59 protein-coding genes (2 of these 59 cut by a window edge) are annotated in these 57671 nt (G+C 56.6%); 6 read left to right on the plus strand and 53 right to left on the minus strand.

Annotation, left to right across the window (positions count from 1 at the left end):
- From CQ007_RS04545 to CQ007_RS04790, 51 genes are all read right to left on the minus strand, one after another.
- Positions 1-97, minus strand: the beginning of a protein-coding gene (locus CQ007_RS04545) for a DMT family transporter (protein WP_105643730.1). It extends 794 nt beyond the left edge of the window; 97 of the gene's 891 nt are visible here — the first part of the coding sequence; it begins with the start codon at positions 95-97; the stop codon falls past the left edge of the window.
- Positions 98-104: 7 nt separating this feature from the next.
- Entirely contained in the window at positions 105-1073 is a 969-nt protein-coding gene (locus tag CQ007_RS04550) for a PDR/VanB family oxidoreductase (RefSeq protein ID WP_105643731.1), read from the minus strand.
- Positions 1074-1084: 11 nt separating this feature from the next.
- Positions 1085-2731, minus strand: a complete 1647-nt coding sequence (locus tag CQ007_RS04555; RefSeq protein ID WP_105643732.1) for an AMP-binding protein — start codon at positions 2729-2731, stop codon at positions 1085-1087.
- 23 nt (positions 2732-2754) lie between these two features.
- Positions 2755-3843 carry an acyl-CoA dehydrogenase family protein gene (locus CQ007_RS04560; RefSeq protein ID WP_105643733.1) on the minus strand — a complete coding sequence of 363 codons (1089 nt, stop codon included), beginning with the start codon at positions 3841-3843 and terminating at the stop codon, positions 2755-2757.
- Positions 3840-5036 carry an acyl-CoA dehydrogenase family protein gene (locus CQ007_RS04565; RefSeq protein ID WP_105643734.1) on the minus strand — a complete coding sequence of 399 codons (1197 nt, stop codon included), beginning with the start codon at positions 5034-5036 and terminating at the stop codon, positions 3840-3842. The genes CQ007_RS04560 and CQ007_RS04565 overlap by 4 nt, the downstream gene beginning before the upstream one ends.
- A 59-nt stretch (positions 5037-5095) precedes the next feature.
- Positions 5096-6490: a Rieske 2Fe-2S domain-containing protein gene (locus CQ007_RS04570; RefSeq protein ID WP_105643735.1), complete on the minus strand. Its 1395-nt coding sequence runs from the start codon at positions 6488-6490 to the stop codon at positions 5096-5098.
- Positions 6491-6528: 38 nt separating this feature from the next.
- Positions 6529-7680, minus strand: coding sequence for a thiolase family protein (locus CQ007_RS04575; protein WP_105643736.1), 1152 nt, complete (start codon positions 7678-7680; stop codon positions 6529-6531).
- The gene (locus CQ007_RS04580; protein WP_218278824.1) at positions 7677-8132 is read right to left on the minus strand and encodes a Zn-ribbon domain-containing OB-fold protein; all 456 of its coding nucleotides are present in this window, start codon (positions 8130-8132) and stop codon (positions 7677-7679) included. The genes CQ007_RS04575 and CQ007_RS04580 overlap by 4 nt, the downstream gene beginning before the upstream one ends.
- Positions 8133-8199: 67 nt before the next feature.
- On the minus strand, positions 8200-8820 hold the full coding sequence (locus CQ007_RS04585; RefSeq protein WP_218278825.1) for a TetR/AcrR family transcriptional regulator: 621 nt from the start codon (positions 8818-8820) through the stop codon (positions 8200-8202).
- 201 nt (positions 8821-9021) lie between these two features.
- Positions 9022-9798, minus strand: coding sequence for an SDR family NAD(P)-dependent oxidoreductase (locus tag CQ007_RS04590; protein ID WP_105643739.1), 777 nt, complete (start codon positions 9796-9798; stop codon positions 9022-9024).
- A 32-nt stretch (positions 9799-9830) separates the two neighbouring features.
- The gene (locus CQ007_RS04595) at positions 9831-10586 is read right to left on the minus strand and encodes a 2-oxo acid dehydrogenase subunit E2 (RefSeq protein ID WP_105643740.1); all 756 of its coding nucleotides are present in this window, start codon (positions 10584-10586) and stop codon (positions 9831-9833) included.
- On the minus strand, positions 10586-10816 hold the full coding sequence (locus tag CQ007_RS04600) for a biotin/lipoyl-containing protein (RefSeq protein ID WP_105643741.1): 231 nt from the start codon (positions 10814-10816) through the stop codon (positions 10586-10588). The genes CQ007_RS04595 and CQ007_RS04600 overlap by 1 nt, the downstream gene beginning before the upstream one ends.
- A 21-nt stretch (positions 10817-10837) precedes the next feature.
- The gene (locus CQ007_RS04605; protein ID WP_105643742.1) at positions 10838-11833 is read right to left on the minus strand and encodes an alpha-ketoacid dehydrogenase subunit beta; all 996 of its coding nucleotides are present in this window, start codon (positions 11831-11833) and stop codon (positions 10838-10840) included.
- On the minus strand, positions 11830-12816 hold the full coding sequence (locus tag CQ007_RS04610) for a thiamine pyrophosphate-dependent dehydrogenase E1 component subunit alpha (RefSeq protein ID WP_105643743.1): 987 nt from the start codon (positions 12814-12816) through the stop codon (positions 11830-11832). The genes CQ007_RS04605 and CQ007_RS04610 overlap by 4 nt, the downstream gene beginning before the upstream one ends.
- A 132-nt stretch (positions 12817-12948) precedes the next feature.
- A complete protein-coding gene (locus CQ007_RS04615) occupies positions 12949-13398 on the minus strand; it encodes a VOC family protein (protein WP_105643744.1) in 450 nt (149 codons plus the stop codon).
- A gap of 133 nt (positions 13399-13531) precedes the next feature.
- Positions 13532-14743, minus strand: coding sequence for an SRPBCC family protein (locus tag CQ007_RS04620; RefSeq protein WP_158256721.1), 1212 nt, complete (start codon positions 14741-14743; stop codon positions 13532-13534).
- Between the two features lie 164 nt (positions 14744-14907).
- A complete protein-coding gene (locus CQ007_RS04625) occupies positions 14908-15438 on the minus strand; it encodes a nuclear transport factor 2 family protein (RefSeq protein ID WP_105643746.1) in 531 nt (176 codons plus the stop codon).
- Between the two features lie 2 nt (positions 15439-15440).
- Complete coding sequence (locus tag CQ007_RS04630) at positions 15441-15968, minus strand: nuclear transport factor 2 family protein (protein ID WP_105643747.1); 528 nt, start codon at positions 15966-15968, stop codon at positions 15441-15443.
- 110 nt (positions 15969-16078) lie between these two features.
- Positions 16079-17521: an FAD-dependent oxidoreductase gene (locus CQ007_RS04635; protein WP_105643819.1), complete on the minus strand. Its 1443-nt coding sequence runs from the start codon at positions 17519-17521 to the stop codon at positions 16079-16081.
- 85 nt (positions 17522-17606) lie between these two features.
- Positions 17607-18788 (minus strand): aromatic ring-hydroxylating dioxygenase subunit alpha, encoded by a 1182-nt coding sequence (locus tag CQ007_RS04640; protein ID WP_218278826.1) that lies wholly within the window; start codon positions 18786-18788, stop codon positions 17607-17609.
- A gap of 54 nt (positions 18789-18842) precedes the next feature.
- Entirely contained in the window at positions 18843-19862 is a 1020-nt protein-coding gene (locus tag CQ007_RS04645) for an NADP-dependent oxidoreductase (protein WP_105643821.1), read from the minus strand.
- A gap of 43 nt (positions 19863-19905) precedes the next feature.
- Positions 19906-20520, minus strand: a complete 615-nt coding sequence (locus CQ007_RS04650; RefSeq protein WP_218278827.1) for a glutathione S-transferase family protein — start codon at positions 20518-20520, stop codon at positions 19906-19908.
- A 27-nt stretch (positions 20521-20547) separates the two neighbouring features.
- Positions 20548-21306: an SDR family NAD(P)-dependent oxidoreductase gene (locus tag CQ007_RS04655; RefSeq protein WP_105643748.1), complete on the minus strand. Its 759-nt coding sequence runs from the start codon at positions 21304-21306 to the stop codon at positions 20548-20550.
- A 35-nt stretch (positions 21307-21341) separates the two neighbouring features.
- Complete coding sequence (locus CQ007_RS04660; protein WP_105643749.1) at positions 21342-22115, minus strand: ThuA domain-containing protein; 774 nt, start codon at positions 22113-22115, stop codon at positions 21342-21344.
- A 74-nt stretch (positions 22116-22189) separates the two neighbouring features.
- Positions 22190-24625, minus strand: coding sequence for an RND family transporter (locus CQ007_RS04665; protein WP_105643750.1), 2436 nt, complete (start codon positions 24623-24625; stop codon positions 22190-22192).
- A complete protein-coding gene (locus tag CQ007_RS04670; RefSeq protein ID WP_158256722.1) occupies positions 24612-25718 on the minus strand; it encodes a YCF48-related protein in 1107 nt (368 codons plus the stop codon). The genes CQ007_RS04665 and CQ007_RS04670 overlap by 14 nt, the downstream gene beginning before the upstream one ends.
- Positions 25719-25993: 275 nt before the next feature.
- Complete coding sequence (locus tag CQ007_RS04675) at positions 25994-26464, minus strand: SRPBCC family protein (protein ID WP_105643752.1); 471 nt, start codon at positions 26462-26464, stop codon at positions 25994-25996.
- 55 nt (positions 26465-26519) lie between these two features.
- Positions 26520-27233: an SDR family oxidoreductase gene (locus CQ007_RS04680; RefSeq protein ID WP_256582196.1), complete on the minus strand. Its 714-nt coding sequence runs from the start codon at positions 27231-27233 to the stop codon at positions 26520-26522.
- Between the two features lie 68 nt (positions 27234-27301).
- The gene (locus CQ007_RS04685) at positions 27302-28675 is read right to left on the minus strand and encodes a DUF1329 domain-containing protein (RefSeq protein WP_105643754.1); all 1374 of its coding nucleotides are present in this window, start codon (positions 28673-28675) and stop codon (positions 27302-27304) included.
- A 65-nt stretch (positions 28676-28740) separates the two neighbouring features.
- Positions 28741-29760: an NADP-dependent oxidoreductase gene (locus CQ007_RS04690; RefSeq protein WP_105643755.1), complete on the minus strand. Its 1020-nt coding sequence runs from the start codon at positions 29758-29760 to the stop codon at positions 28741-28743.
- A 151-nt stretch (positions 29761-29911) separates the two neighbouring features.
- Complete coding sequence (locus tag CQ007_RS04695) at positions 29912-31576, minus strand: GMC family oxidoreductase (RefSeq protein WP_105643756.1); 1665 nt, start codon at positions 31574-31576, stop codon at positions 29912-29914.
- A gap of 10 nt (positions 31577-31586) precedes the next feature.
- On the minus strand, positions 31587-32348 hold the full coding sequence (locus CQ007_RS04700) for an SDR family NAD(P)-dependent oxidoreductase (protein WP_105643757.1): 762 nt from the start codon (positions 32346-32348) through the stop codon (positions 31587-31589).
- Positions 32341-33423, minus strand: a complete 1083-nt coding sequence (locus CQ007_RS04705; protein WP_105643758.1) for an NADP-dependent oxidoreductase — start codon at positions 33421-33423, stop codon at positions 32341-32343. The genes CQ007_RS04700 and CQ007_RS04705 overlap by 8 nt, the downstream gene beginning before the upstream one ends.
- A gap of 87 nt (positions 33424-33510) precedes the next feature.
- Positions 33511-34263, minus strand: a complete 753-nt coding sequence (locus tag CQ007_RS04710) for a glucose 1-dehydrogenase (protein WP_105643759.1) — start codon at positions 34261-34263, stop codon at positions 33511-33513.
- A 121-nt stretch (positions 34264-34384) separates the two neighbouring features.
- Complete coding sequence (locus CQ007_RS04715; RefSeq protein ID WP_105643760.1) at positions 34385-35185, minus strand: SDR family NAD(P)-dependent oxidoreductase; 801 nt, start codon at positions 35183-35185, stop codon at positions 34385-34387.
- A 232-nt stretch (positions 35186-35417) separates the two neighbouring features.
- Positions 35418-36782 carry a DUF1329 domain-containing protein gene (locus CQ007_RS04720; protein ID WP_105643761.1) on the minus strand — a complete coding sequence of 455 codons (1365 nt, stop codon included), beginning with the start codon at positions 36780-36782 and terminating at the stop codon, positions 35418-35420.
- Between the two features lie 216 nt (positions 36783-36998).
- Positions 36999-37661, minus strand: a complete 663-nt coding sequence (locus CQ007_RS04725) for an EthD domain-containing protein (protein ID WP_105643762.1) — start codon at positions 37659-37661, stop codon at positions 36999-37001.
- Positions 37662-37738: 77 nt separating this feature from the next.
- Positions 37739-38485 (minus strand): SDR family oxidoreductase, encoded by a 747-nt coding sequence (locus tag CQ007_RS04730; RefSeq protein WP_105643763.1) that lies wholly within the window; start codon positions 38483-38485, stop codon positions 37739-37741.
- 143 nt (positions 38486-38628) lie between these two features.
- Positions 38629-39969 carry an SRPBCC family protein gene (locus tag CQ007_RS04735; RefSeq protein WP_105643764.1) on the minus strand — a complete coding sequence of 447 codons (1341 nt, stop codon included), beginning with the start codon at positions 39967-39969 and terminating at the stop codon, positions 38629-38631.
- 106 nt (positions 39970-40075) lie between these two features.
- Complete coding sequence (locus tag CQ007_RS04740) at positions 40076-40411, minus strand: Rieske 2Fe-2S domain-containing protein (RefSeq protein ID WP_177424273.1); 336 nt, start codon at positions 40409-40411, stop codon at positions 40076-40078.
- Positions 40412-40424: 13 nt separating this feature from the next.
- Positions 40425-40958 (minus strand): nuclear transport factor 2 family protein, encoded by a 534-nt coding sequence (locus CQ007_RS04745; RefSeq protein WP_105643765.1) that lies wholly within the window; start codon positions 40956-40958, stop codon positions 40425-40427.
- Entirely contained in the window at positions 40958-41740 is a 783-nt protein-coding gene (locus CQ007_RS04750; RefSeq protein ID WP_105643766.1) for a glucose 1-dehydrogenase, read from the minus strand. The genes CQ007_RS04745 and CQ007_RS04750 overlap by 1 nt, the downstream gene beginning before the upstream one ends.
- A gap of 72 nt (positions 41741-41812) precedes the next feature.
- A complete protein-coding gene (locus CQ007_RS04755) occupies positions 41813-42304 on the minus strand; it encodes a nuclear transport factor 2 family protein (protein ID WP_105643767.1) in 492 nt (163 codons plus the stop codon).
- 46 nt (positions 42305-42350) lie between these two features.
- Positions 42351-43736, minus strand: a complete 1386-nt coding sequence (locus CQ007_RS04760; protein ID WP_105643768.1) for a DUF1329 domain-containing protein — start codon at positions 43734-43736, stop codon at positions 42351-42353.
- Positions 43737-43929: 193 nt separating this feature from the next.
- On the minus strand, positions 43930-44352 hold the full coding sequence (locus CQ007_RS04765; RefSeq protein ID WP_105643769.1) for a hypothetical protein: 423 nt from the start codon (positions 44350-44352) through the stop codon (positions 43930-43932).
- Complete coding sequence (locus tag CQ007_RS04770) at positions 44349-46118, minus strand: FAD-dependent oxidoreductase (RefSeq protein WP_105643770.1); 1770 nt, start codon at positions 46116-46118, stop codon at positions 44349-44351. Before CQ007_RS04770 ends, CQ007_RS04765 begins: the two co-directional genes overlap by 4 nt.
- A gap of 62 nt (positions 46119-46180) precedes the next feature.
- Complete coding sequence (locus tag CQ007_RS04775; RefSeq protein WP_105643771.1) at positions 46181-46633, minus strand: nuclear transport factor 2 family protein; 453 nt, start codon at positions 46631-46633, stop codon at positions 46181-46183.
- A gap of 74 nt (positions 46634-46707) precedes the next feature.
- Positions 46708-48384 carry a DUF1302 domain-containing protein gene (locus tag CQ007_RS04780; RefSeq protein ID WP_177424275.1) on the minus strand — a complete coding sequence of 559 codons (1677 nt, stop codon included), beginning with the start codon at positions 48382-48384 and terminating at the stop codon, positions 46708-46710.
- Positions 48385-48529: 145 nt separating this feature from the next.
- Complete coding sequence (locus tag CQ007_RS04785; RefSeq protein ID WP_105643772.1) at positions 48530-49327, minus strand: SDR family oxidoreductase; 798 nt, start codon at positions 49325-49327, stop codon at positions 48530-48532.
- On the minus strand, positions 49324-49659 hold the full coding sequence (locus tag CQ007_RS18770) for a hypothetical protein (protein ID WP_146114540.1): 336 nt from the start codon (positions 49657-49659) through the stop codon (positions 49324-49326). Before CQ007_RS18770 ends, CQ007_RS04785 begins: the two co-directional genes overlap by 4 nt.
- Positions 49660-49888: 229 nt before the next feature.
- Positions 49889-50782 carry a LysR family transcriptional regulator gene (locus tag CQ007_RS04790; RefSeq protein ID WP_105643773.1) on the minus strand — a complete coding sequence of 298 codons (894 nt, stop codon included), beginning with the start codon at positions 50780-50782 and terminating at the stop codon, positions 49889-49891.
- Between the two features lie 125 nt (positions 50783-50907).
- Between CQ007_RS04790 and CQ007_RS04795 the strand changes: the two genes are divergently transcribed.
- The 6 genes from CQ007_RS04795 (at position 50908) to CQ007_RS18895 (ending at position 56953) form a co-directional block, all read left to right on the plus strand.
- Complete coding sequence (locus tag CQ007_RS04795) at positions 50908-52416, plus strand: CoA-acylating methylmalonate-semialdehyde dehydrogenase (RefSeq protein WP_105643774.1); 1509 nt, start codon at positions 50908-50910, stop codon at positions 52414-52416.
- Positions 52417-52468: 52 nt separating this feature from the next.
- Positions 52469-53242 carry an enoyl-CoA hydratase gene (locus tag CQ007_RS04800; protein WP_105643775.1) on the plus strand — a complete coding sequence of 258 codons (774 nt, stop codon included), beginning with the start codon at positions 52469-52471 and terminating at the stop codon, positions 53240-53242.
- A gap of 151 nt (positions 53243-53393) precedes the next feature.
- Complete coding sequence (gene mmsB, locus CQ007_RS04805) at positions 53394-54287, plus strand: 3-hydroxyisobutyrate dehydrogenase (protein ID WP_105643776.1); 894 nt, start codon at positions 53394-53396, stop codon at positions 54285-54287.
- Positions 54284-55363: an enoyl-CoA hydratase/isomerase family protein gene (locus tag CQ007_RS04810; RefSeq protein ID WP_105643777.1), complete on the plus strand. Its 1080-nt coding sequence runs from the start codon at positions 54284-54286 to the stop codon at positions 55361-55363. The genes mmsB and CQ007_RS04810 overlap by 4 nt, the downstream gene beginning before the upstream one ends.
- A gap of 21 nt (positions 55364-55384) precedes the next feature.
- Positions 55385-56536: an acyl-CoA dehydrogenase family protein gene (locus tag CQ007_RS04815; RefSeq protein WP_105643778.1), complete on the plus strand. Its 1152-nt coding sequence runs from the start codon at positions 55385-55387 to the stop codon at positions 56534-56536.
- Between the two features lie 240 nt (positions 56537-56776).
- Positions 56777-56953, plus strand: coding sequence for a hypothetical protein (locus CQ007_RS18895; RefSeq protein WP_158256723.1), 177 nt, complete (start codon positions 56777-56779; stop codon positions 56951-56953).
- Positions 56954-56971: 18 nt separating this feature from the next.
- On the opposite strand, the gene CQ007_RS04820 is transcribed toward CQ007_RS18895, so the two are convergent.
- Positions 56972-57613: a response regulator transcription factor gene (locus CQ007_RS04820; RefSeq protein ID WP_105643825.1), complete on the minus strand. Its 642-nt coding sequence runs from the start codon at positions 57611-57613 to the stop codon at positions 56972-56974.
- Positions 57613-57671, minus strand: the final stretch of a protein-coding gene (locus CQ007_RS04825) for a sensor histidine kinase (protein ID WP_256582197.1). The gene runs 1417 nt beyond the window's last position; 59 of the gene's 1476 nt are visible here — the last part of the coding sequence; its start codon lies off the right edge, out of view — the gene reads right to left on this strand; it ends in the stop codon at positions 57613-57615. The genes CQ007_RS04820 and CQ007_RS04825 overlap by 1 nt, the downstream gene beginning before the upstream one ends.

Raw genomic sequence — 57671 nt, forward strand, 5'->3', positions numbered from 1 at the left:
CAAAGCTGAAGCTGCTATCCAGCGTCCCCCACTGAATCGCCAGCGGGGTGGTGGCCCAGATGGCGACTACCCCAAGATAGGCCAGTGACACCGGCATGGGCAGATCAGAGATCCAGAACCAGGCGTTTACCCGCTACGCCACGGGAACAGCACGGGGTAAACCAGCCTTCCTCGTTACGCTCCTCATCGCTCAATACCTGATCCCGGTGATGCACCTCACCTTCCAGTACCCGGGTAATGCAGGCACCGCAGATGCCCTGCTCGCAGGAGGTCATGATGCCCACACCCGCCTGGTCCAGCACTGAAACGATGGTGTCATCTTCACCAATAGTGAATACCTGCCCGGTGCTGGCTACCTGTACCTCGAAACTTTCATCTTCGCTGGTATCGATTTCCTTGGCGCTGAAGAACTCGTAGTGGATACGCTCATCATCCCAGCCGGCAGCTCTGGCGCTGGCCAGAACGAAGTCGATAAAACCACCCGGCCCGCAGACATACAGATGGGTATCATCCGACTGCTGTTGCAGCACCGCAGCCAGATCCAGCTTTTGCTCGTCAGCACCGTCATCAAAATGCAGCTGCACCCGGTCGGCATAGGCCGCGTTCTGGATCTGCTCACGGAACGCCATGCGCTCCGGGCTGCGGGCGCAATAGTGCATGCTGAACTCGGCATCAGTACGCGCCAGCCGCTCGGCCATGCACAGGATGGGGGTCACGCCAATACCACCAGCCAGCAGCAGCGAGCGCTTCGCGCTGGGCACCAGCGGAAACAGGTTACGAGGCTGACTGATACGGATTTCCTGACCTTCCTGCAGCTCATCATGCACGGCAATCGAGCCGCCCCGGGAAGCCGGGTCACGCAGCACGCCAATCACGTAACGGTGCTGTTCCGATGAGTCATTGCACAGTGAATACTGGCGCAACAGGCCGGGACGTACTTCCACATCGATATGCGAGCCGGCACTGAAGGGGGGCAGGCTGCTGCCATCCAGTGCGGCCAATTCCAGGGTGACAATGTCGCGAGCTGCCGAGGCCTTGCGTGCGATTCTTACTTTGAGTGTGGTGGTATCCATGATTTCATCCGTTATTGTGCGACGGCGGTCTGCTGTTCGAGGCGTGCGCGGATATCGGCTCGCAACTGATCCTTACGTACCTTGCCGGAGGCGGTACGCGGAAAGTCGTCCAGCACCACCAACTGCTCGGGGATCTTCTGCCGTGCCACGCCGCTGTCACTGACCATCTCGACCATCTGCACCAGCGACAGCTGCTGCCCGTCACGCAGTATCACGTAGGCACAGAGGGTTTCGCCCAGACGCATATGCGGCATGGATACTACCGCAGCCTCATGCACCTGGGGCAACTGGTGCAGGATATCCTCCACTTCCTTGGCGCTGATCTTCTCACCGCCACGGTTGATCAGATCCTTCTTGCGCCCGGTAATGACAATCGCATTGTCGCGAGTCAGGCGGCCCAGATCGCCAGTGGCAAAATAGCCCTCAGCATCGAAGCTGCCGGCATTCTGCTGCGCATCGGCATAACCGAGGAACATGGCGGCGCCCTTGATCATCAACTCTCCTTCCGCGCCGGCGGGGACTTCGTGGCCCGCGTCATCCACCACCTTGACCTGGTAACCATGCACCTCGCCATCCGTGGTCGCAGCCAGTTCCAGCTGCTCCTCACCGACAAAGCCCAGGGTCACCAGCGGCACCTCGCTGGAGCCGAATACGCGGAACGCACGGCAGCGCTCGAATACCTCAGCGGCACGGTAGATCAGTGCCGGCGGTACTTCGGCGCCACCACAGGCAAAGGCCTGCAAGGACGGCAGCCGACGCCCGTGCTGTTCAGCCTGGGTCAACAGTTCATGCAAAAACGGCGTAGCGCCGAGACTCACACTGACCTGTTCGCGATCAATGATTTCCAATGCTTCGCGGGCATCCCAGCGATCCATGAACACCGTGCGGCTGGGCAGGTAGAAGGGCAACTCCAGACCGCTGAGCCCGGTTACATGGGTCACCGGCGAGGCCATCAAAAGGGTACCGCCCTGCCCCCGGGTCCAGTGCTCGAAACCACGCTTGAGGCGCAACGGGCCGGTATTGTGTGAGTGCAGCACAGCCTTGGGCCGCCCCGTGGTGCCGGAGGTATAGAGCACCAGCTTGACTCCATTGGCATCCACCACCGGCAGGCTCACCGCCGGCTCGGCTTCAGCCACCAGCGCCGCATAATCCAGCGCCTGGCTCTGCTCACCCCGTACACAGCAGAGCAAGTGCAGCTGCGGCAGCTCGCCCTGCAGACGCTGCATCATCGCGGCAAAATCAAAACCACGGTACTGCTGCGGGAAGAAAGCCGCCTTGACCCTGGCGTCGGCCAGCATGAAGCTGACTTCGGCATCCCGGTAGATAGGCACAATGGGCACAATCACCAGGCCCAGCAGGCTGGCGGCCAGGTCGATGACAGCGGACTCACGCCAGTTGGGCAGTTGGAAACTGATGGCATCCCCGGCGGCCAACCCTCGACGTTGCAGGGCACCGGCCAGCAGTCTGGCTTCCTGCAACAGTTCACTGACGGTGCAGGATTGCCCCTCAAATACATGGGTAATGCGCTGCGGATCATGGGCAGCTATCTCCGCGGCCATTTCGGCAATGGTCCTGTTCAGCCACTCGCCGCTGGCCTGGCCCTGCTCCAGTCGCTGCTGGCTCAATTCAATGTTCCAGCCACTGATATCTCTATTCATTATTGTTACCCCACTGGACAATCTCAGGCTGCCGTCAGACTCTGTTCCACAAAACGCAGGAAGTGTTTATCACGACCACCCAACAGGCTGTTGAGCAGCATCACCCGGCGGAAGTAGTGGCTGACATCCAGCTCCTCGGTGATCCCCAGACCGCCGTGCAGCTGCACCGCCTCGTTGGCTACCTTGCGCGCCGCATCACTGATATAGCTGCGCGCTCCACTGACCAGTCGTGCACGCTCTGCTGCGGGCCCGGTCAATGCCTGTTGCGCAGCCTGGGTCAACGCGTGGGTTTCCTGCTGCAACAGGTACAGATCGGCCATGCGGTGCTGCAACGCCTGATTCACCGCCAGTGGCCTGCCGAACTGTTTACGCATCTTGAGGTACTCATTGGTGGTGTGCAGCAGAGCATCGATCATGCCGCAGGCTTCCGCGCACAGGGCAACGTTGGCCTCATCCAGCAACAGTTGCAGGTTGTCCGCTACGCTCAGGCCGTTATTCGGCGTCGCCAGCAGCTCGACCTGGGCATTATCAAAACTGATACTGGCAGCGCCACGACCATCCAGCAGGCGCGCAGCAGTGCGCTGTACCCGGGACTGGTCAGTATTGACCAGGCATAGATGCAGTTGGCCCTGGGCATCCTGCGCCGCCACCAGCAGACCATTCGCCGCATCGCCATGCATGACCAACGGAATGCGCCCGCTCAGACGGTTATCTTCCAGCTGGCATTGATGAGCATGCTCCACAGCACAGCTCAGCACCACTTCACCTGAGGCGAGCCCGGCCAGCAGCCGCTCACGTTGCTCACCATTGCCCAGCCGTGCCACCAGCCGGGTAGCCAGCACGGCACTCATCAGAAAGGGTTCCTGCAGCAGTGCCTTGCCGGCCACCTCCATCAACGCGCCAACTACCGCCGCATCGCCATCCAGACCGTCATTCTCGGTTGGCAGGCACAGGGAGAGAAAGCCGAATTCGGCCAGCTCCGCCCAGATCTGCTGACTGAAGCTGCCCGGCTCCCGCATACGCTCCAGCCGCTGCAGGAAGCTGTAGTTATCTTCCATATAGCGCTCCAGGCTGTTGCGGAGCATGCCAATGGTTTCAATATCGGTTGTCATAGTCCCAGTACCACCTTGGCCAGAATATTGCGCTGAACTTCCGAGGAACCACCAAAGATGGTGTTCGCCCGGTTATACAGATGCTCCTTGAGAATGCCGCCGACATCATCTGCGCCCAGCAGCGGCAGGCCTGGCGTGGCATGCAGGGCTTCGGTATCGAATACCATGCCCGCCTCGGCCAGCGCATCGACCAGGGTGTCACTGACCTGCTGATACAGCTCGGTGCCACGGATCTTGATCAGTGACGCCTCGCCCCCGTTATCGCGCTTCTCGTCCATTGCCAGCACACCAGCGTAAGACGCCTGCTCCAGCGCCAGGAAGCGCAGCTCGAACTCACCGATACGATTGCGCATCAGCGGCTGCTCCAGCAGCGGGCGACCGTCGACCAGGGTTTCGGCGGCGTGCTTTTTCAGTCGATCCAGCACATGCCAGGCCTGGCCGACTATGGCCCCGGCAGTGCGCTCGTTCTGCAACAGGAACTTGGCATAGGTCCAGCCGGCGCCCTCTTCACCAACCAGGTTCTCGGCGGGAACGATCACATCCTCCAGCCAGACCTCGTTGACATGGTGATAGCCGTCCATGGTGTGAATCGGCTTGACCGTCACCCCGGGGCTACGCATATCGATCAGCAGGAAGGAAATACCACTCTGCGGCTTGCCGTCGGTCCCGGTGCGCACCAGACAGAACAGCCAGTCCGCCCACTGAGCGTAGGTGGTCCAGACCTTCTGGCCGTTGACCACGTAATGGTCACCATTGCGTACTGCCCGGGTGCGCAGCCCGGCCAGATCCGAACCGGCACCGGGCTCTGAATAACCCTGGGCCCAGAACTCCTCGGTTTTGACGATACCCGGCAGGAAACGTTGTTTCTGCTGTTCGCTGCCGAAGCTATAGATGACCGGGCCAACGTACTTGACCCCAAAGGGGATGATCCAAGGACAGCCCAGCCGCGCCAGCTCATCCTCGAACACAAAGCGCTCCAGCGATGACCATTGCTGGCCGCCATATTGCTCAGGCCAATGCCCCACTGCCCAGCCCTTGCGCTCCAGCAGTTGCATCCATTGCAGATAGTCCTGGCGATCCAGAACCTGATGGCGATGGGATTTGGCCTTGAGTTCAGCCGTCATCTCATGTGCCACAAAGTGCCGAACAGCCTCGCGCAGCTGCTGCGCCTTTTCCAACAGTTGTGTACTCATATTCTTTTTCTCGGGCTGTCAAAACGGCCCCCGCCCACGCGCCGGGCGGGGGAGACGAACTACTTGTCGAGCCCCAGGTACTTGTCCAGCGTCAGGTGGTGATGACGAATACGGCTCTCCTGGTAGCTGGCCAGGCTGACGGTGCCCTTCTTCGAGGCCTTCAGACCCTTGGTCATGGCATCGAGGTTACTCATGTCCTGATCGAATACCGGGCCCAATGCACCCAGTTCGGGAGCCTTGGAGAAGTCCAGATCATCAGGCAGCTGATTCAGCTTGGCACCTGGCGGGCAGGCTTCACCCTCCTTGTAGCGCCCCAGCAGCCAGACATCGAACAGGCAACTCTCATGGTTGTCACCATCAGGAATGGCGCGATACACAATATTGCCGAAGTAACCCGCCCAGACCTGGGTGTTGGGGAAGATTGAATACAGAATGGCGTCCTGCAATTCGGCCAAGGTGGCTTGGGACAGGTCATCACCGGAAGCCTCGGAGAATATCTGGCGGTTCAGCTCACCGATATACTCCCGGGTGGTCATGCCCTCGGGCAGGACGTGCTTGCTGGCATCGGAATCGGCCATACGCCCGGACTCCTCCAGGATATCGTGCAGAATCAGCGCCTCGCTCACATCACTGAGGTTGGAGCTGGTCACCGCCATTGGTGTGACGCTGCGGCTGATATTGTCGCCATACATGTCGTACTGGCTGTCCACATCCCCGGTAAAGGTCATGATCTGCGGGTGGGTGGCGCGGGTATGCATGGACTCCATGAAGGCTTCCTGGGCTACCTTCCAGTTGCAGGCCATACGGCGCTGCACATGGGCAATGGATACCGAGCGATCCATGCTGTAGTCCTTGAAGTGCTCGGGCAGTACATCCAGGTGCTCGTTCAGCGGAGCGGCATCCAGATCCGGGTTGATGAATACGAAACCAGCCCAGGTATCCACCTTGACCTGCGGCAGTTTCAACTCGCAGGGGGACATATGCTTGAAGTCCCAGACGGTGGGCATGGACTTGAACTCACCCTGTAAGTCCCAGGTAAAGCCATGGTAGGGGCAGCGCAGCTGGTTGACCGCGCCACCACTCATGCGCAGCGCACGCCCCCGGTGCAGACAGGAGTTATGGAAGCCACGGATCACATTGTCCTGGCCACGCATGACGATGATCGACTGATTGACGATATCGTATACCACATGATCACCCGGCTTCTGGATATCCTCGACCCGGCACACCATCTGCCATGCTTTAGTCCACAGTTTCTCGGCTTCCAGCTCATGGAACCAGCGGGAGCTATAACGCTCTACCGACAGGTCTTCATCGGTAAAGCCCGGATGATTGGACTGCAGCCGATCAGGTACCGGCACCTTCTCCTGCTCGAGCAACTGCTGGAACAGATTCGGGTTACCGACATCCTCCGGCGGCAACACAGTGAACTTGGCTTGTTTGAGATTGGTCATGCTCTTGCCCTCTTTATTTTTATAGGTAAGGCCAGTAGTTATGGCGCTTCCAGAATGGTGACGGCACTGACACCAGGCGCACCGTATACATGGGTATAACCAAGGCGTGGGGCACCGGGAACCTGGCGCTGTCCAGCCTGTTGACGCAGCTGCTGGCAGACTTCCACTACCTGCCGCAGTCCGGAGGCGCCCACCGGCTCACCGTTGGCCAGACATCCGCCATCGGTGTTCACTGGCAAGCGCCCACCAATATCCGTAGCTCCCTCGCGCAGCAACCACTCCTGTTCGCCATGCTCACAGAAGCCGTTTTCCGCCAGGTGAATGATCTCCGAGCCGCTGTCGGTATCCTGCAACTGGATGACATCGATATCCTCCGGACCCACTCCCGCCTCCTCGTAAGCCGCACGGGATGCGGTTACTGTGGGGGCCGGAGCCATCTCGGCAGCCAATGCGGGACTGAATACCTCGAAGGAGCCGTGGTGACGGGTACGCATCACCGCAGCCCGTACCAGCACCGGTCGGTCGGTATAACGATGCGCCTCACTGGCACGGCACAGCACCAGGGCGGCACCGCCTTCAGCAGGATTACAGAACATGTACTTGCGCAGCGGCAGATTGACCGGCATCGACTGGGCAATTTCTTCGTAGCTCAGCTCCCGTTGCCGCCAGGCATGGGGAGTAATGGCGCCATTACGGAAGGCGCGTTGAGCGACCCGCACCAGCGTTTCCTCGGAAATGCCATGCTCATGCATATAACGCTGGGTCTTCAGGGCAAAGAACTGAGTGGTGAGCATCAGGCCGGATTCGCCGTACCAATCCTCCAGTCCCCAGTCCGCCGGCTTCGGATTGAAAGCACCCCGGGGATGCTTGTCAAAACCCACCGCGACACCAATATCCGCCGTCCCCGCGCGCAGGGCCGAGACTACGCTGGCCAACGCACTGCCGCCGGTGGCACAACCATTGGCCACATTGATAAAGGGCAGGCCGGTCAGGCCCAGATGGTTGGACAGAGCATCGGCATTACCTGCGTCCTGGCTGCCGCCGTAGGCTATCCCCACCTGATCCCAGCTGACATTGGCATCCTGCAGAGCCTGACGCACGGCATAGGCTCCCTGCGCCTGGCCGGACATACCGTCAGTCCGACCGAAGGGGTGCATACCGATACCGATGATTGCAATCTGTTCCATCATTGTTTCTCCTGGGCCGCAGGACCGGCGGCAGGTGCAAAGGCAAAGGTACGCAGCAAGTGGCCCTCTTTCTGGCCGTAATCGACCTCTACCAGTTGCATGGGCATGCCGATGTGCAGCTGTTGCGGATCAGCACAGGTCAGACGACTCTCCACCTTGAGGCCACAGGACAGCTGCACATAACCCACCCCATAGGGCTGGAAGTCCTCACTGGACTCGCCGCTGTTATAGGGCGACTTGGGAAGAAACCCCTGCACCGTCCATGACCACAGCTCACCCCGGTTGCCCAGCACACATTCGCCGAGTTCAGTTCCACAACAACGAGTGCAACTGCTGGTCGCCGGAAAATAATGCTCTCCGCAGGACTGGCAGCGGCTGCCAAGCAATACCGGCCCCGCCTCGCTCCGACTCAGCAGATGCCCGGTCACATGCTGCATAGATAGACTACCGCTCATATATCCAATCCTGTTTTCTTTAAACCAACCAGATTGTTTTTATAAATCCAAATAAGCCACCTTAATCTCAGGTGGCAACTACCTGCTGCTGCCGCGCCTGATAGACCCGCTCGAACTGCGCCATGGCGGTTTCCACCAGCAGACCATGCAAGCGCTCCAGACGGTCGCCCTGCAGATAGGGTGCCGGGTTCATCGCCACGCCCTGCAATGAATGCATGATCAGGTCACGCAGCGCCTCACCTACCTCCCGCAGATCTTCATCAGCCCAGATCGGGAAGCGGGTCACCATGCTCTGCGACATCCGCTCATCCAGCGAGTTTTCCAGCGGTCCCATGACCTCCTGCAACTGCTCATCGGTACGCGCGCCACGAACCAGTTCCTGGAAGGCCAGGAAAGACGGTTTCATGTAATAACTCTGCAGAGTAGTAATGGTGTCACGCATGTTCTCTGCAGTTGGGAAAGTACCCGATTTCTGCGTCACCCCACGAATCGCCTCGTCGTACTCCTTTACCCGGATATCCGTGATGTGCTCGGCAGCCGCATTGAACACCTCGGCGCGGGACTTGAAATGGTGGGTCATGGCACCCCGGGACACGCCTGCCTGCTTGGCGATCTTTTCCGTGGTGGTCTGGCTGTAACCAATATTGACCAAGCACTTCATGGTCGCATCCAGAATATGCATGCGCATCAAATGGCTTTTTTCCGCCTGCCAACTACCATGACCCGCCCGGGAGCGGCGCGCAGGACGAGCAGCAGGTTTGACGGTTGCATTCTGGCTTTCCATAGTTCTTCCTTTCACCTGGTCTTTGGCCATAACTGACACAATTCAACGGATTGGCTTGCAGTATAGACCAAAAAACAAACAAACAGTTCTTTTATTTCAAGAGGGTCACGTCAGTTTCACCGAATGCCCGGCATCAACGGTAATCACGCTGCCGCTCATGTAGGTAGAGGCCGAGCTGGCCAATAGCAGCAACGGACCGTTCAGCTCTTCATGTCGCCCCAGGCGCTGGATCGGCAACGCCGCAATCTCCCGCTTTCCAGCTTCCGATTCGTAGAACGGATTGGTCATTTCACTCGGGAAATAACCTGGAGCCAACGCATTGACACGAATACCGTAGGGCATCAGATCCAGCGCCATATACTGGGTCATATGGATCACTCCGGCCTTGGTGGTACCGTAGTTGATAAATTGCGGGCGGGCCAGGTGGCCGAGAATCGAGGCAATATTGATGATGCTGCCCGGCTTGCCTGCAGCAATCAGGCGCTTGGCCATTTCCTGGGCTACATAGAAAGGCCCGGACAGGTTGGCATCCACCAACGAAGTCCACTGTTCGCGGGTCATTTCCTCGAACGCAGTGGGGTTGGACAAACCCGCATTATTGATCAGCACATCCACCGGGCCACATTGCTGCTGGATGCAGGCAAAGCCGTCCTTGATACTATCCGGGTCGGTTACGTCCATGCTCAGAGCCAGCGCCTGCCCCCCCTGATCACGAATACCTCGCGCTACCGACTCAACCGGCTCCAGCCGGCGGCCAACGCACACCACGGTAGCGCCAGCGCGTGACAGCACCCCGGCAAAGTGCTTACCCAGACCACTGCCGGCACCGGTTACCAATGCTACTCGCCCCGCAAGAGAAAACTGTTCAACAATATCTTTCATTTATAATTACTCTCTTATTTTCTGCCCGGTCTTTAAATCAACTGTTCTGGATGTTCCAGCTGGCTGGCATAGAAGTGGCAGAAGCGTGCTGCATCAGCACCGTTGATCACCCGATGGTCATAGCTCAACGACAGGGGGATAAAGCGTCGGGTGGTTACCTCACCATCCACCATCACCACCCGTTCGAACTCACTGGTGATCCCCAGAATGGCTACTTCCGGCGCATTTATGATGGGCGTGAACGATGTACCCCCGATCGATCCGAGGGAGCTGATGGTCATGCAACCACCGGACATCTCACCGATCGGTAGCCCCTTGGTACGTGCCCGTGTTGCCTTGTCGACCAGCTCATCGGTCAATTCGCTGAGGGACTTCTTATCTGCATCCCTAATCACCGGCACCAGCAAGCCCCGGTCGGTTTCCACCGCAATGCCGATGTTGAAATACTGCTTCATCACCAGATGCTTGCCATCGGCGGACAGAGAAGAGTTGAATACCGGAAACGCCTTCAGGCTATTGACCAGCGCCTTGACCAGAAACGGCAGCGGTGTCAGCTTGCGGCCGATTTCACGACCATAATCCCGGCGGAATTGATTGAGCGCATCCACTGATGCCTCGTCGTTATGGGTCACATGGGGAATCTGCGCCCAGTTGCGCGCCAGAAAGGCCCCCGCATACTGCTGGTGGCGGGATACCTCAGCCAGTTCGAATTCACCGAACTGACTGAAGTCCACCTCCGGCATGGGCGGCAAGGTCGCCGGCCAGACCTTGGTGGGTACGCTGCTCATCAGACCAGCTCCCCGATCACGGTACCTACATCGTAGGTTTCGCCCGCTTCCTTCAGGATGCGCAGGGTACCGTCAGCCGGCGCTTCGATCTCCTGCACAGACTTCTCGCTTTCCAGTGCATACAGAATATCGCCCTTGCTCACTGTGGCCCCATCAGCCACCAACCATTCGGTCAGCAACGCCTCGTTTACAGAAAAGCCCAGCTTGGGAAGAAGAATTTCAGTAGCCATAAGATCATTCCATTCTGTTTTTTATTTAAGCACGTCAAGCACGGCATCGGTAATACGCCGCTTGGTCGGGATAAACTCGTCTTCCAGCGCCTTGGAGAAAGGTACCGGCGAGCGCGCCGCACCCACCCGGGCAACAGGTGCCTTGAGCTGACCAAACAGCTCCTTATGCACCCGGGTGGCGATTTCCGCGCCGACGCCGAAGTCCACCTGGGCCTCATGAGCGACTACCAAACGACCAGTCTTGGCCACCGAGTTCAATATGGTGTCCATATCCAGCGGCGAGATGGTGCGCAGATCGATCACTTCGACCGAGATATCCTGCTTCTCCAGCTCCTGAGCTACCTGATTCACTTCCACCATGGTGCGGCTGTAGCTGACGATGGTCACATGGCTGCCCTGGCGCACTACCTTGGCCTTGCCCAGCGGAATCCGTTCACCCTGCACCGGTGCATCGCCCATGGCGAAATACAGCGGCAGCCCCTCGATGAACAGACAGGGATCGTCGTCAAAGATGCAGGACAGCAACAGGCCGTAGGCATCCGCCGGGTTCGACGGTGCCACCACTTTCATACCGGCGGTATGGGCGAACCAGGCCTCCAGGTAATCCGCATGCTGCCCTCCGGTACCAAAGCCGGCACCAGTGGTGGTGCGGATGGTCAACGGCACGTTGGTCTGCCCACCGGTCATGAAACGCAGTTTGGCTGCATGGTTTACCACCTGATCCATCGCCACGGTGATGAAGTTCATCAGCATGATTTCCGCCACCGGACGCATGCCGGCCAGCGCTGCACCCACCGCCGCACCCATGATCGCCTGTTCAGCGATAGGGGTGGACTTGACCCGGTCAGTGCCAAAGGCCTCGGACAAGCCGGCGGTGCACTTGAACACCCCGCCCCCCTCCCGATCGGCAATATCCTCACCCAGGGTAACGACGGTCTCATCCAGCGCCATGGCGTCATGCATCGCCAGGTTGATGGCCTGGGACATATTCATGCGTTCTTTCTTCACTTCGCTCATACCCCGACCTCCTCGGCAAATACATCCCTGGCTAATTCCGATACATCGGGATAAGGACTGTTCAGACCGAACTGAACAGCTTCTTCAAACTGCTCACGATTTTCGTTTTCAATCGACTGCAGCTGTTCGTCCGAAGCATGACCTTCGGCAATCAACCACGCACGGTAGGCTGGCATGGGATCAGCCGCTACGGCTGCCTCCATGATTTCTTTGGAAATGTAGTGACCATCGTCACCCAGCAGGTGTCCACGGAAACGGAAGGTCTTGGCCTCCAGCAACGTTGGCCCCTGACCGTTGCGCGCCCGCTCGATGGCCTCACGGGCAGCGGAGTACATTTCCACCGCATCGTTACCATTGCACTGGATACCATGCATGCCATAACCGATGGCACGATCGACGATAGCCCGGGCACCAGTGCCATATTCATACTTGGTGTGCTCGGCGTAACCGTTGTTCTGGCATACGAACACCACTGGTAGGTTCCATACCGAGGCCAGGTTCAGCGCCTCATGGAAAGCCCCGATGTTGGAAGCACCATCACCGAAGTTGACCACGGTCACCTGGCCGGTCTTCTTCAACAACGAAGCCCAGGCCAGGCCATTGGCAATCGGCAGGCCGGAGCCCACTACCCCGGTAGTCACCGGCAGGCCAGACTCCAGGTGGGTAATGTGCATGGGGCCGCCCTTGCCTTTGCAGGTGCCGGTAGCCCGTCCCATGAACTCGGCAACGAAGGGTTTGAGTGGAATACCCTTGGCCAGTTGGTCGTGAATGCCACGATAGGTGGTAATGACATAGTCATCAGCACGCAGGTTAGCTGAAATCGCGGAGGGCACCAGCTCCTGGCCACGGGGAGAGTAATACGGCGAGGCAATCTGCCCGGCTTTGATAAGTTCAATAAAGCGGTCGTCGGCTGTCTTGATCAATGTCGCCTTGCGATAGATATCAAGCAATGTAGCCGTGTCGAGAGACCTGGTATCAGTCATGGTTACCTCGCATGGTGCACCTCTGATTATTGTTGACTCACCTTGCTCGATTAAAACCGACAAGGTTGTTTTTATTGATTCTAGCCAGACTGAATTCAAACAGCAAGCTGTTATTATTCATTCTACCCTCTCTTAAATGCCTGCCTTTCCATCAAGAAACTCAGTTAGTTCAAAGACGTTACCGTCAGGATCCCGTCCATAAGTGGTTTTTGAGATCCCAAAGTCTTGGGGAGTACAGTGAAATAAAGCACCAAGTATCTTGAGCCGTTCACATACGGCATCAATAGAGGTGACATCAAAGCAGAAGTGGGTAATGCCATGGTGGTGTACCGGTCGCACCGCCTCAATGGCCGGCGGCACCGGTTGTTCAAACTGGAAAAGCTCTAAACGCATGCTGCCCAGACGCAGCATCACTGTTCGCGCTGCGGACTCCGGCAACCCCATGATCCGGTTGATCTGCTCAATCCCTTCATCCCATTCAATCCGACTTTCCTCCACAAAGCCAAAGCCTTCACGATAAAAAGCAGCCAGTTTTTCCAGATCTGGCGTGGAAACAGCGACATGGTGCACGGCGTTAATCATCTATATCACCTCGGCGCGCATTTTCATGCACTCGATCGACAGCGCAAAGACATACGGAAGGAAATACGAATCTGAACCGCCAAGATAAGGTGGACGCACCCTGGTACGCCCACCCCGGCAGCTCAATTGAGGATCAGACTCGGCCAGCAATATAGTCGTTGATGACCTCATGGTAACGGCGCACACGGGACTCCTGGCCGGCCAGGTAGGAGTCCGTATAACCACGGGAGTGCAGGCCGCGCTGCTGAGCAATCGCGACGCTCAGATCCTGATCAGCAACAAAGCCGATGGACTTGTCACCATGCTTGAATACCTCATGTTTTGCAGGTTTGGCCGGAGCAATACCTACAGGAGTTTCCACTTCGACCTGCCCTTCTTCCGGACGCACGAAGAACCAATGATCAAACAGACACTTCTCCGGATCAGTCGGGTGCGGCTGCGGACGCAAAATCTGGTAGCTTTCCGCAGCCATGGTGAAGGACATGTTCGGGAACAGGGTATAATGGTAATAGTCGGTCAGTTGGTCATCAGCCAAGTTGGCATAGTGGCTATAACCGCGTTCAGCCCCCAGTGCTCGCTTCTGTTTTTGCAGGGCTAGCCGCACTTCATGGGTGCGCCCCTGGAACTCCTCGGCATCCAGCCCCCAGTGCCGCATGATACTGTCCAGCGGTGCCTGCACCTTCTTCGACTTGACTCCGGCGGCCGGCAAGGCTCCTTTCATCAGCATCCGGCTGTGCCCATTCTGGAACACCTCGAATTCGGTATTCTGGTAGTCATCATCTATGAAGGTAGCCAGCTCCTTGTGCAGCGCCTGCACATGATAGGCTTCATTGAAGTTATCCTGAATGACCTTCCAGTTGCAGTTCACCTCACAGGTCATATGCATGACACGGGTCATCTTGCCCATCTCGTAACAGTCCAACTGATCGGCGACCACGCCCAGCGCCTCGCGCAGCGGCTTGGCATTCTGGTCCATGTTGAACCAGACCAGGCCACCGAACATCTCGCAACGCAACTCCTTCAGTCCCAGTTTGCCTACCGGATTACCCTGTGGAAAATCTCCCGAATCTTTGGCAATCAGCAGAGCGCCATTCAGTCCATAGCACCAACTGTGGTAGTTGCAGACCAAGCGTTTCACCTTGGTTTCTTCGCACTCGATCATGCGGTTTCCGCGGTGCTGACAAACGTTATAGAAGGCTCGGATACGTCCTTCATCATCGCGCACCATCAGAATGGATTCGTTGCCGATCTCATGGGTAACAACACAGCCTGCCTCGGGGAACTGTGCCTCAACGGCACCTACCTGCCAGGTGCGGGTCCACATGTGGTCCCACTCTTGCTGCATGAACTCCCGACTATAATAGCGATCGCCGGTAATGGGATCGCCCCGTAGGAAATCCTCGCCCACCAGAGCTTGACGTGTACGTTCTGCCAATGACAAAGAAGCATTCATTTCTCTCTACTCCTGCCCGGTATCAGCCATACAGGCCGAAAAGGGATTATTGTTTTTCAAAGCGGTCGGATCAGCTTATGCTGGTAGACCACATCACTCTCATCACGCCGACCCCGTAACTGATACTGCTCAAACTCGCCATCCACCCGCTCACTGAGCGGCCATGAGGCATTCCAATCCAGCACCAGATCCCGGGAATAGATTCGCCAGATACCATCACGCTTTTCCCATATATCGAGATAGCGCATGTTATCCGGACAATTGACCAGACTGCCGTCGGGCAAACGTATGGCAGCATTACCAAGCATATAACTCTCCGCCCTGGCGCGAGCGCCATCCAACTGGAGATCGACATTGGTGAAGCGATGCCACCCCATCACCAGGTTCTCCTTGATGAAGGGAATATTTTGCTCGCAAAATGCCCAGGCATTGCCGGCAAACACCCCAAAGTCAACTACCCCATCGGCATGAAATACCGATTTGAGCAACTCCAGATCACAACGGTCCACCGCCTGTATGTAACGGGACATCTGATCGTAGATCGCCTGGCGATCGATGATGGCAAGCATTCTCTCGGCCAGTTCCATGATCACTCTCCAAGCAAAGCGTAAACGGGATCATTCTTGCTGCGCTCACCTCGCAAGCGGAACAGCGCAAACATACCCTCATCAAGTACCGCCGTGGTTGGGTGGTTCATATTCCAGTCATGAACAAAGGTGCGCTTGGCTATCTTCCACTCGCCCCGATCCTTGCGATAGTGATCCAAGAAGCGACCTCCAATCAGGCGATCTTCTTTTTCACCCTTGCTGACAATAGTACTGACATTGATGACATACACCTCGCCTCGGGCAGTATTGCCGTCAATTTCGAAATACTCGTTGGAGATGGATGAGAAAGTACGCTCAAGCGCCTCATCTGGAGAGGTCGCTGCTATCACGAACGGCTGCACATTCCCCTGGAAATGCCCCCAATCGATCTTGGCATCATCTGTCCAGAGGGAAATCATCAGACAGCGATCCATGCGATCATAAGCCCGGGCAAATGTTGCATTGAGGTGCTGCAGAGCCTGCTTGGCCTCGACCTCTTGAAGAATATCCAGATCGGATTCCCGATTCATGCTGCCTCCATACCCTGATTATTTGATTTATTCCGGTATTACGGATGACTTGTATTAACAGAGAGATGGCCTCACCATACTGCCGAAATACAAAACAAGTCAAACTGTTTTTATGCATGGCAAATCTTGTCGCTCATATGGGCATGAGCCGCCTCACGACCGGCTACCCGCCCAAAAAATGATCCTGGTCCCAGACTCATTCCACTGGCGTAGCTTTTGCCCGTCCGGGGAATATGCACGGCACAAGCCCCTGCAGAATAAAAGCCGGGAATTGGATAGCCCGCGTGGTCGAGCACCTGGGCTTTCGCATTCGTTTCCAACCCGCCTAACGTCATATAGAGGTAGATCGACTTGTTGAAGGAAATATCGAATGCTGCGTAAGGCCCCTGGTCCAGCGGCTTCAACCATTCCGCCGCCTTGAACAGGTAGGGGTCGGATCTGGTATTGGCATGCTCATTGTACAGGGCCAGCGTTTCCTGCAGGGATCCAGCAGGCAACCCCAGCCCGATCTCCATCGCTTCGATTGTCTCCCACCCATCCACCAGCGCATGCTGTGCTGAAGTGATTTCTGGATAAGCGAAAATCTCGGCATCGACGATCAAGTAAGCAGTCTGATCCGGCTGCTCCATGACCATGGAAGCAGTCCGACCATGATACGAATCTTCTGCTACGAAGCGCTTGCCCAACTTGTTAACCAGAATGCCCTTGATCAATTGTCCAGGTGGATAAATCGATGCCGTGGCGATCACGCCATCCATGGCTGCGGTAGCTGCGCCGATCTGCTGCCCCATAATGATGCCTGATCCATCGGATGAAGGAATTCCCAGAGGCATCGCCGTCTCACTCATCATCGGAATATGCTCAAGCACCATGTCACTGTTCATGGCAAAACCACCAGTGGCCATGATCACCCCGCGGCGTGCTCCCACTCGCAGGGTACGACCATCCTCGCGAGCTTGAACCCCGACCACCCGCCCCTGCTCGTTGCGAATGACCGACTGAACCTGACAATCGTATCGCGCTGCCACCCCCAGAGCGTCACTGCGGGCAAGTATCGCCTTCATGGCTACAGCGCCGGCGTTCTCACCCGTACCCGCCACCTTGTGTCCCCGGGGAGCTGGTCGTGCTATCAGTTTATACGGCCAGACCTTCTCATTCCCTGTACTGAAAAGGCATTCGCTGGTATTGAGAAATACCGCTTTACCTTTGTACTCACTCCGCTCAAAAGGTACGCCCAGGGCCTCAAGCCAATTGAAATGTTCCAGGCTGTTGTCACAAAACATCTTTATGGCTTCAGGGTCTTCCGCTTCCGTAGAGGCCATCAAGAATTTGTACATTTCCTCGGCTGTATCGTCATAGCCGAAAAGATTCTGGACCGGCGTACCACCACCTAGATAGAAGATACCAGATGACATTGCACTGGCACCACCACCCCCACTGGCACGCTCCAAGACCAGCACCTCAACGCCCGCCTCCGCAGCTTCGATGGCTGCACAGGCACCCGCAATACCGTAGCCAACCACAACCACATCCGTTTCAATATCCCAATGCATTTTGCTTCTCTTTATCAGGAGCTGATTCAGCAATATCTCTTCATGCGACTATCGAATAGCCTGCAAGATATCGGAAGAGTGCTTGTCAGAGTTCCGGCTGCGTACGCTCTGGATCATCGCTCAGGTAATACTCGAGCCAGCGGTGGAAATACTGGTTGCCCCGCTCATTCCTGCCAAAGGTCACATGACTGAATGCACCAGACGCCATCCCGTTCTGGACCTTGAGCCCCAAGTCGTAATCCTCGGTCTGCACCACATCACGCAACCAGTCCATCATCTCTTCCAACTTCTGAGTGTCTTCCGCTGTCTCCGGCTTACGATGATGAATGTAGTGAAGAATGGTGGTGTTCTCTCCTACCGTCGGTCCCGGAATCAATTGGGCAACCTGGGTAATCTCCGGAGCCACAAAAATGGAAGTATTGGGAAAGATGGTACGGACAAAGTCATAGCCATCGTTTTCGTGCTTGTATCTTTCATTTTTCGGAACGTCATTCAACTTGGCTATGCTGCGCTGCGGAAAAGCAATCAGCAGATGCGGCCCGTAGCCGCGAAACTCCATAATATTGGAGTAAGTACGCGCATTGATGGTTTTCGGGTGAGCTGCAGCGAAATGATAGCCTTCAAGGTAGCCATCATAGGCTACTTTCCAATTAGCACCTTGGATCACCCGCTGGCCGCAATAATGCCAGTCGGCAAAACCCAGACTTTCGATATCCTCGATCATCCCACCGAGGAACTCTTCGAAGTCCACCTCCACTCCAGGAGTAAGTACAGCGAAGATCAATCCGCCACGCTCATACACTGGCAACTGAGTCAGACTCATCGCGGCCTTGTCCACCGCTCCGTAGGTATCCTCGCCGTATACCCGCTGCAAGGAGCCATCATTCCCATAAAGCCAGGCATGGTAGGGGCAGGCGAACTTGTCACACTTCCCCTCACCTTCGGCCACTTGCATGCCCCGGTGGGCGCAGGCATTAAGCATGGCCCGCACACTGCCATCCTTGAGCCGTGTCAGCAGCAGCGGTACACCCAGCAGGTTTTTGGTCTTGTAGAAACCGGGCTCCGGCAGCTCTCCAGACAGACCTACCAACAGGGGCAGGCGCTTGAAAATCTGTTCCATCTCCCGCTCCCAGCGTTCCGGATCAGCATAGCTATCGCTGGCGATTCTCATCTGCTGATCAGCCATATCGGTGCTGCGCATTTCCACATGCTCCAGCAACCGGGACGCAATCAGATTATACTCTTGTTGTTTTTCCACACTCTTCACGGCCTCTATCCTCATGCATGCTTGTTATTTTCACGGGCCAGCATGTTGTTTTGCCTAACGGATCTTCACCAGCAATTTGCCCTTGTGCTGGCCACTGAAAAGACGGGAAAAAACTGATACCGTATTCTCCAGCCCTTCGACCACATCCTCATGAAATACCAGATCTCCAGCGGCTATCCATGCTTCGATTTTCTGAATCGCTTCCGGAAAACGGTCCCGATAATTCAGCGCTAGGAATCCCTGCACTGTCACGTTCCGTGCCAGTATCTGCCAATAGTTGTAGGGACCAGGCACCGGCGCTTCGGTGTTGTACTGAGCGATAGCACCGCAAAATACAACGCGGGCAAAATTGTTCAGGTTCATCAGCGCAGCATCCAGTATCGCCCCACCAACATTGTCGAAGAAGATATCCACACCATTCGGGCAGGCTGCCGCGATAGCTGCCGTTAGATCCAGGTTGCTGCGATAGTTGATGGCGCCATCAAACCCCAGCTCGTCCACTAGCCAACGGCACTTCTCATCAGAGCCAGCTATACCTACCACCTTGCAACCGGCAAGCCGGGCAATCTGCCCAGCAAGGGAACCCACGGTACCGGCTGCAGCGCTGATCAGTACGGTATCCCCAGGGCGGGGTCGCCCCACATCCAACATGCCGAAATAGGGCGTCAAGCCCACCGCGCTGTAGATACTCAGATAATGGCTTAGCGGAAAATCAATCTCGGCGTCCACCTTGTATATCTGTGTCGGATCAGCCAGGGTGTAGTCTTCCCAGCCATTGCAGGCAATGCCGACGGCGTAGTCCCCCACACAGAAGTCCGGATGCCCACTGTCAACAACCTTGCCGAGTGTCGACCCGCGGATCGTTTCTCCCAGGGCCAAGGGAGCCGTATAACTCACTTTCTCACTCATCCAGCCCCGGATCGCCGGATCCATGGATAGATAGATATTTTCAAGTAGAACCTCGCCGCTCTCCACCCGAGGCACAGGTACCTCCCGCAAGCGGATATGCTCCTGACCCGGCACACCAGACGGCCGTTGATGCAGGTACAGTTGACGATTGATAGCTGGTGACATGGTTTCCCCCATATTCTTGAATCTGCAGATTCTGACGTCTGGCCTATTCAAACGCCTTGCACCAATCTCGCATACGAAGTACCCATACATGGAGGCGCCGACAGTCCTGCGGTATGGGCTGCCCAACGAGATCGCCGAAATCAGCGAAGCACAGAAGCAGCAGATCCACTACAGTAGGCCGCTTCCCACAGATGAATACAGCCTCCCCAAGCTGCGCCTCCAACCAGCGCCATCCATGTGCAGCCTCCTGCTTGTAGCGCTCGGAGACCTCCGGATAGCAGGCGACCCGGTTCTTAAACATCTCTAGCCCCTCTGCCCCGCGAAAACCTGCGGTCATCGGGTGCACTATCATTTGATCCACCCGGCGCCACCACATGCGTGCCTGAGCACGCTCTCGCGCATCGCTACCAATCAACACAGGCTGGGGACAATGCTCTTCCAGGTATTCGCAGATAGCCATCGTCTCGGCTATACGTGTTCCATCCTCCAACTCCAACACGGGCGTGGTACCGGTGGGGTTGATTGCCAGATAGGCTGGCTGACGGTTTTCCCCCGCCATGATGTCAATCTCGACCAGAGGCAGGGATAAACCCTTCGCTGTCGCAAACAAACGAACCAGACGTGGGTTCGGTCCTATCGAGTGATACAGCTTCATCATTCTTCTCCCTGTCTCCAGTCTATGGCATCAGAACTGCACACGCTTGGTGTAGCCGCCATCGATCACCACGTTGGTGCCGGTGATGTAGGATGCTGCCGGGCTGGACAGAAAGACCACCGTGCGGGCTACATCATTGGGCTCACCGAAACGGCCCAGGGCCATCTGCGCCAGAGTCTGATCGTAGAACTCCGGCATCGCTTCCTTGATCGCAGACCAGTTACCGCCCGGATACTCGATCGGGCCGGGAGATACCATGTTCACACGGACTTTCTTCGCACCCCAGGCCTGGGACAGTTGCTTGCCGTAGGTGATCATCGCCGCCTTGATCGCATTGAACGCCTGGGGAATGATGAAGGTTTCGATTGCAGCGGTGCTGGACATCAGGATCACCGAGCCCTCACCACTGGCACTCAAATGCTCCTCCAGCATTTCACAACCAATGACCGCTCCCATCATGTCCAGGCGGAAGGTCATCTCCCAATCAGTGGTGCCTTGGGCGCCAGAGGAGCTGGCGTTATGAATGAAGATGTCACAACCGCCCAGCCGCTCCGCCGCCGAGACCAGCCATTTCCTATATGCCTCGGTGTCGTTCATATCGAACGCATCGCCGAATACCGTCACCCCGTGAGCTTCCAACACCTTGACGGTTTCCGCGACCCGCGCGGCATCACGAGAGAAGAATGCGATATCGCAACCTTCGGCAGCGTACAGTTCCAATGCCGCGCGCCCCAGACCACGGCTGCCGCCATTGATGATGACTTTCTTTCCACGCAGACCTAATTCCATGACACTCTCCTGAATGCATCTCGTTGTTGTAGAAATCAGTTATTACGCTCGCACGCCGGCTCGCTGGCCCAAGCCAGACCGCGACGCAGCAGTTCATAGAACACTGGCGACTCCCATGAACACCGGTCCACATCGGGCCAGTAGTCCATCAGTGGCCGGAGATCGTAGTGTCCCCGGCAATGCCCCAGCGTCAGGTACAGCACCCCTCCTTTGCCAAGCGCACGGCGATACAACACCGGATGCCTCTCGGGCAGCCATTGATCGCGTACAAAACCGGGAGTTTCACCTTCAAACTCGATATCCAGCAGAACATCGATATCAGCACACTGATCTACCAGGTACTGCTCATCGACCACTTCAAAGTCCTCTATACCTTGCACCAGAGGATCCTCCGGCTTTGCTACCCGTACCATGAAGGGGCCGATAGGAGGATGAGAGGCGAACTGGGTACCGAGCGTCTCCATGAAATGACTGGCCCAATCGGGTGTGTCCACCAGCCCGCTGTCCAGGAAGCGCAGAATGGAGTTAGTGCCATGCAGCGCATACCAACGCCCCCCCTGCTCCAACCAGGAGCGCAGCGCCTGTTGCTGGTCGAGACTCGGAATCACCTCACAGGTATAGGTCACCAGAAAATCAGCATTCTGGATCGCCTCCATATTCGAGTAGTCCTCGAAAACCCTCACCCTGAAACGCTCATTCTCAGCCAACAGTTTGAGCAGCTCGAGCCGGGCGAAATCGATATCGTGGTACTTGCCTGCAGCAATCAATACACAATCAATTCTGCCTGTTTGTTTTATATCCAAGGTCATAGATGACAATCCTATTATTTTGATCCCGACTCCTCCTTCATGGATCGGAGCCGAATTATTTCAATAGCAGGCCATCAAGCCGCACCGCCAGCCAAGGCAGCCGCTTTAGTCTCTTCAGCCGTCAAGGCTGGCTTGGCAGTATTGTTGCGAAGCAGGAAGTGCGACAGAGCCGGCACCAAGATCAATGCCCCGACCATGTTCAGCAGGAACATGAAGGTCAACAGGATCCCCATATCCGCCTGGAACTTGATCGGCGACCAAGCCCAAGTCACCACGCCTGCGGCCAGAGTCACCCCGACCAGCGCCACTACCTTGCCAGTGGTGGCCAGCGCTTTGCGGTAGGCATCAGCCACCGAGTAGCCCATACGCTGGAATGCCAGCTGGGTACTCAATAGGTAGATCGCATAATCCACCCCAATCCCAACCCCTAGCGCCACTACCGGCAGAGTCGCTACCTTGACTCCGATTCCGAGAAACACCATCAGCGCCTCGGCCAGCATCGAAGTCAGGATCAATGGCACCAAAGCGACAATCACCGCCCTCCAGCTTCTAAACGTGATCAGGCACAGCAGCGCCACCGCTGCATAGACGTATAACAGCATCTTGCGGTTCGCTTCCCGGACGACGATGTTCGTCGCCGCATCCACTCCGGCATTACCGGCTGCCAGCAGGAACTGGTAATCCTCGGTGCTGTTTTCCTCAGCAAACGCGCTGGCCGCTTCTACGACACGATCCAGCGTGTCGGCCTTGTGATCAGACAGGTAGGCCAGAACCGGCGTCATGCTGCAGCGGGTATTAAGGAACTCCGAGTTCCAGGACACAGCATTGCCAATCTGAGCATCAATCAATCCCTGATTGTCACTGACTGTGGCCCATTTCGGGTTACCTTCAAACATACCAGCAGTATAGTTGCGCACCGTGTCGGCCAGTGAGCCCGTTCGCTGCACCCCCGGCACCTGGGCCAGATGCCAGGAAAGGCGATCCACCTCGATCAAGGTTTCATAACGGCGGCAGCCGTCCTCGGGAGTTTTGACCATCACCGCAAATACATCGCTGGAAATGCCATAGTGTGAAGTGATGTAGGCATTATCCAGGTTGTAACGTGAGTCTGGACGCAGCTCAGGCGCGCCTGCATCCAAGTCGCCAATCTGCAGTTTGGTCGACATGTACACACCCCAGGAAAGCAGGATCGCAGCAGCGACAATAGATCCAATCGCCCAGCTTCGCTGAGTAAAAAGTGCCAGGAAACGCCATAGTACACTTGGTCTGCGCTGATCCACTTCCAGACTACGCTGGGCCGCCTTGGGACTGACACCGATGTAGGAGAGTAGTACCGGGATCAGGATCAGGTTGGTAAAGATCAGCACACCGACACCGATACTTGCGGTCAATGCCAAATCACGGATAACCGGAATATCAATGATCATCAGCACCGCGAAGCCGACCACGTCCGCCAGCAGGGCCGTCAGCCCAGGCAGGAACAATCGCCGGAAGGTGAAACGTGCCGCGACCTCCTTGTGCGTACCACGACCGATATCCTGCATGATGCCGTTCATCTTCTGAGCACCATGGCTGACACCGATGGCCACCACCAGGAACGGTACCAGCATGGAGAAAGGATCCAGATCATAGCCAAGCAACGTCACTGCGCCCAGTTGCCAGATGACCGCAACAATGGAGCATGACAGCACCAGCAGCGAACTCCGCATACAACGGGTATAACTGTAGATGATCACCACAGCAATGATGGCCGCCGCCAGAAAAAACAGCATGACCAGTTTCAGACCATCGATCAGATCACCAGTGAGCTTGGCAAAACCGATGATATAGATATTGACATCATGCTCGGCGCTGTTGATGTATTTCTGCCGAATATCCTCAATGGAATCAGCCAGCACCTTGTAATCGATAAGGTTTCCCTCGGAATCCTGACCCATCAGTGGAACAACAATCATGCTGGATCGATAGTCATTGGCAACCAGGCTGCCGACCACATCCGCGCGGCCGATATTGATCCGCAGGTTCCGAATACTACGCGGGCTGCCATCGTAATCGTTGGGCAGTACCGGGCCACCGGTAAACCCTTCCTCGGTAACCTCGGTCCAGCGTACTACGGGGGTAAAAATGGATTTCATCCATGGCCGATCCACTCCGGAAAGAATGAATATCTCATCGTTAATGTTTGCCAGCGTCTCCAAATAACTGGCGTTGAATATATTGCCCTCCCTGGCCTCCACCACGATACGCAGCGAGTCACCAAACCCCCGTAGTTCCTCACGATTTTCCAGGTAATTCTGAATGTATTCGTGACTTTGCGGTAATGTCTTCTCATAACTTGCACTGACCTTCAGGTCCTTCAAGTGGTAACCGAAGAACACAGTAAGAATCAGGCAGAACAACATCAGAGCCACGCGGTGGTTGAACACTAGCCGCTCGATCACACCACCGGAATTGTGATCAAAATCTTCCAGGCGAGTCCCGGACTGAGTATTGTTATTATTGGGTGACATGACGAAGCTCCAGACGATTCATGGCGACGTTGCCTGACTCAAACAGGGACACGCTCGACTCTCCGGCAGAACTGTCAGTAGCTACCACTGCAAGCTCCTGCACACCTTCAGCACCAACCAGTGCCAGGTGGCTACTTGATATCTGAGCCAGCCCATAAAAGGGCATGGGTTCGATGATGGCCTGGGCAGTAAAGCTGCTGCCACCATCGCTACTTATCAAGAGTTCTCCAGCCAGATTGACCAGCGCAATGGCACCATTATCAAAAATCATCCCATCGGTAATGCCAGCTACGGAATCCACTTCCAGTCGCGTCCAGTTCTGCCCTCGATCCATGCTCAGGAAAACACTCCCGCGCATACCAAAAACCACCAACTCATCAGAGCCAATAGCAGAGCCGAATAGAGTTCCATCGTAAGGTGTTGCGACGCTGACAAATTGCTGATTGTCTTCCTCCAGACGCCAGACCATCCCCTGCTCTCCAGTGATATAGAGACCATCTTTCCCAGCATTGATGGAATAGAAGTGCAGTTCGTATGGATTATCTATGCGATGAACCCAAGGCTCCCAGGTTTCGCCACCATTCACCGTCTTCAATAAGCGATTGAAGACACCCACAACGTAACCAACCTGCTCATTCTCAAAGTACACATCCATCAGAGCTTGCGTACCACCAAACCCCACCAGTACTTTCTCACGCTCTATAAGCAGGCTGGCGTCAGGATAGCGTTCATCACCAATCCGCTGCGCATAGTAATCGAGGATAAGCTCAGAACTCTGATTGCCATCGAGCTGCACAGCCCAGCTCAGACCACCATCTTCGGTTTTCAGCACCACACCGCCATGCCCTACCGCCCAGCCGTGGCTGGCAGAAGCAAATGACACGGCGACAAGATCGCTGCTGACCGGCACACTGGCCTGGCTCCAACTCTTACCAGCATCTTCAGACACCAGGATGTGTCCCCTCTGCCCTACTGCAACCAGTCGATCTCCCGCCCTGGTTATTGCTGTCAGGGGACTCTTGGCTGCTTTTATGCTCTGTACCGCCGGCATCGAGAGTGGGCTTTCGAAAGCAAAGCCGGTAAGACTCATCATGAACAGAACCAGCAGAACGAAAAGTCTGAACTCGATCCCGACGCTCACTCTTCCGAGAAAGCAAAGCAATCGTCTCGGAAGAGGGGCAGCCACAAAGGCTTGATCTCGAGGGCTCCGGAAAGGGGGGGATAGCAGCTCGCAGCTCATCATTGCGCATCCTATTTATTTTTGTTGTGACACCGGCTAAAAAACCGACATGAACGTTTTTTATTAAAGTACTAGCTCTTGCGAATAGGTGCAAGCCCTGATGAGCTAATCAGACCCGCTGAGGGTCATCACTCATTCCCCATCCCCCCTTCCCGCACCCGTTTACAAGCTTGATCAAGACCTTTGAACATCAGCCCATAGGCAGCCCGCAAGAAGATCTCAGCCTCTTGGGCCCGACCAGGCTGGGTAGTAAATTCACTACAGTAGTTTAAACAGCAACGATCACCAGGCAGCGAGCTTATCCAGCCGGTCGCCTGATAGGACAACAATCCCGCAGGGCGCTCCCCCACAATGGAAAGCTTGTAGCTAAGACTTTCTGAGTCCTGGAAATCCAGACGTTCGCTAACCGCACCAGGAAAGCCCCGGTTGTAAATGTGACGGATCTGGCCAATGCCTTCCCCTTCGAGTTCCACACGCTCGATCACCACTATCTCGTCATCGGTGGGCCACCAGCGTTGGATGTTAGCGAAGTCGGCCAGCAACGCCCAGACCGTAGCAGCCGACCCGTTTAGTTCCTGATGAGTTTCTATGCGCAGCATAGAGGAGTCCTCCAAAAGACAAAGGGTGGAAAATTAGGCGTCTAAAGCTGTCGACTCACGCCTCGCCTCCTACCATCGAGCCGGCGTTGTCGATGACGAACTGTGCCCCCGATACATGCTTGGATTCGTCAGAGGCGAGAAACAGAACCATCTGCGCAACATCCTCAGGCTGCCCCATGCCACTGGCGTCCTCGATCACCGTGAGCGCCAAAGGTGTGGCGATTGGCCCAGGCAACACAGCGTTGCAGCGGATCGGATAGCCTTTCTGCCGGCAATGCACGGCGACGGTGTGAGTCAGCGCCAGCACAGCCCCCTTCGCAGCAGCGTAGGAAGGTACCAACGGATAGCCACGAATCGCCGTCAATGAAGACATATTGATGATCGAACCTCCTCGTTCACGCATGGCCTCGATTGCATAGCGGCAGCCAAGAAAAGTACCATCGTTGTGCACCGCGTTCATTCGTTGATAGAGCTCTAGCGACGTCGACTCGATATCCGCTACCTGCACGATGCCAGCATTGTTCACCAGGATATCCAGTCCGCCGTAGTGCTCAGTGACAGCATTCATTACCCGCTGCCAATCGCTCTCGCTGGTCACATCATGGTGCAAAAACAGGCCATTCAATGTACTCGCCAATATCTGACCGGCCTTATCATCAATGTCGGTGATCACTACCCGGGCACCCTCAGCGGCGAGCAGCTCGGCGTCCATCTGACCCAACCCCGAGGCGCCGCCAGTGATCAGCGCAACCTTGTCTTTCAAACGCATGAGAACCTCACATTTCGTAGAAGTTTGCATAAAGGGATGAGGCGCCCGTGAGCGCCTCGGTCGGCTATTCAGCGAACTCCGCTACCCGCCATGGATTGCGGGTTAAAATGAGAATCCGGCCGACCATCAGTAATGACCCAGCCAGTTCCCATGGTAGGATTCTGTGAGCGGTAATAGGCGCCTGTAGCAAGATCGTATGTCACCGTTTCGTCAGTAGCATGACCCGTCGCTTCATAAAAGGTGATTGGCAGACTATGCGTCAGGCGATACACCTTTCCGGCAGCATCATAGTTGTCACTGATGCCAGTGCCGTAGAGATCTTCGTCAAGAAAAAGCATTCGCCGCGGGTAGATGTGACGGTTACCCTCCTTGAGCGTTGCTTCCACCACCCAGACGCGATGCTTCTCCCAGCGCATGCAGTCAGGATTGAGGTGATTGGGCGTTTCGGCAACGGGATCCGGGCAGATGTTGCGGTCATGCAGCTTGTAGGTGTTGTATGGAATGAACATCTCTTTCTTACCCTTGAGCTCGAAGTTGTAGCGATCCAGGGCACCATAGAAGACCGCCATCTCATCCACTACACCGACGCCAGCACCGGTTGGGCTTGGGGTATCGTAGGCCAGGTCAGGCGACAGTTTCACGCGGCGCTGACCAGGTAGGTACTGCCACGCACGCCGGCCCGTATTGACCATATCAATGGAGTCATGTACCACAATTTTTTCTCCGTTCTTCCGTGCTGGATCGTGGAAGTCGTTACGGATCATCTCGTAGATGTCCTTTTCACCAATCGGCTCGGTCCGCTTAGGATCGAAGATAGGGTATTGGATCTCCATACTGGCCACACCGGTCACATTTCGGCGACCACTGGCATCCACCACGCTGCCAGTGAACAACGGCGTTTCAAAGGCAAACTGGTCAAACTTCAACAAGCGGTTCCACATCACTTCGTTGCCGGTCTTCGGGAAGGGAAACGGCGTACCACCATAACAACCCGATAGACCCAGTTCATCATTCACCGTCTTGCACGCTGTCATGTTTTTACGGGCATTTTCCAGGTAGTAATCAGGATAAGACGCCGTGCGGTGAGTAGGGTAAATATCCATACGAAATGAAGGGTAGTTGCGCAGCAGTTCCTTTAGTCCTTCGCTCAACTGATCAGCGTACTGCCCCATATTCTCAGCAGTAACCGAAAACAGTGGTTTTTCATCGGCAAAAGGATCGGGGCGATAGCCCGGATTCTTCGGATCATAGGTCGACGGCGGCGATATCGGCCCAGTATATGCGGGAATGCTGCCATCGGCGTTGGCACCCATTTCTGCACCCCAGGGAGTGAATTTAGTACCGATCTGGTCGATTTCTTCCTGGGTAGCCGCGGCTTGGACGGAGAGGGCGAAGCTCCCCGAAATAGCCATGGCGGTGATGCTGCATGCGAAATATTTCATTAGTCAGACTCCACTCTTGTTGTTGTAGTCACGGTATTACCCGTGTGTGCTTCGATCCTGCAAAGTCAGGGCGCGACCCTGACCATCAGCTTGCCCTCGTTACGCCCCTCGAACAGCAGATTGAAAGCGTCCAGCGTATTCTCTAACCCGTCGATGACCTGCTCCCTGAATTGGAGCCGGCCTGTGCCGACCCACTCGCGCATCTGTGCAATACCCTGGGGGAACTGGTCCAAATAGTCGGAAACCAGATAGCCCTCGATCGTCGCGCTGCGTGCCAAGATCTGCCAAAAGTTGTACGGTCCGGGCACAGGCTCAGTGCTGTTGTAGCTGGAGATAGCCCCACAGAAGACAACGCGAGCATCCTTGTTGAGATTGAGTAGCGTGGCATCCAGGATCTGACCGCCAACGTTGTCGAAGTACACATCCACCCCCTGCGGGCATGCTCGGGCAATCGAAGCGACCATATCGGTTTCGGTTCGGTAGTTGATTGCAGCATCGAAGCCCAAGTCCTCGACAATCCAGCGACACTTTTCATCGCTACCGGCGATACCTACCGCGCGGCACCCTTTGATTTTGGCAATCTGCCCCACCAGCGACCCCACCGCTCCGGCCGCGGCGCTGACCAGCACGGTTTCACCCGGCTTAGGCTTGCCCACTTCCAACAAGCCAAAATAAGGCGTCAGTCCGACCGCACCGTAGATGCTGAGGTAGTGCTGCGCCTCATCCCCAGGTTTCAGCTCGACCAGCGAGAATTGACCGGCATCAGCTACCGAGTATTCTTCCCAGCCGCCAATACCCACCACAAGTTGGCCAGGTCGAAAACGGGAAACGCGACTTTCCACCACCTGGCCAATTACGGTACTGCGCACCGGATCACCGATGCGGATGGGTGGCAGGTAGCTGGGCCGCTCTGACATCCAGTCACGGATCGCCGGATCGATGGAAAGAAAATGATTGCGAATCAAGATCTGGCCATCGCCGGGACTATCAACGAGCGCTTCGTGTAAAACGACATCTTCGTTGGTGACAGTGCCTTGGGGACGGCGCTCCAGAATCAATCGACGCTGAATGGTTGGGTCGGACATAGCAAGTTCCTCTTGTTATTGGGAGGAGTGAGGCTCAAACACACCATAAAAACCAGCAAGATGGTTTTTAATTCGGACATATCACCCCACTCATCCAAGCTTCCTTTTCCATCCCTCAAAAGGTTACCGGAAAAGTTCTTATTCAAACACGTTAGCTTAGCGAGGCTGTCGTCTTGCCCCATGCCTGGTCAGGCTGCATACGCTCCGGCTCCGGATCTTGAATAAGGTCCGCCGCTCGCCACCCCAGCGCCATGGCCGGACCGTTGGTATTGGCGGACACCAGCTCAGGCATCACCGAACAGTCCGCGGCGCGCAGTCCCTGAACACCACGGACACGCAAGTGTTCATCTACGACGGACTCAGAATCCCGCCCCATGCGGCAGCTGCCTACGGCATGGGTACCGCACAGAGAGGCAGTACGAAAATAATGCAGGATGTCTTCATCCGACTGGCACTGTGTCCCTGGTACCAGCTCCTCGCCAACGTATTCAGATAGTGCCGGCTGGCGCATGTAGCGACGCATATAGTGAACCATGGCCACTGCTGCCCGGCGATCAGCTTCGGTAGACAGCCAGTTCGGCGTGATCTCCAGCGGTGCATCAGGATCTGCGGACTGGATCAGTACGGTTCCCTCGCTCTCGAGATTCAGCAACTGCCCATAGATGGTTATGCCGGGCTTATCCTCGACCCCATCCGGCACTGGGAAGTTGTCTTCGCTGCGAGGATAGGTGAATGCGCTGAGATACAGTTGTGCGTCAGGCCGGGCCAGATGCGGCTGGGTACGAAAGAAGGCACCCACCTCGAACGGTCCAGTCGCCATCGGCCCACTACGGGTGGTGTAATATTGAAGCAGGCTACCTGCCAAGCCGAGGCCCTGGAAACGATGATTCAGTCCCTTCGTCCCCTTCAGTCGATACGGCAACAGGAATCCCAGGTGATCGCGCAGATGCCGGCCGACATCGCGGTTGCTTGCCACCATGGCGATGCCCAACGGAACGAGATGGTCGGGATCACCGATACCCGACAACTGCAGAATTTTCGGTGTCAGGATAGCCCCAGCGCAAAGAATGACTTCACCATGGCAACCGAACTCGCATGGCTGCCCTTTCACGTTTGCTCGCACGCCCACTGCCCGCAGACCATCGAACAGCACCTGCTCAACCTTGGCGCTGGTCTGAACCACAAGGTTCTTGCGCGACATTACCGGATGCAGAAAAGCGGTGGCAGCGCTAACCCGACGACCGTTCTTGATCGTATGGCTGTAATAGCCAACCCCTTCCTGGCGCTCGCGGTTGAAGTCCTCCACCCGTGGCAACCCCATCTCCTCGCCAGCGCTTACCATGGCCTCGCTAGCCGGATAACGGAACTTCCCAGTACTGATATGCAGTGGCCCACCCGCGCCGCGGAGCTCATCGGCGCCCAGCTCGTGGTCCTCAATAGCACGGAAGGCATTCTTCATTGCAGTCCAGCCCCATTCAGGTCCGGCCTTTTGTTCCCAGCGCTGATAATCTTCGGGCTGACCACGCACATAAATCATGCCATTAATCGAGCTGGAACCACCGACTACCTTACCGCGCACCCACATTTCGGCAGATTCGGTGTCAGGAAAGCGTGGCTGCTGTACTGGAAAATGCCAGGCGTGTCTGGGATCACTGACCAGCTTGGCGATACCCTTAGGCATCGTTACCAGCGGACTGCGGTCCCACTCTCCAGCCTCCAGAAGCAGCACTCGCTTCGATGGATCGGCAGACAGCCGGTTAGCCAATACGCAGCCGGTGGAGCCTGCGCCCACAATAATGTAATCGTAAGTAGTCATAACTGGGTCCTCAAAAGGTGCTCATGCCACCATCAGCGGTATAGAGGGAGCCGGTGACGTATGAGGCCTCCGGCGAGAGCAGGAAGGCGATCACCGCAGCAATCTCCTCCGGCTCGGCATAGCGTCCGAGCGGAGTGGCGGCGCGGTTGGCAGCTGCGGTGGCCGTCGCGTTGCCAGAGTCACGTTCGATGCGACGCATCATCTCTGTGTTGATCGCCCCCGGCAGTACCGCATTAACCCGTACGCCGACGTCGGCCGCCTCTGCTGCGGCGGTACGAGTCAGGCCGATCACGGCGTGCTTGGACATGACGTAGGCACCATGGGTGGGTGCTCCCATGATTCCAGCCAAGGACGACAGGTTGACGATCGCTCCGCTGCCTTGACGGCGCATCACTTGCAAAACATGTTTTAGGCCAAGGAAAACGCCGCGAACATTGACCATGTAGACCCGGTCAAGCATCTCCACCGACTGCGCCTCAATCAAAGCCGGTGCACCTTCAATACCTGCATTGTTGGCGAAGGCGTCGATCCTTCCGAAGCGTTCGAGGGCAGCAGCGACGTAACGCTTCACGTCGTCCTCGCAGGATACATCGGCGGATATCAATAGGATGCGTGCCGGATCGAGGCTGCCCTCCTTTGCAGCTCTTTCCAATGCGGCCTGATCCAGGTCCACCAGCACGATCCGGTAACCCTGCCTCTGCAGATGCCGGGTCAGGGCCAGACCTATTCCTCCGGCGGCACCAGTGATCACCGCGACAGGTGCATCAGACATGGGTAGGCTCCCGAGCAGCAGCGCGAATCTCTTCAATCGTCGGTGCTGGCTCCGAAGGATCGCGCACCTTAACCATCAACTTGCCTCTATTGGCGCCAGTGAACAGACGAGAGAAGGCATCGAGAGTATTCTCCAGCCCCTCGACGATATCCTCGGCGAATATCAGCCGACCATCGGCAATCCAGGTACTCATCTCCTCAATGCCTTCGCCAAAACGATCCTTGAACTCGGGCGAGATGAAACCTCGCACGGTGAGACTACGAGCAAGGATCTGCCAATAGTTGAACGGCCCCGGCACCGGCTGCTCGGTGTTGTACTGGGCAATGGCACCACAGAACACAACACGGCCAAAATTGTTCATGTTCAATAACGCCGCATCGAGTACCTCACCGCCAACATTGTCGAAGTAGCAGTCGATCCCGTTCGGACAGACCTCGGCGATGGTCTTGGCCAAATTTTCGCTAGTCTTGTAATTGATCGCATAGTCGTAACCCAACTCCTCGACAATCCAGCGGCATTTTTCGTCACTACCGACCAAACCCACCGTGCGGCAGCCTTTTATTTTAGCGATCTGGCCAGCCAAGGAACCCACCGCCCCCGCAGCGGCGCTCACCAGCATCGTTTCACCCTGCTTCGGCTTGCCGATGTCCAGTACACCAAAGTAAGGCGTTAGCCCTACCGCACTGAAGACACTCAGGTAATGACTGAGGGGAAAGCGGGAATAGGGCTGGATGTGGTCGAGTTGCTCGCCAGCCGTCAGGCTGAAGTCCTCCCAGCCGTTGGCCGCAAGCCCGACGACAATGTCACCAATCTGAAAATCCGGGTGACGACTCTCCACTACCCGCCCCAACGTAGAACTCCGCACAACCTCCCCTAGAGCGATGGGTGGCATGTAACTAGGCTTGTCGCTCATCCAGCCACGAATTGCAGGGTCCATCGACAGATATAAATTCTGCAATAAAACCTGCCCCGGACCGGGACGAGACAAAGAAACACTGCGCATGCGTACATTTTTCTCGTTGGGCACACCTTCGGGTCGAGACTCCAGATAGAGCTGGCGGTTGAGCAAAGTCATGAAGTTATCCTTTTTTCTTATTCAGATTCGTTATTCAGGAAAGCACCAGGGTTCGCACCTGAAGAATCACGCTACTTCCCGGCCCACTCAGACCGCTGTCCAGCCACCGTCCACCGTCATCAAACTACCGTGCATGAACGAAGCGCCATCGGAGGCAAGCCATAGGACTGCGTTCACCACCTCATCGATCTCACCCAGCCGCCCAGCCGGATGCAATGCCAGTAACTTCGGCTCTATCTCGTCCAGTTGGGGATGGTTGTTGAGCATGGCAGTACGGATCACTCCAGGACAAACCGCGTTAATGCGAATGTTCTGTCGTCCGTACTCGATGGCCGCAGTCTTGGTCAGTCCTGCTACCGCATGCTTTGTAGCGGTGTACGGGGCCGATCCAGGCAAAGCAGTGATCGATAAGGCCGAAGCCGTATTGATCAAGACTCCCCCGCCCTGCTTGAGCATCTGTCCAATCGAGTACTTCATGCACAGCCAGACTGCTTTCAGGTTGACTGCAATAATCTGATCGAACTCGGCCTCAGCCACCTCAGCGACGAAGTCATTCCCCCCGCTGATGCCGGCGTTGTTATGCACAATATCCAACCGACCAAAGCGCTGGACAGTCTCGTTGATCAGCGTTTGCATTTGCTCGGCCGAGGCGACGTCTAGGCAAAAGAATGCGGCTTCACCGCCCGCAGACTCGATTTCAGCCAGCCGCTGCTTGCCTTGTTCAATATTGATATCGGCCAGCATCACCTTTGCACCCTCACGGGCGAAGGCTGCCGCAGTTCCTGCTCCGATGCCACCACTGGCACCGGTAACCAGTACTACTTTGTCTTTGAATTGCATGCTGTGCTCCTTATTGTTATTGCTACAGCAGTTTTACGTGACAGAGCCCGGATGACGTTCTGATGTACCCGGCTTGATGCTCATTGGGAAGGCAGCTTCAAGTTTATGCAGCCCCTCTTTCTTAATTGCTGGGCTTCGCCGCCATTGCCTTTTCTACCGCAGCGCCGACATCTGCACCGGTGGGATTACTACGCAGCAGCAAACCGCCGTTGACCTGAAGATTTTCCCCAGTCATGAAGCACTCATCGCAGGCGAGCCACACCGCAGCGGCGGCAATATCTGCTGTGGTACCAATGCGGCCCAGTGGGTAACGCGCCGTAAAGCATTCGCGAACCCCAGGCGTAGCCATGGCCTCAGCGGTCATTGGAGTCTCGGTCAATCCGGGGGAAATGCTGTTGGCGCGAATGCCGCGGCTACCGAATTCATTGGCAACGCAGCGCATCACATGGTCGATGCCACCCTTTGTGCCAATATAAGCTGCGTAGTTCTCAATCACCGCACGGGTGGTTGCGGAGCTGATTTGAATGATCGAGCCACCCTCCTTCATTCCTTCAATCACCGCCTGAAAGAAAAAGAACGGCCCCTTGAACTGCAGAGCAATCATTTTCTCCAATTCTTGCTCACCTGTTTCCAGAAAGCCTTGCGTCAACCCCCAACCGGCGCAGTTGACTGCCACGTCCAACCGTCCACCCCACTCTCTGGCATGAGCGACGGCCGCGTTCAACTCGGCCTTCGACGTGATATCGCAGGCCACATGGGTTCCACCGATTTCCTGGGCGAAACGTGCCGCTTCATCACCATCGCGACCGGAAATCACCAATCGGGCCCCTTCATTTGCGAAGCGGCGAGCGATGTCCTGCCCCATATTGTCACGGCTATCAGCACCCAGTATCAGGGCAATCTTGTTCTCAAGTCGTTTCATCAAATACAACTCCGGAATGACAGAATTCGTTTCTAAAAAGCCAGCAATCCCCGCAGTAGCAGCGCATTAGGGCCTTGGGGACTAAAAATAAACAATCAATATAGTTTGTTTTTATGTTAATGGTCTCTCTGTACGCCCGTCTCCGATTAACTGTCAGAATGTGAATGTATTCGTCACCGCTGAAACAGCGCTATTATTGCGCACTCTTTCGCCAAGAGTGCGCAAGTCTCGATTATCTAACCCCACCACCACTCATGGCTTGAGGAGTAAAAAAGTTCATTGGCTTGGGCTCAATATCATGCCATCCGGAACGGCCAGTAGAATAGGCTTGCCGCGCATAGGCTCCACTTGCTAGGTCATGTGTAATGAACTGACCGCTGATGTGTCCATAGCTTTCATATTTAGGAAAGCTTTCCGAGTGCACAACCCGATAGACGGAGCCTGTATTATCATATGCGGAACTCATCCCGACTCCCAGAAAATCCTCATCCCAATAGAGGGTGCGTCGCGGATAGATATGGCGCTTTCCTGATTTCAACGTTGCCTCCACTACCCATACACGATGCAACTCCCAACGTACACAGTCAGGGTTGGCAAAATTCTTGGTAAATACCTGCTCGCGACCACACTGCTCCGCATCGTACATTTTGAACATGTTATAAGGTATATACACTTCTCTCTTTCCAACCAGCTCAAAGTCATAGCGATCAAAAGCGCCATAAAAAACGGAGGAGTCATCCACAGTGCCTATACCAGCACCCGCCGGCGATGGCGTATCGTAAGCTACATCAGGAGATAGCTTGACCCTCCGCTGGCCCGGCAAGTAGCTCCAGGCACGACGAGCATTGGTTAACATATTCAAAGAGTCATGAATGACCAGCTTTTCACCTGACTTGCGCGCTGGAGAGTCATAATCAGCACGCAATATCTCATTGATTTCGTCTCCCTTCAGGAGATCCGTACGGCTGGGATCCCACAACGGATACTGGTTCCACTGAGTTTGCCCTGCCGTATCGATCACCGTTCCTGAACCATCAACAATGGTGGTTTTCAAGTCCTGACTCATGAACGCATGACCTTCATACTTCATGTACCGATTCCACATCACTTCACTACCGTTCTGGGGAATCGGAAAAGGCGTGCCAGCCCAGCACCCTTTCAACTGCAATCCATCTTCTATAAGAGTACAGCTGGTTGCATTCTTCTTGGCGTTGGCCAAATAGTGCTCGGGATAGCGGGCTGTTCTATGGGTTGGGTAAACATTGATTTTGAAGTCCGGGTACTTCTCGAACAGCGCCAGCGCCCCAGAAGTCAAACGTTCCTGATGCTCCTTGTAATTGCTCGCATCTATGGTGAAGAGCGCCTGCTCATCTGCGAAGGGATCTGGTCGTATCCCCGGCCGGCCCGGGTCATAACTGCTCGGCGGCTGTATTCCACCAGTATACGCAGGAATGGTGCCATCGGCATTACCAGCCTGCTCCGCCCCCCATAGAGTCAGATTGTTCCCTAATTGACGGGCTTCCTCCTCCGAGACTGCAGCCATGGCTTGGCCACCTATCATCATGCACAATGCCAAAGGTAAGTATTTTGTTTTCATAATTATTCCTTCACCTAATAATCCAGATTTCTACAGCCTGATTGATCTAAATCCCGCTCCGAATCCGAGTCGGATCACGTCAGTCGGCACTTACGCCCCACGCTATAGCAGATTAGCGCGCAAAATAAAAACCATCTTGATCGTTTTTATAAACTACTACCGTTCAGTTGGATACACAAGCCTGCTCGCATACTATTCTCCTCGAGAAGCCGGCCCTCAGGTCACCCTTTGGTCACACTGTGGCCTTACAATTACCATGCTTTTATACAAACCAGCGTTCAGGGGTCGCACGCCCGGCAGTTGCAGCAACAGCGAAGCCAGAACCGATACGCCCTGTTGCGCAGCCTTAACATCATCCCAAAAACCACTGCATAACACGCCTTGGGCACGCTCACCTGCAGCATGGCTGATGCTGTACACATCAGCGGCCCGCCCTTGGTTGCACTGTTCCAAGATGCCGGTTATCTGCCCAAACTGCCTTTGCGAATCGGCGTGAGCAAACAACAAATGCCGTATACCGGGAGTGGGGCACGACAGAACTCCCAGCACCCGTTCAGGCCCCTCATCTCCGACGTAGGAAACAATCTTGCCCGACGTAAAGTTTGGCTCATCCTTCGCGGCACCCTGTTGATACAGCTCTGAAGCAGCCAGCTCAGCTAAGGAATCGGCTGTTGGAGTCCAGATCTCCGGAATACCATCCGCCGCGGGCCATCCCGAAGCCCGCAGATCACTTATCAGGTGATTCTGAATATACCCAGTGAAAAAGCCCTCCCGGGCCAGGTCAAGAGCATGCTCCTTGTGTATCGTGGCCCAGTACTCACTGAACTGTGCACCGCTCCAACCGCTTCTACGGTGCAGCAGGGTAAATACTTTTGTCATGATCTATACCAGAGCCTTTTGGCTCCGCTCTCCATCCTATTAGCTCTGTTGAGCTTCCCGATCGTAATCATCTCGGCTTACTTGATGGTCTCACCATTATCGATGACCAATTGGGCACCATTAATCTGTCGGGACTCATCGCTGGCTAGAAATAGAACCAGATTCGCCACGTCCTCGGGCTTGCCCTGACCAACCTCTTGCAACTGCGTCAGCGCATCGGTATCTGCACCCGCCAGCTCGATCAGGGCCTTAGCGGTCATAGGCGTATCGTGCGCGCCAGGCAGAATTGTATTGCAACGGATTCGGTACCCCTGATTCTGACAATGAATGGCAATACTGCGCCCCATGGACGCTATCGCTCCCTTGGCTGCGGTATAGGCAAACACCTCGGCAATCCCTTTAACCGCCGCCACCGAAGATATATTGATGATGGCCCCCCCTTTCTCTCGCATCAGCGGAATTGCATGCTTGCAGCCGAGAAAAGTGCCTTCGGTCATGACCTGAAGGTGTCGTCTGAACTGCTCCAGCGACTGCTCCTCAACCGTGGAGAAGTTGACGAAACCAGCATTGTTGACCAAGATATCCAACCTGCCGAAACGTTGCTTGACCTGGTCAAGAACACTGATCCATTGAGCTTCATCGGCCACATCATGAACCAAGAACAGTGCACCGGGTATTTCCGCTGCCAATGCCTCACCCTGTATGTGATTGATGTCGGTGATGACCACCCTCGCACCATGCTCTGCGAGCAGCCTTGCATCGGCAGCCCCCAAGCCGGATGCGGCACCGGTAATCAGTGCGATTTTATCGATCAGTCTTTTCATTGTTCATCTCTTATTCATCACTTAATCAGATCGGCGTATGCTGTTTCAAACTTAAGATCGATAAAGGTGGTCTTTATCTTACCGACTGAAATTTCCAGCCTTCATCCATCTCTGCGGCTCACGTACGCAAGCCGCTGCTCTTTTCAGACTCTTCCTTCGAGATAATCATTCAGGACTTCATGAAAGAAGCGAACCCGGGTTTCCTGATTACATAAGACGGTATCCTTGTATCCCCTCGACCTGATGCCGCGCTGCTGACCGTCTGCCAAAAGCATGTCCTGATAGACAATCTGGTCCACGATTTCCGGTACGCCTGCACCATTGTCGAAGTCACGAACCTGCAGTTCGGCTTCACGCAATGGTTGCTTTCCGGCCATGATCGATTCCACTTCGGTCATACCTTCTACCGGATAAACCATGCACCACAGGTCGAATGTGCATTTGTTCGGATCGTCCGGGTGCGGTTCTGTGCGAAAGAAGATCAACTGGTCCGGAAGAAAAGAGAGGGTGACGTTCGGAAAAATCACCGTATGGGGACTATCAGTGATTTCCTCATCAGTCATATATTCATAATGGTTGTATCCCCGCTCCTTCCAAAGACGTTTCTTGGCCGCTTTGAGATCCAGCCAACCCTGAATCGCCTTGGTTTCAAAGTTCGGATAGCTATTCGGATCAATGTCCCAATACCGAAGCAGGTCGTCAAACGGCTCGGGGGTCCCCTCCGGTAACCGATCAGTGAGTGAGGGCCGCATGGGCTGTACCGTTCGGCCATGGCCACGGGGAAACATCTCATGACGTGCACTATCCACATCCTGATCGATAAACGGGGGGACTTGAGGGTGGGCTGTGCGAGTATGATACGACTCGCTGAAGTTATCGGTGGCAAACTTCCAGTTGGTATCAAGATTGATTTTCATCCAGAAGACACGCACTGCCGTTTCCATCGGATAGTTTTTATACAACTCCGGAATCGGCTCAAGGTACTCCAGCAAAGGCGGCGCATTATCATCCATGGTATACCAGATGAAACCGCCCCAAGTGTCACAACGCAGCTCCTCCAGTTTCAACTTCCCGCACGGGTTCCCACCGGGAAAATCATCTGCGTCCTGGGCGTTCTTCAACACACCATCCCGTCCCCACAACCAACCGTGGTAGGGACAATGGAACCCTGCGACCGCGTGGGAGCTGTCCCACACCAGCCGCTGACCGCGATGCCCGCAGGAGTTATAGAAGGCCTTGAAAGTATCATCTTCCTGGCGGACCACTATGACCGACTCATGCATGAAGTCATGCACCAGATAGTCACCAGCCTCCTCCAGCTCGGCGATACGTCCCGCAACATGCCAGATCTTGGTCCACATGTGGTCCCACTCACGCTGGGCAAACTCACGCGAGTAATAGCGATCCCCTGTCATCGGGTCGCCTCTCAGCAAGCTGGCGTCACGCCCGTCCATGGTCAATGGGTGAACTTTTATACGTTCCATAAATCACTCCACAGTTATTTATTCTTGTCATCTCTGGACCGCAAGGGATCATCTTGCAGGCTCTGACGTCGTGGCAGAGACGAGACCTGCACAGACATCCAACTTGCTATCCTTCCGTAACTGCAGGCTCCTGCAAGCCCACATGAATTTCATGGCCGATCACTTGAAGGGGAAATGTACGCAGAGGCACCTTACCCAGTGGTCCTCGACCGCAGCCGGTGCGCAGATCAAACATCACCCCATGCAGCGGGCAGGAAATCATGCCATTACGGATGCGTCCGCCTTCAAGAGCAGAGTTCTGGTGGGTACAACGGTTTTCCACTGCCAAGTATTCGCCGTTGACATTGCAGACCAGCACACTCAACCCCTCGATCTGTACCGCCTTGGACTCACCGGTCTGCAGATCGCCGATATTCATGACACGATGAAATGCGTTATCCATGGATATACTCCCTTCAAACCAAGCTGGGAAAGTGATAGGCAACATCGTCCGTCGATGATTTGCCATTGATGGCCGCAGCAGCAATACCCGTCTGGTAATCCGCCAAGGTGTATTGGGCATGCACCCAATCGACAACAAAAAGACGTTGTGAGAACAACCAGCAGCCTTCTTCCCGGACATAGGTATCCAGGTAACGACCACCCACCAGTTGATCCTGCAGGGAGCCGTCCTGCTGGTGATTTACTGTCGTACCAATGACATAGCTTTGGCCCGTCGCGGTATCACCATGGATATCGAACAACTCATTGGAAGCAAAGTGATGAGCGATTCTGACCGTCGGGTTATCCATCACGATCAATTGGCAGAACTCGCTAGCACTGCCGTTGAACAAGCCAAAGTCAATCGTTGCAGACGCGCTCCAGAGTGACGACAGCAACGCTCGATCCTTGCGATCAACTCCCATGCAATAACGCACATTGAGTTCATGCAATTGCTGCTTATCAATCAGTGCTGCCAATTCAGCAAGCATCTGTTCCGTGGCGGCCATCAGGCGCCCTCCCCGGCAGGATACGGCTTGGCCAGCACACCACCATCTACATACATCTGATGTCCCGTCATGAAGCTCGCCTCGTCACTGGCCAGAAATAGCACCGCCGCAGCGATTTCCGATGCTTCAGCAATGCGGCCAAGGGGTTGCATACCAGCGTAGATTTTTTCCAACGCCACAGGGTCAGCGGCGCTATCCAGATACTGTTGCACCATCGGTGTGCGAGTCGCTGCCGGATGTACCGAATTGACACGAATGTTGTAGCCCTTCTCGCCGCAATGCAGAGCCACTGTTTTGGTCACTGCATCCATGGCAGCCTTGGCCGCACCGTAGGCTACGAACAAAGGACCAGGACGGATACTTTCCACACTAGAGATGTTGATGATGGCCCCTTTCCCCACCTTCTTCATACTTTCGATGGCCGCCTTGCAGCCAAGCATGGAACCCAGACCATGCACATTCATATGGCGATGCCAACTGCTTTCATCCACTGTCTCGATATCAGCGGGAAAAGACACTCCAGCGCTATTGACCATGATCTCCACCGGCCCGAGATGCGCTTCCGCCCAGGCTATTGCGTCCCGCCAATCAGCCATGCTGGATACATCCAGGTGCTGATAGTGACAACTGGCCGGGAGATCTTTCGCCAGTTGGTGCCCAGCATCGTCATTGATATCCGTCAGCAGAACTCTCGCCCCCTCTGCCGCAAAGAGTCGAGCAATACCTTCACCAATACCCGATGCAGCTCCGGTAATCAGAGCTACCTTGTTATTCAGTCTCATCTTCTGGCCCTTAATCGTTGATCAATCAGCAAGTGTCGGATGCGCACGACCGCGTAAGTGCTCTTCTATCACTTAACCGTCAGCGCAGCGCCTGGCCAGGTGCAGGCCCGGTTGTGCTGCCAGAAAAGCATCTGCCACCGGATCGGTGCGCGCCCAGTCGACAATTTCCTTGCGCCAGGTTATGGCCCAGCGACCATCCCGGCAGGCGTACTCATCGTGATAGCGCCCAGCCACGAAAAGGTCCTTCTTTTCACCATTCTCCGTAATACGATGATGAGCGAGGAAATAGATCTCTCCGCGGGCTGTATCACCCTCAACTTGAATATCTGCCTGACCGATCATGTGCTGGCTGGCATCACAATCGGCTAGAAATCCCTGAGCAAAATCAACGAAGTCCGCTGCCGGCCCGGCAAACAGGCCGCAGTCGACCCAAGCGTCAGTATGAAAGGCCGAAAGATGCAATTCGGGCAACAAGCGATCCTGGGCACGCATGTAACTATTGATTGCCTGGCGGATACCGTGCTCGGCAACGAGTTGCTGTAATACTGAATCAGAAACCTTCATGAAAACCTCCCCGCGCAGCCGGGATAAGCCGGCCGTGTCTTCTACATTAGCGAACGCCACCACTGGAAAGACTGGAGGGTTGGTAAAATCGCGCCGAATGCGCTTTTTCCGGTGGAGTAACCACCATCATGTTGCCACTCGCCGGTGTATACGCCTGGCGTACATAGCCACCACTGGCGAGGTCGTGGACGACAAACTCGTGAGTATTGTGTCCATGGGTTTCATAGAAAGGATAATAATGGGTACGGGTCACTCGATATATCTTGCCTGCATCGTCATAGTTATCCGCCATGCCGACTGCATAGATATCCTCGTTCCAATAGAAAGTGCGGCGCGGATAGACGTGGCGCATGCCATCCTTCAGGGTCGCTTCAACCACCCATACCCGGTGCAATTCCCAACGAACGCAATCGGGGTTCATATGATGCGGGGTGAACACCTGGTTCGCCGAGCATTGCGCATTATCGTGCAGTTTGAAGGTGTTATAGGGTATGAACATCTCCTTGCGCCCAACCAACTCGAAGTTGTAGCGATCCTGGGAGCCATAGAACACCTGCGTGTCATCCGTCGTGCCGATACCACCACCGGCAGGGCTGGGGGTATCGTAAGCCACGTCCGGGGACAGCTTGACTCGACGTTGACCCGGCAGATAAGACCATGCACGACGCCCAACGTTGAGCATATCCACGTTGTCATGAATCACCAGTTTTTCACCAGCCTTGCGCGCAGGCCCCGTCCAATCGATGCGGCCGTATTCCAGCATTTCCTCGCGATTGATCGGGCTAGTGCGTCCTGGCTCATAGTGAGGAAAGGTCTGCCAATACTCGAATGCACCTGTTTCAATCACCCGCCCCCGCGAGTCAACCATGGTGGAAGTCTGAGCCGGAGATTCATAAGCATACTGGTCATACTTCAGAGTACGATTCCACATCACTTCCGAGCCGTTCTTCGGGATCGGGAAAGGCACCCCACCATAACACTCCCCAGCAAGTTGCAGACGATTCTCCGCCAGCTCACAGGTCAGGGCATTCTTCAGAGTGTTATCCAGGACGTATTGCGGATAATGGGCAGTTCGATGAGTTGGATATACATCCACACGAAAAGTCGCATACTGCCGGAGCATCTGCTTAGTACCGGCAGATAATTGGCCGGCATACTGCTCCATGTTTTCCGCCGTGATGCTGAACAGCGGCTTTTCATCAGCAAAAGGATCAGGGCGCTTACCTGGACGCGCAGGATCATAGTTGGCTGGCGGCTTTATTGGACCGGTATAGGAGGGAATGGTACCCGCCTCATTACCTTCCTGGATCGCTCCCCAGATAGTCAGTTCATTACCCAGCCGGGTAACCTCGTCGGTGCTCAACGCTGCCATTGCACCCTGGCTCAATCCCAAAGCACCCAGTACCGCCATGTATGTCACTTTCAATTTCATAAGTCAGCCGCCTGTAATTGTTGTTTTGAAGGTGGTTAGTACGAAGGGACACGCTCCCTACGACTGCCTATTCATCATGTAAGAGTCTGGATATGCTGTGCTTCGCCACTGCCAAGTCATGCATCAGAATCATCAGCCCAAGCCCACAAAAAACGCCCTGATTTGTTTTATATCAATGCGTTATTTACTTAAGTCAGTTGTCCAAAGCTCCCTGCGCTATCCATTGCTCGATCTGGATCACCACATCCTCCGGCAACGGACGTTGAGCGAACGGCATTCGTGCCCCTGTTCCGCCTTGCTCCAGATGAGTGCCCTTGATCTTGTGCAGCAGATAGCTGCTCTCGGGTTCACCGGGAGTAACCAGGGTTGCTCCAGTGGTTACCGACTCCACGCCGACAATGCTGTCATAGGCTGCTGACGGATAGAGTTTCATATTGCCTGGTTCACTACCTGTCATATGACAAGTAGCGCACTGCGTCCTCAATACCGGGACGACGGTCTGTGCAAAGCTGACAACCGTTTTTCCTTCCTTCGCTGTGGCAACAGGCTCGGCCTGTACGATACCGATCACCATTGCTGACCACGACACCGACAGGCAGGCTGCAAGCCGCTTCATGCTTCTCCTCCTGTTACATGAGTACCCGCCAGCCAGGCGAAGGTCATAGCTACGCCAATGGTGCCGCCAGCACCTACATAGGCAGGCCCAACGGGAGAAGCTACGCAGTTCCCCGCCCCATACAGTCCCTTGATTGGCTGTCCGTCAGCAGCCAGAACCTGGCCATGTTCGTTGATCTCCGGACCACCACTGGTGTCCAGCGCACCCGGAGCCAGAATGACGGCATACAGGGTGCTGTCATCAATCGGATGCATGGTGGAGTTCGGATGGCTGTTGGAGGGGAAATCACTCCCTTCGCGCACGGGCGAGAAAACCTTCTGCCATATCTGATCGTACTCGTGCAGACCGCGATCGAAGTCCTCGTCCCGTCCCGCTTTTGCGAAGCCGTTATAACGCTGGATGGTAGCGTCCAGGTTAGCTTCGAAATCATCGCCCAGTGTGTAGTTACCCATCTTTCCGGCCAGGGCCTGCAGCCGCTGACGAATCTGCTGACCCAGTCCCTGCGCGCCCTTACCCTCGATCAACCACGCGGACTCACGCTTGTCCAGAGGAATGGGCAAAGCACCGCCGTTGCGCTGCAGAGTACGCTCGTCAAATACCATGAACATGAATAGATTCGGATATTCCGCATTCACCGGATCAAAGGTGAAGTGAGCCCGGGTCCGGTCATTGTAATTGCGCTTTTCGTTGACACAGCGCTTACCGTACTTGTTGACATGAATCATGGAATCGCCTGGTGCGAATACCACACCATGAGCGACAGCTCGGTTCTGCAAAGCCTCCTCGAGTACTACCGGTGTGCGCCAGGCAGTATCCAGTCGCCCCATGCGTGCGCCCAGCTGTTGGGCCATGCCGATGAAGTCCCCGGTTGAGCCAACCGCCGCACACGAGCCGTACAGGCCAGGGCTCTGGTGACGCTGGATCAGATCGGTATTGTGTGCGTAGCCACCACTCCCGAAAATGACACCCTTGTTGGCCTTGATATTGATGCGCTTACCGGCGTGACTGACCACCAGCCCCACAACCCGTTCCCCATCGAAGATGATTTCTTCTGCCTTGTGCTCAAGCATGATGGGAACCCCAGCGTTGCGCAGCCAGGTTTCAAGCTGATAGGCGAGGCTGCTGCCGCCACTGTATGGTCCGGCGCCTACCGCCGGCTCCAGTGCCCGGCCCTTGTTCAACTTGTTCTCTGCCAGATGCTCGCCATAATCTGGGGGAGTGATTTCCAACTCCCACAGTTGAAACGGGCGAAAAGTCATGGCCTCGACCTTGGCCATCCAGTCCACCATGCGAGTGCCGTTATCGTAGAAGGTCTCGATCATCCGATAGTCATGTTCGCTCAGCCCCAATGTCGGACTGTTGGCGGCATAGCGCTCGGGATAGGCATAACGTGCTATGTATTTCAGGCAATCGGCCTTGTCATCCTTCAGACCGGCCTCCACCAGGAACTGATTGTTGGGAATCCAGGTGATGCCGCCGGACTTGCCGGTGGTGCCGCCAGCCATGGGCATCTTCTCCAACACAATCACCTTTGCTCCCCGCGAGGCTGCCGTTACTGCCGCAGTGCAGGAAGCCGAACCCGTGCCAACACAGATCACATCGGTTTCCAGATCCCACCGCACCTCCTTTCCGGCAGAGTTCGCTGCCATCGACATACCCGGCACACCCAGGGTAGCTGCGGCACCGGCTGCCATACCCGCACCGGCAAGCAATTTGCGACGAGAGAGGGAGATGGATAGATCCGGCTTGTCTTCTTTATCGCTCATTATTGTTCTACCTGTAGCTGATACTGCACCTATACGCCGTAGCCAGCAAAGATCAGATATACCTATTCGAAGCTGGGGATGTCTTTAGTCGGTGGCATTAAATAGGGCTCAGAAAAGTGTTTTATTTTCCAGCCCTTGTTAGTTCTTAGACAGTGATATTGATGCTTGGCATACACCAGGATGTCGCTGCCATCCTTGGCTACGCCAACGGCATAGACATAACTCTGGCATTCAGCTTCATCACCTTCCAATCGATTAATTCTGAAATTGGTGCTGTAATGCGCATTGCATTCGGTGGCAGCCAGTACACTAACGAAGAATTCATGGATATCATTTCGCCCTGTTATCACAGGCAACCCAAGACCCGACAAGTCCAATACTGCATCATCGACAAAACAATCAACAATGGCATCTACGCTCTTTGCTTCATCAATGTGGATGCAATATGAGTGAATTAAATCCTGCAATGCCAGCCGGTCCTCAACTTTCTGTATCCTGCTTTCAAGACTTGACATTTAGCTGTCCTTCTATCGATTCAGCACGGCCGAGAGCACCGAATATTCATCGGGGCTCTCGGCTACCGATATGGTTAGAACGCGGTTTTGAAGGTTAGCGACAACCAGCCGCGATCATGCAAGATACCGCTGCCACTGGTGCCTTCCCACACCACACCCTCAACTCCCGGAGTGCCGGCAAGAGGGTTAGGACCTTTGGTGTATTCGCCGAAGTAATCGTTGTAAGCCAAATCGATTTCATACTTTGAATGAATATCGAGACCAACGCCGACACTCCATGAGCCGCCATTTTCTGCCGTGCCCAGCGGGGTTGGAGAGTTACCCTTGATACCCTGGCCGTAGTTGATTGGCGCCGTCATGTCGATACCGGGGAATACCTGATACCAGGTCGGTACAAAGGAAAGCTGGAAACCCAATGCGTCATCGGTAGCACAACCACCTTTCTTACCGCCATCACACCCCGCGTACTTACCGCTCTTGTGGTTGAAGAACTGGCGAGTAGAAGATTTAACGCTATCGAGCCTGTTGTAGGTCATCTCGGCCGACAGACTGGCAGAGTCAAACAAGGGTGTCTGTCCAAAAAAAGCAACGATATTCACCAGACCATGCCAAGTATCACCAATCGCCAAGCCCGCACCGTTACTGGCCAACGCAGTACCCTCTCGGCGAGAGATTTCTGCTCCCAGCGAGATAGCACCGACCAGACGGGAGTAGCTGATACCGTACAGCTTCACATCCTCGGCGTAGGCGTTGTACATATAAGACCCATCTGGTGCCAGGGTCATCATCGGGTTGCGATCATCAAACTCGCGATAGTACAGACCGATGGTACCGTCCAGCAGCTCGGAGCGGATATGGCTATTGATACCCCAGCTGCCGCGATCATCCGGCTTCTTGCCGAAGCCATGATCACGATCACCGACAACCGGCAGGCCAAGATAGTTAGTACCGCCGAGGAAACTCAGATCAGCCCCACCCAGATAGGTACCGCCTTCGGGCATGCGGTGAGGGTCCCATTCAAGGTAGTAGTTGGCAGCGACCGAGATATTGTCACTCAGCTGGGCAGACGCGGAAATCTGGTTTTGCGGCAGAAACAACTCCTTGGCTTCTACGCCCGGAGTGGAGGTAGCCTTACGGATGTCCAGCGGACCCTGACCATAGGCGATACCGTTACCAAAGGTGAATAGCGACTCACCCCAATATACGTTATGCCGACCGGCACGGATATTCACCGGCACATTCCCCATATCCAAACGGGTAAACACAAAGGCATCAAGGATCTCGCCGGAACGCTTGTACCAACGTTCCACCTTTCCGGTAAACCGATTGTTCGGATAGGCAGTCCCCAAACCAGCTGCCTGATAGGCCGGGTTACCCTCTACTTTGTCGTCATAGGCAAAGTCGTTCCACGCGGCGGCGGATACACGGAAGCCGTGATCCATCTTGTACACCATGTCGAATTCACTAAGCAGGTCGACCCGATTGGTCACCACATCACCCCGGTCCCAGCCATGGTTGGTAGCCTGGGATTGCCAGTTGTCTCCCAGACGGTCGTCACGACCTTCCATACGCCAACCAATGTTGTATTTCAGGGTGTTATCCCAGCGCATCCGGATATCCGGGTTACCGGTGTCGATACTGAATGCCATTGCCTGCCAGCTACTGGCTGCCAGACCAGCAGCCATGACGCCGGCAGCCACACGGGACAAGGCAATTCGGTTACGGCGATTATTGTTTTTATCTACGCTCATTTCATGCTCCAGAGGGTTGCTTGAGAGCCGTTATCGGCCCATATAAAAACCGATCAGATCGTTTTTTATTATTACTTGTAAATAGCAGAAAACTCGTTCGTCCACACAGTTTTCATACTGGGGTAAGATTGATTCCTCTTCATTTCTACGAGTGTGCGGCACGCTCAACCGCCGCATTGATTTCACTTTGCAGCGGGTTGGCCCGCAGCGTCAGACCACCATTGACCTGCAGGTTCTGCCCGGTCATGAAACACGCGTCACTGGCCAGCCAAACCGCCGCCGCAGCAATATCCTCGGAGGTACCGATACGACCCAACGGGTAGCCCTTGATAAATGCATCGAACAGACCAGGCACCTTACTGGCCTCGGCTGTCATTGGTGTATCGGTCAGGCCTGGAGAAATGCTGTTGGCGCGGATTCCCCGCTCGCCAAATTCGTTGGCCACACATCGCACAACATGATCGATACCCGCCTTGGTTCCCATATAGGCGGCATGATTCTCGAACATGATGGATGCGGTGGCAGAGCTGATCTGGATGATGGAGCCACCCGACCGCATCGCGTTAACAGCTGCTTGCAGGAACATGAAGGGGCCTTTGAACTGCAGGTCCTGCATGCGATTCAGCTCATCTTCGGTAGTTTCCAGAAAGGGTTTCAGCAGCCCCCAACCAGTAGCGTTTACAGCGATATCCACCTTACCGTAGCGCTCAAGCGCAACTGCAAACAGCTCATTTATCTGCTGCTGGTCGGTAATGTCACACAGCGACCAGGAACCATTGATAGCGCCAGCAAAACGCCGAAGCTCCTCAGCATGCCGACCAGCTACCAGAACCTGAGCACCGGCATCAACCATATAGCGCGCAATAACCTGACCCATGTTGTTATTGCCAGCCGCGCCTATTATCACAGCCACCTTGTCTTTCAAGACATTACTTTTGCTCATTGCATGTACTCCAACATTCCTTGGATGGATGCCACTGGCCGATATAGCTTCAGGGGCTCCCCCTCCCACCAGGCACATTGCCCGGTGGGACAAGTCTGCCCGACATAGGCAGCCGCAGAGCTGTCCAGCGGCGAGGAAGCGGGATTCACGCTGGAATCAACTGCTGAATTGCTTGAAGGTGGAGTGCTGCCGCCAGCGTAGGCGGGAATGGTACCGGTGGGGTTTCCGGTAAGCTCGGCGCCCCAGGAGGTATATTTTTCCGGGGTATGGATCGCTTGGGCAGCGATCAACAAGGCCGTCAATGTCAATATAAGTCCTGGACCATTGCTCATGACCATTCCTTCTTTTTCATTTTTATTCTGGCCAGTCAATTTAAAAACCAACTGGAACGTTTTTATTTAAAGTACATGCTGTATTGCAAAATGACAATACGAAAGAGAGGTAAAACTCGGAGAATTTCACGCGACCTGCAGCCCACACCCCGAACTAGAGCCACTTGAAGCCAGCCTGTGCAATTTCGCACAAGAGGTGTGCATAAGCATCTCCTGCAATTACTGGCATCTATCCCTGCCCCATCAACCTCCCCCGCTCCCTTTCCGCCCGCTCCCGCAGAAAATCCCAGGTCACCCGCATCCTGGCGATATCCTTCAACTCGATCGGCATCAGCATCCAGAAGGTGCGGATAAAACGTATCTGCGCCGGCATGACCAGGCTCAACCGCGGGTCACTGTCGGCGGTGAAGGCCGGCAGAATGCCCAGCCCGGCACCTGCGGCAATGGCTTCCTGCTGGGCCAGCACGCTGGTACTGCGTACCCCGACTGCGCCGGAACCGGCGATTTCGTCGAGGAACAGCAGGTCCTTGCTGAACACCAGGTCGTCCACGTAGCTGACGAAGCGGTGTTTTTCCAAGTCGTTGCGCGTGTTGATCGGGCCGTGCTGCTGCAGATAGTCCTTGCCAGCGTACAATCGCAGCACGTAGTCGGTCAGCTTGGTGATGATGAATGGGCCGCGCTCCGGGCGTTCCAGGGTGATGACGATATCCGCCTCATGCCGTGACAGGCGCACCGCCCGAGGCAGCGCCAGCAGGTCCAGGTGCAGGTGCGGGTGGCGGTGGCTGAGTTCGCTCAGTTGGCCGGCCACCAGCATGGTGCCGTAGCCTTCGGTAGCGCCGATGCGTACCTGCCCGGACAACGTTTCCCCCGGGTTGGGCAGTGCCTGCTCGATGCGTACGCTGGCGCCTTCCATCAGCTCCACCTGCGGCAGCAGGCTGCGCCCGGCTTCGGTCAACGTGTAGCCGCTGGTATCGCGGATGAACAGCGCCACGCCGAGACTCTTCTCCAGCGCCTGCAGTCGGCGCGATACCGTGGTGTGGTCCACGCCGAGGCGCCGCGCTGCGGTGGTCAGGCGGCCGGCCCGGCTCAATTCGAGGAAAAACCGCAGGTTATCCCAATCCATACCGCCATCCTGTGCATAAATGCAGACCCAACTTGCGAATGAGCCAATTGTTTATAGGAAAAACGCACTGCTACTATCCATGACATCTCCCACGACGACAAGGGCGGCTTGCCCAGAGGCCATCAATGAGCAATAACAATATTCCCACCGTCAAACTGCTGATCAACGGCGAATTCGTCGAGTCCAAGACCGATCAGTGGCGCGATGTGATCAACCCAGCTACCCAGGAAGTGCTGGCCCGTGTGCCCTTCGCTACCCAGGACGAGATCAACGCTGCGGTGGCCAGTGCCAAGGAAGCCTTCAAGACCTGGCGCAAGACGCCGATCGGCGCCCGCGCGCGGATCTTCCTCAAGTACCAGCAGTTGATCCGGGAAAACATCAAGGAACTGGCCGCCATCCTCACCGCGGAGCAGGGCAAGACCCTGGCCGATGCCGAGGGCGACGTGTTCCGCGGGCTGGAAGTGGTCGAGCATGCTTCGGCGGTAGGTAACCTGCAACTGGGCGAGCTGGCCAATAACGTCGCCGGCGGCGTGGATACCTACACTCTGCTGCAACCGCTGGGCGTGTGCGCCGGCATCACCCCGTTCAACTTCCCGGCGATGATCCCGCTGTGGATGTTCCCGATGGCCATCGCCACCGGCAACACCTTCGTGCTCAAGCCCTCCGAGCAGGACCCGATGGTCACCATGCGCCTGGTGGAACTGGCCCTGGAGGCCGGCATCCCGGCCGGCGTACTGAACGTCATCCACGGCGGCGTGGATGCGGTGAATGCGGTCTGTGACCACCCGGACATCAAGGCGGTATCCTTCGTCGGTTCCACCCACGTCGGCACCCACGTCTACAACCGCGCCAGCCAGGCCGGCAAGCGTGTGCAGTGCATGATGGGCGCCAAGAACCACGCCATCGTCATGCCCGATGCCAACAAGGAGCAGACCCTGAACAACCTGGTCGGCGCCGCCTTCGGTGCCGCCGGCCAGCGCTGCATGGCGCTGCCGGTGATCATCCTGGTCGGCGAGTCGCGCAACTGGCTGCCGGAGCTGGCACGCAAGGCCGAGGGCCTGAAGGTCAGCGCCGGCGTCGAGCCCGGCACCGACGTGGGTCCGGTCATCTCCACCGCCGCCCTGGAGCGCATCAACGGCCTGATCCAGAAAGGCATCGATGAAGGCGCCGAGCTGGTGCTGGACGGTCGCAATCCCCAGGTGGCCGGCTATGCCGATGGCAACTTCGTCGGCCCGACCATTCTTGCCGGCGTCAAGCCGGGCATGACCGTGTACGACCAGGAAATCTTCGGCCCGGTACTGTGCGTGATGCAGGCCGACAACCTGGACGAGGCGATCGACATCATCAACGCCAACCCGAACGGCAACGGCACCGCGATCTTCACCCGCTCCGGCGGCATCGCGCGGCGCTTCCAGGAAGACATCGACGTCGGCCAGGTGGGTATCAACGTGCCGATCCCGGTGCCGGTGCCGCTGTTCTCCTTCAGTGGTTCGCGCGGCTCCAAGCTGGGCGACCTGGGTCCCTACGGCAAGCAGGTGATCCTGTTCTACACCCAGACCAAGACCATTACCGCACGCTGGTTCGATGACGACGAGCAGGCCGCCGCGGTCAACACCACCATCACCCTGAAGTAAGTCCTACAGGCCGGCCATTGAAAGGCCGGCCTCTTTTCGTTGGAGTAGCGACATGCCTTTTGAAACCATTCTGATCGAGACCCGCGAGCGCGTCGGCCTGATCACCCTGAACCGTCCCCAGGCGCTGAACGCGCTGAACACCCAGGTACTCGACGAGCTGAACCAGGCCCTCGACCAGTTCGAGAATGACCCGCAGATCGGCTGCGTGGTGCTGACCGGTTCGAGCAAGGCCTTCGCCGCCGGCGCCGACATCAAGCAGATGGTCGACCTGCAGTACCCGCAGGTGTTCATGGATGACTTCTTCTCCCCCGCCGACCGCATCGCCAACCGCCGCAAGCCGCTGATCGCCGCAGTGGCCGGCTATGCCCTGGGCGGCGGCTGCGAGCTGGCGATGATCTGCGACTTCATCTATGCCGCCGACAATGCCCGCTTCGGCCAGCCGGAAATCAACCTGGGGGTACTCCCCGGTATCGGCGGCACCCAGCGCCTGACCCGCGCCCTGGGCAAGGCCAAGGCGATGGAAATGTGCCTCACCGGTCGCCAGATGGACGCCGAGGAAGCCGAACGTGCCGGCCTGGTGGCGCGCATCATCCCGGTGGATCAACTGCTGGAGGAAACGCTGAAGACCGCCCAGGTGATCGCCGAGAAGTCCCTGCCCAGCGTGATGATGACCAAGGAGTGCGTCAACCGCGTGTTCGAGACCAGTCTGAGCGAAGGGGTGCGCTTCGAGCGCCGGGTGTTCCATTCGATCTTCGCCACCGCCGACCAGACCGAAGGCATGCAGGCCTTCGTGGAGAAGCGTAAACCTGATTTCAAGCATGGCTGAGCTCGACAGCCCCTGTTGGGCGTGTTGCGCACCCCGGGTTGGCGAGCGCCTGCTCGACGACAGCTTCAGCCGCGACCAGGCCATGCAGGCGTAGCGCAGGCGCGCTACACCCCGAAAAAAATAACGGCACTAATAAAAAGAGGTAACTCACATGAAAATCGGATTTCTTGGCCTGGGCAACATGGGCGGGCCGATGGCTCACAATCTCATCAAGGCCGGCCATCAACTGACCGTGTTCGACCTGTCCCAGGCGGCGGTGGCCAGCCTGGTGGAAGCCGGCGCCAGCGCCGCCCCGAGCATCGCCGAACTGGCCCGCAGCGATATCGAACTGATCATCACCATGCTCCCAGCAGCCCAGCATGTGAAGTCCGTCTACCTGGGCGAAGACGGCCTGCTGGCCAATGTAGCCCCGGCGGTACGCCTGATCGACAGCTCGACCATCGACCCCATGAGCGCCCGCGAAGTGGCCGCGGCCGCCGCCAGCAATGGCAACCGCATGCTCGACGCGCCGGTATCCGGTGGCACCGGCGGTGCCACTGCAGGCACCCTGACCTTCATGGTCGGTGGCGAACAGGCTGACTTCGACACCGCGTTGCCGGTGCTGCAGGCCATGGGCAAGAACATCGTCCACTGCGGTCCCAGCGGCAATGGCCAGGTAGCCAAGGTCGCCAACAACATGCTGCTGGGCATCTCCATGATCGGCGTGGCCGAGGCCATGAACCTGGGCGTTTCCCTGGGCATGGACCCCAAGGTGCTGGCCGGCATCATCAACACCTCCAGCGGTCGCTGCTGGAGTTCGGATACCTACAACCCCTACCCCGAGGTGCTGGAAAACGCTCCGGCATCCCGCGGCTACACCGGTGGCTTCGGCACCGACCTGATGCTCAAGGACCTGGGGCTGGCCACCGAGGCGGCGAAACAGGCGCGCCAGCCGGTGGTGCTGGGCGCCGCGGCGCAGCAGCTGTACCAGACCTTCAGCAGCCAGGGTAACGGCGCTCTGGACTTCTCCGCCATCATCAAGCTGTACAACGGAGCGATCGAATGACCGAGCAGACTGTACTGGTCGAGGTCCGCAACGGCGTTGGCCACCTGACCCTGAACCGGCCTGCCGGGCTCAATGCCCTGAACCTGGACATGGTTCGCCAGCTGCGCCAGCAGCTGGACGCCTGGCAGGGCGATGCCCAGGTGCGCGTGGTGGTGCTGCGCTCCACTGGCGAGAAGGCCTTCTGCGCCGGCGGCGATATCCGCGGGCTGTATGACAGCTACCTGGCCGGCGATGGCATGTATATGACCTTCTTCCAGGAGGAGTACGCGCTGGACCAACTGCTCCACGCCTACGCCAAGCCGGTACTGGCATTGATGGACGGCTTTGTGCTCGGCGGTGGCATGGGCCTGGCCCAGGCCGCCTCGCACCGGGTGGTCACCGAGCGGGTGAAGATGGGCATGCCGGAAACCGGCATCGGCTACTTCCCGGATGTGGGTGGCAGCTATTTTCTGCCACGCCTGGAGGGCGCCATCGGCCAGTACCTGGGGGTCACCGGCTCGCATGTCCGCGCCGCCGACGCCCTGTACTGCGGCCTGGCCGACCACTGCCTCAGCAGCGACGTGCTCGCCGAACTGGACCAGGCGCTCAACACCCAGGCCTGGTCGGAGGACCCGGCCAGTGACCTGGACCGGCTGCTCGGCAAGCGTGCTTCGCAGAAGATCCCCGGCTCGGAGATCAAGGCGCTGCGCTCGGCCATCGATCATCACTTCAGCCAGCCGGACATGCCGCGCATTCGCGCCTCGCTCGCCAGCGAGGACTGCCCCGCCTACCTGGACTGGGCCCAGCACACCCTGGCGGCCATCGACAGCAAGTCACCGCTGGCCATGTGCGTCACCCTGGAGCTGCTGCGCCAGGGCCGCGAGCTGAGCCTGGCGGACTGCTTCGCCCTGGAACTGCACCTGGATCGCCAGTGGTTCGCCAAGGGCGACATCATGGAGGGCGTGCGCGCGCTGATCATCGACAAGGACAAGAACCCGCGCTGGAATCCGCCGAGCCTGGCCGAGGTCACGCCCGGCCGGGTAGCGGAATTCTTCGCCGGCTTTGTACCGGGTCATACAGCCGATCGACTGGCCTGATCGAGAACAAGGAGAGAGCACATGCACGATATCGAGCTCAATGAAGACCAGCGCATGATCCGCGACATGGCCCGCCAGTTCGCCCAGAGCGAGCTGGCGCCACGGGCCGCCGAATGGGACAAGGCCGGCTGGATCGACGATGCCGTGGTACGCCAGATGGGCGAACTCGGCTTGCTGGGCATGGTGGTGCCGGAGGAATGGGGCGGCAGCTACGTCGACTACGTAGCCTATGCCCTGGCGGTGGAGGAAATTGCCGCCGGCTGTAGCGCCACCGGCGCCATGATGAGTATTCACAACTCGGTGGGCTGCGGCCCACTGCTGAAATACGGCAATGCCGAACAGCAGGAAGCCTGGTTGCCCGACCTCGCGGCCGGCAGGGCCATCGGCTGTTTCTGCCTGACCGAACCCCAGGCCGGCTCCGAGGCGCACAACCTGCGCACCCGGGCGGTGCTGGAGGATGGCCAATGGGTGATCAACGGCGCCAAGCAGTTCGTCAGCAACGCCAAGCGTGCGCAGCTGGCCGTCGTCTTCGCCGTGACCGATCCGGAACTGGGCAAGAAGGGCCTCTCGGCCTTCCTGGTACCCACCGACAACCCCGGTTTCAAGATCGAGCGCATGGAGCACAAGATGGGCATCCGCGGCTCGGACACCTGCGCGGTAACCCTGGATAATTGCCGTATTCCCGAGGCCAACATGCTCGGCCCGCGCGGCAAGGGCCTGGCCATCGCCCTGTCCAACCTGGAAGGTGGCCGCATCGGCATCGCCGCCCAGGCCCTGGGCATCGCCCGCTCGGCCTTCGAGGCGGCGCTGAGCTACGCCCGCGAGCGCACCCAGTTCGGCGTACCGCTGACCGAACACCAGAGCATCGCCAACATGCTGGCGGACATGCACACCCGCATCAACGCCACCCGGCTGCTGATCCTGCATGCCGCGCGCCTGCGCAGCGAAGGCCAGCCGTGCCTGTCCGAGGCTTCCCAGGCCAAGCTGTTCGCCAGCGAGATGGCCGAGGAGGTGTGCTCCAGGGCGGTACAGATCCATGGTGGCTACGGCTATCTGGAGGATTACCCGGTGGAGCGGCTGTATCGCGATGCGCGGATCACCCAGATCTATGAAGGCACCAGCGAGATCCAGCGGCTGCTGATCGCCAGGGAGCTGAAGAACTATCCGTTGTGACAGGCTGGGGGCCGGGGACTGGATGGAATGCCGGGTTCCATCCCGGCCTGCGGTGTATCCGGCTGGCGTGGGATGTCGAGCAGAAGCTCGACACTCCATGCGGCACTATGAATTGCCCTGATGAGTCCCTTGCCCACGCCACCAATCTCGACTAGCATCAGCGATATTAGAAATGCCCCGCGGTCGATACAACGCAACCGTAGAGAGGCAATAACAAGAACAACAGCAGGTCCTGATGTCATGAAAACCAACAATGTGGTCAATGCCTCCACCATCGTCGCCTTCTGCACCCTGATGCTCGTCGCGCTGACGGCCAACGCGCTGCACCGCAGCAGCGAAGCCAACGGCAGCCGCATGACAGGTGCACCCTGCCACACCCTGCACTGTCACGCCATGAACCCGGCCCACTGGCTCTGACCCGGGAACCTGTCCCCGTTACCTGGCAGCCAGGGTAAAGGGCTCGATCAGTCCCATCCCGATTGCCATACCCACCAATGCCGGCAGGCTATCGGCCTGCATGCGCTTCATTACCCGAGAGCGGTACAGGTCCACGGTCTTCACGCTCAGCCCAAGCTGCTCGGCTATCTCCCGATTGTTGTAACCCTGCACCAGCGGCAGCAGTATGTCCTGTTCCCGTGGCGTCAGTTGCTGCAGGCGCTCGGCCACCTGTCCAGCTACCCCCTCGTCCGCGGCGGGCCGGGCGTGCAGGCGCAGCGCCCGTTGCACGCTGTCCAACAGCAATTGCTCATTGTACGGCTTCTCGATGAAATCCACCGCGCCACCACGAAACGCCCGCACCACGATGGGCACATCGGCGTGGGCACTGACGAAGATCACCGGCAGGTGGCTGCCCCGCTCACGCAGCGCTTCCTGCACCGCCAGTCCGCCCATGCCGGGCATGCGGATATCCAGCACCACGCAGGCCGGCCCCTGTTCGTCACAGTCGGCGAGAAACGCCTGGCCACTGGTAAAGGGCAAGGCCCTGAGCCCGATCGACTCCAGCAGCCAGACCGTGGAGTCCAGCATCCCCTGGTCATCATCCACCACATATACCCGTTGTGGCTGATCCGCTTCCATCATGCGTATTTCCCCTTGTTATTGTCGGTATTGTCCGGTAACGCCGGCAGCCAGCAAT

The organism is Pseudomonas sp. MYb185 (genome assembly GCF_002979975.1).
Classification (GTDB): domain Bacteria; phylum Pseudomonadota; class Gammaproteobacteria; order Pseudomonadales; family Pseudomonadaceae; genus Halopseudomonas.

Bases quoted from the DNA above. Each gene is read 5' to 3' on its own strand.
- CQ007_RS04550 (WP_105643731.1), bottom strand. From the start codon at position 1,073: ATGGATACCACCACACTCAAAGTAAGAATCGCACGCAAGGCCTCGGCA.
- CQ007_RS04555 (WP_105643732.1), bottom strand. From the start codon at position 2,731: ATGAATAGAGATATCAGTGGCTGGAACATTGAATTGAGCCAGCAGCGA.
- CQ007_RS04560 (WP_105643733.1), bottom strand. From the start codon at position 3,843: ATGACAACCGATATTGAAACCATTGGCATGCTCCGCAACAGCCTGGAG.
- CQ007_RS04565 (WP_105643734.1), bottom strand. From the start codon at position 5,036: ATGAGTACACAACTGTTGGAAAAGGCGCAGCAGCTGCGCGAGGCTGTT.
- CQ007_RS04570 (WP_105643735.1), bottom strand. From the start codon at position 6,490: ATGACCAATCTCAAACAAGCCAAGTTCACTGTGTTGCCGCCGGAGGAT.
- CQ007_RS04575 (WP_105643736.1), bottom strand. From the start codon at position 7,680: ATGATGGAACAGATTGCAATCATCGGTATCGGTATGCACCCCTTCGGT.
- CQ007_RS04580 (WP_218278824.1), bottom strand. From the start codon at position 8,132: ATGAGCGGTAGTCTATCTATGCAGCATGTGACCGGGCATCTGCTGAGT.
- CQ007_RS04585 (WP_218278825.1), bottom strand. From the start codon at position 8,820: ATGCGCATGCATATTCTGGATGCGACCATGAAGTGCTTGGTCAATATT.
- CQ007_RS04590 (WP_105643739.1), bottom strand. From the start codon at position 9,798: ATGAAAGATATTGTTGAACAGTTTTCTCTTGCGGGGCGAGTAGCATTG.
- CQ007_RS04595 (WP_105643740.1), bottom strand. From the start codon at position 10,586: ATGAGCAGCGTACCCACCAAGGTCTGGCCGGCGACCTTGCCGCCCATG.
- CQ007_RS04600 (WP_105643741.1), bottom strand. From the start codon at position 10,816: ATGGCTACTGAAATTCTTCTTCCCAAGCTGGGCTTTTCTGTAAACGAG.
- CQ007_RS04605 (WP_105643742.1), bottom strand. From the start codon at position 11,833: ATGAGCGAAGTGAAGAAAGAACGCATGAATATGTCCCAGGCCATCAAC.
- CQ007_RS04610 (WP_105643743.1), bottom strand. From the start codon at position 12,816: ATGACTGATACCAGGTCTCTCGACACGGCTACATTGCTTGATATCTAT.
- CQ007_RS04615 (WP_105643744.1), bottom strand. From the start codon at position 13,398: ATGATTAACGCCGTGCACCATGTCGCTGTTTCCACGCCAGATCTGGAA.
- CQ007_RS04620 (WP_158256721.1), bottom strand. From the start codon at position 14,743: ATGCAGCAAGAGTGGGACCACATGTGGACCCGCACCTGGCAGGTAGGT.
- CQ007_RS04625 (WP_105643746.1), bottom strand. From the start codon at position 15,438: ATGGAACTGGCCGAGAGAATGCTTGCCATCATCGATCGCCAGGCGATC.
- CQ007_RS04630 (WP_105643747.1), bottom strand. From the start codon at position 15,968: ATGAATCGGGAATCCGATCTGGATATTCTTCAAGAGGTCGAGGCCAAG.
- CQ007_RS04635 (WP_105643819.1), bottom strand. From the start codon at position 17,521: ATGCATTGGGATATTGAAACGGATGTGGTTGTGGTTGGCTACGGTATT.
- CQ007_RS04645 (WP_105643821.1), bottom strand. From the start codon at position 19,862: ATGTCACCAGCTATCAATCGTCAACTGTACCTGCATCAACGGCCGTCT.
- CQ007_RS04650 (WP_218278827.1), bottom strand. From the start codon at position 20,520: ATGATGAAGCTGTATCACTCGATAGGACCGAACCCACGTCTGGTTCGT.
- CQ007_RS04655 (WP_105643748.1), bottom strand. From the start codon at position 21,306: ATGGAATTAGGTCTGCGTGGAAAGAAAGTCATCATCAATGGCGGCAGC.
- CQ007_RS04660 (WP_105643749.1), bottom strand. From the start codon at position 22,115: ATGACCTTGGATATAAAACAAACAGGCAGAATTGATTGTGTATTGATT.
- CQ007_RS04665 (WP_105643750.1), bottom strand. From the start codon at position 24,625: ATGTCACCCAATAATAACAATACTCAGTCCGGGACTCGCCTGGAAGAT.
- CQ007_RS04670 (WP_158256722.1), bottom strand. From the start codon at position 25,718: ATGATGAGTCTTACCGGCTTTGCTTTCGAAAGCCCACTCTCGATGCCG.
- CQ007_RS04675 (WP_105643752.1), bottom strand. From the start codon at position 26,464: ATGCTGCGCATAGAAACTCATCAGGAACTAAACGGGTCGGCTGCTACG.
- CQ007_RS04680 (WP_256582196.1), bottom strand. From the start codon at position 27,233: ATGCGTTTGAAAGACAAGGTTGCGCTGATCACTGGCGGCGCCTCGGGG.
- CQ007_RS04685 (WP_105643754.1), bottom strand. From the start codon at position 28,675: ATGAAATATTTCGCATGCAGCATCACCGCCATGGCTATTTCGGGGAGC.
- CQ007_RS04690 (WP_105643755.1), bottom strand. From the start codon at position 29,760: ATGTCCGACCCAACCATTCAGCGTCGATTGATTCTGGAGCGCCGTCCC.
- CQ007_RS04695 (WP_105643756.1), bottom strand. From the start codon at position 31,576: ATGACTACTTACGATTACATTATTGTGGGCGCAGGCTCCACCGGCTGC.
- CQ007_RS04700 (WP_105643757.1), bottom strand. From the start codon at position 32,348: ATGTCTGATGCACCTGTCGCGGTGATCACTGGTGCCGCCGGAGGAATA.
- CQ007_RS04705 (WP_105643758.1), bottom strand. From the start codon at position 33,423: ATGACTTTGCTCAACCGCCAGCTCTATCTGGAGTCTCGACCCGAAGGT.
- CQ007_RS04710 (WP_105643759.1), bottom strand. From the start codon at position 34,263: ATGCAATTCAAAGACAAAGTAGTACTGGTTACCGGTGCCAGTGGTGGC.
- CQ007_RS04715 (WP_105643760.1), bottom strand. From the start codon at position 35,185: ATGAAACGACTTGAGAACAAGATTGCCCTGATACTGGGTGCTGATAGC.
- CQ007_RS04720 (WP_105643761.1), bottom strand. From the start codon at position 36,782: ATGAAAACAAAATACTTACCTTTGGCATTGTGCATGATGATAGGTGGC.
- CQ007_RS04725 (WP_105643762.1), bottom strand. From the start codon at position 37,661: ATGACAAAAGTATTTACCCTGCTGCACCGTAGAAGCGGTTGGAGCGGT.
- CQ007_RS04730 (WP_105643763.1), bottom strand. From the start codon at position 38,485: ATGAAAAGACTGATCGATAAAATCGCACTGATTACCGGTGCCGCATCC.
- CQ007_RS04735 (WP_105643764.1), bottom strand. From the start codon at position 39,969: ATGGAACGTATAAAAGTTCACCCATTGACCATGGACGGGCGTGACGCC.
- CQ007_RS04740 (WP_177424273.1), bottom strand. From the start codon at position 40,411: ATGGATAACGCATTTCATCGTGTCATGAATATCGGCGATCTGCAGACC.
- CQ007_RS04745 (WP_105643765.1), bottom strand. From the start codon at position 40,958: ATGGCCGCCACGGAACAGATGCTTGCTGAATTGGCAGCACTGATTGAT.
- CQ007_RS04750 (WP_105643766.1), bottom strand. From the start codon at position 41,740: ATGAGACTGAATAACAAGGTAGCTCTGATTACCGGAGCTGCATCGGGT.
- CQ007_RS04755 (WP_105643767.1), bottom strand. From the start codon at position 42,304: ATGAAGGTTTCTGATTCAGTATTACAGCAACTCGTTGCCGAGCACGGT.
- CQ007_RS04760 (WP_105643768.1), bottom strand. From the start codon at position 43,736: ATGAAATTGAAAGTGACATACATGGCGGTACTGGGTGCTTTGGGATTG.
- CQ007_RS04765 (WP_105643769.1), bottom strand. From the start codon at position 44,352: ATGAAGCGGCTTGCAGCCTGCCTGTCGGTGTCGTGGTCAGCAATGGTG.
- CQ007_RS04770 (WP_105643770.1), bottom strand. From the start codon at position 46,118: ATGAGCGATAAAGAAGACAAGCCGGATCTATCCATCTCCCTCTCTCGT.
- CQ007_RS04775 (WP_105643771.1), bottom strand. From the start codon at position 46,633: ATGTCAAGTCTTGAAAGCAGGATACAGAAAGTTGAGGACCGGCTGGCA.
- CQ007_RS04780 (WP_177424275.1), bottom strand. From the start codon at position 48,384: ATGAGCGTAGATAAAAACAATAATCGCCGTAACCGAATTGCCTTGTCC.
- CQ007_RS04785 (WP_105643772.1), bottom strand. From the start codon at position 49,327: ATGAGCAAAAGTAATGTCTTGAAAGACAAGGTGGCTGTGATAATAGGC.
- CQ007_RS18770 (WP_146114540.1), bottom strand. From the start codon at position 49,659: ATGAGCAATGGTCCAGGACTTATATTGACATTGACGGCCTTGTTGATC.
- CQ007_RS04790 (WP_105643773.1), bottom strand. From the start codon at position 50,782: ATGGATTGGGATAACCTGCGGTTTTTCCTCGAATTGAGCCGGGCCGGC.
- CQ007_RS04795 (WP_105643774.1), top strand. From the start codon at position 50,908: ATGAGCAATAACAATATTCCCACCGTCAAACTGCTGATCAACGGCGAA.
- CQ007_RS04800 (WP_105643775.1), top strand. From the start codon at position 52,469: ATGCCTTTTGAAACCATTCTGATCGAGACCCGCGAGCGCGTCGGCCTG.
- mmsB (WP_105643776.1), top strand. From the start codon at position 53,394: ATGAAAATCGGATTTCTTGGCCTGGGCAACATGGGCGGGCCGATGGCT.
- CQ007_RS04810 (WP_105643777.1), top strand. From the start codon at position 54,284: ATGACCGAGCAGACTGTACTGGTCGAGGTCCGCAACGGCGTTGGCCAC.
- CQ007_RS04815 (WP_105643778.1), top strand. From the start codon at position 55,385: ATGCACGATATCGAGCTCAATGAAGACCAGCGCATGATCCGCGACATG.
- CQ007_RS18895 (WP_158256723.1), top strand. From the start codon at position 56,777: ATGAAAACCAACAATGTGGTCAATGCCTCCACCATCGTCGCCTTCTGC.
- CQ007_RS04820 (WP_105643825.1), bottom strand. From the start codon at position 57,613: ATGGAAGCGGATCAGCCACAACGGGTATATGTGGTGGATGATGACCAG.